This is a genomic window from Acinetobacter sp. RW6 (assembly GCF_041956835.1).
Taxonomy (GTDB): Bacteria; Pseudomonadota; Gammaproteobacteria; order Pseudomonadales; family Moraxellaceae; genus Acinetobacter; species Acinetobacter calcoaceticus.
Genome location: NZ_CP167121.1, coordinates 634,386 through 692,056 on the forward strand (window position 1 = coordinate 634,386; position 57,671 = coordinate 692,056).

The window sequence follows — 57,671 nt, forward strand, 5'->3', positions numbered from 1 at the left end:
GATAAATATTTAAGATGTAATAGAATTATGTATGAAAATAAATTAATTAAATCTAAGATTAATGCTCGTGACTTAAAGTTAAGTAATTTTATATCTATTGATCTTGATAAAGTAGAAGTAAAATGTACAACATTAGAATTTCTTGGTAAAACTACTGAAGATTTTGATGAAAGCTCCTTAGAGGAAGCTGGAGAATTTTATAAAAATAAGTCCCATGAATTACTAGCTTTATTGATTCGTGGAAAATTTATGTTTTATTTTATTACTTATTATTTACATAAGCTTAAACATGATAATCATATTAATAATCCAAAACTTTTTTCAGATTCTTATGCAAATTCTCAAAAAAAAGGAAGTGAAAAAATTAAGAGAAAGAAGACTAAACTATCTTTTAATTTAGAAAATCCTGATTTATTTTCTCCTCTTTCTGCTTATGCAGATTATCCAGATTGTTTGAGAATTTTTCTGAATAATAAATTAGAAATACTTGAAAAAGTTGCTTAATAATTAATTTTTGTAAAGAACTAATTAGTTTATTAATTGAAAATAAATTAATTAGTTCTTTATGCTAATTACATATTATGTTTTAACTTACAAGATTTTAGGAATTAGCACTACTTAAATTTGACTAAAGTTATTTTAATTAAAAGATTTTAATTTAATATTTCTAGATGTTAGATACATTTACTAAGACATTACACTTAATTAGTTTTATCGGCTTAGTTATAAATAGGGGCTGATGAAAACTACACAATCGCATTCCCATCTCCAAAAACTCTATAGAATCTAACCCCACCTTTATAAACCCCCTCTTAAACAAACACTTATTGATTATTTATCCTTACTTTTTAATGATCTAATTTAAAACGAATGTCATTTACTTGACTGCAAAAGGGTAGAGTACAGTCCTTTGCCTATCTGCAATGAGCAAAACCCCCTTATAAACACCTAGAATCCAGAACATCACCTTATTTTATAAATAAAATAAATATATATATTAGAAAACTTGATTAATTTTATTTTTCGTATACAATGAACATAACTAGAAAAAGTCATGTTTGGTAAATCTTCTCTAAGTACCGCAGTATTAGTCATAATCCTTCGTTTTTTTCAGATTTTCAGCTCCATTCTTTATTATTTCGATGTTACTCATAACCAATAAAATGGTTTAAATTTTTAAAAAAACTAGGATGTATTATGTCTAATTCAAATATCATGAAAGGTACTGTTAAGTGGTTTAACGAAGCTAAAGGTTTCGGTTTTATCCAACCAGAATCAGGACCAGACGTTTTTGCTCATTTTAGCGAAATCGCTAACTCAGGTTTCAGAACTCTTGCTGAAGGTCAACGTGTTGAATTCAGTGTGGCACAAGGCCAAAAAGGCCCAAATGCTGTAAATATTGTTGCTCTATAAATAATTATAAGCAGTCATAAATGAAAAGCACTAATGAGTGCTTTTCACTTTAAATTAATTTTAAAATTATTTTAAGATTATAAGTAAATTTTAATTTAGGATATAAATTGTTAAAAATAAATGATTTAATTGCAAAATCTAAAAATGGTACAGAAATTTTAGTGTCTTTAATTCCTCTAAATAGAATACAAAATACACGTGAAGGTTTTAAAACTGTTGAAGTTGGTAAAAGAGTTCTTCTTTCCTCTGGAATTGAAGTTGATTTAAATTTAGATGGTCGCACCTTTTATGCGTCTATAAATCAACTATTTAAATTAGATTATAGAGTTAGTTAAAACTCAGTTTGCTATTGGATATTTAGGCGGGTCCATTATTTCTGCCATAATTTTATTAGGATATCGTCATGCTTAAACAAAATATCAGTGTCAAAGACCAGTTTGGAATTAAATACGTCATTCAGGCAACAGTAGATAATTATTTCGCTAATACTCAATGTTTTTCTAATTTAAAATACATTACAGTTGAAGGTGAAGATATACGACCGGGTTTTGAAATGTTTTTTCAAAGTACTTTAAGTGGTAAAATTTTTAAAATTGATAAAATAAATTAATCTATCCACGCAGTATATTTAACGCAGCAGGCTAGCGTTCTTTTAAAAATAGAAAACCCTCATAGCCTTAGGGCACATTGCAAATACTCAATTAAACAATAACTTTAATAATAAAGCGCAGGTGGTGAAAACCATACTAGCGCATTTCTAGTTTCTTAAACCCCTATATCTCAAAATTACGCAACTTTATAAACCCTAATTTAACAATAACTTATTTATTATTTAACCTTACTTTTTAATGATCTAATTTAAAGCAAATGTCATTTTGTGTGCTTGACTGTAAAAGGGCTGGGTACTATCCTTTGCCTGCTGGCCACATTGCCAGTCGGCTTTGACAGGCTGAATAATAACTCCCGCATCAGAGCTTTTCCTTCTGAGGAATAGTTTTGTGTGTGGTGGACCACTCGTTCCCTCCCGTAGCGGTAGGACGGGAGAGGGACACCTTCGGGTGTGCTAGTTTGAGTTATTACTAGTCTGTCAACCTTCTTCCGTTCTGCCACCATAATTCTATTAATGTCTGGCAGAACTCCCAATAAAAAGGAGTTGGCTTTGCACATTCTTAATTTCTTGGCAGCCTTTGCCAAAAGCTATAACGACACCACTTAAATCATATCTATCAGCTTGATGACCTTTAGGGTTTTCAGGCTTTAAGTCATTACGGCTCAAAAAACTTGCATTAACAATAAAACTTGAGATGTGCCAAGCACAGTCTTTATGGCTTTGCTATGCCTTTTTTCTCCCAAAAAGGGCAGCGGCGTTTGTATCTCATTTATATACAACAAAAATTTATTTTAAAACGGTAAAACTATGCCACATTCAGATCTTCCATTTCGTGCATTAAGCGTACTACATACCTCTCGATATCTTTTTAATAAATATGGCTTTCATAACGTCGGGGTGGACCGCATTATTGAATCGTCGAAAACTCCGAAAGCAACTTTTTATAATTACTTTCATTCAAAAGAAAGGCTAATTCAAATGAGTTTAACCTTTCAAAAAGATGGTTTAAAAGAAAAAGTACTTTCAATCATTTATGTTCAAAAAGACTTAAGCTTGGTTGAAAAGCTTCGCAAAATTTATTTTTTACATGCAGATTTAGACGGACTCTATCATTTACCATTTAAAGCCATTTTTGAAATTGCGAAAACACATCCTAGGGCTTATCAGGTGGTAATTGAATATCGAAACTGGCTTATTAATGAAATCTATAATTTGCTTTTAAAAACCAATGCAAATGCTGCAAAACAAGATGCACACATGTTCCTGTTTGTGATTGATGGGGCGATGGTTCAGCTTTTAGATCCTACCAAACCAGATGAAAGAGAACGGTTGTTGGATTGTTTCTTAATCCAGTTTATTTAGTGCAAATGAAAAGAAATACCTTTTAATTTAACTGCATCAGTATAAATGATGCAGTTAAATGATAAATATTAAGAAATTTCTAAAATTTTTTGGGCGATATATAAATCTTGTATAGATAACCCTGAACTGTCATAAATTGTGATTTGTTCCTGAGATTGCCTTCCTTGAGTGTTTGCTAAAAGCACATTACCTATATTCATTAAAGTTGCAGATTCAGGCGCATGTTGGAATTCACCAATAAGTTTAGACTGTGTATTAAGATCACAAAATAAACCACTATGTGAAAATAATTCTGGGGGGAGTTCTTGTTTGCCTTTTTTATCAGAACCCATAGATGAAATATGAGTACCGGCTTTTACCCATTCTGCTTTAAAAAGAGGGGATTGAGACGAAGTTGCTGTCACAATAATATCTGCTTCTTCACAGGCTTCTTTTGCACCCTTAATTTTAAGCTTAATCCCTAATTGTTTTAGGTCTTCTGCCATTTCTTCGGCTTTACTTTGGTTACGTCCTACAATCAAAATTTGGTCCAAATTTCTAATTCTAGCTAATGCCTCACATTCATATTTAGCCTGATTTCCTGTACCAAATATGGCTAATACTTTTGAATCTTTTCTTGCCAGTAGATTGGTCGCAACAGCATTAGAGGCTGCTGTACGGAAGGCATTCACTTTGCCTGCTTCGATGGCTGCTGCCATTTTTCCATTGGCTTGATTAAATAATAAAATGAGTGCGTTATGGCGTGGTAAACCATTTTTAGGGTTATCTTCCCAAAAAGAACCGACTTTAAGACCAGCTAAGTGCTGATTAGCAGATGATTTAATACTAAAGGTATTTTTTGTATCAGACGCTTGACCATGAACCACAGGAAAACTTTTAGTGTCGGGTTGAGTTGCAGCAATTAAAGCTTCGTAAATTGCATCATAAGCGAGTTCATGATTGATGAGAGCAGAAGATTCAGACTCAGAAATAAATCTCATAGCCATCTCCAAAAGTTGATGTTTAAATTAAGACGTGAACAGTTCGAGAGACGAGTAGCTTGTAATGTCTATCCATGACGCTTTAACTGACATCATAGATAGACATCGACTTTTATTAAGCTGATAAAAACTCTACATATTTAGCAATATCGACATTCCCACCACTAATAATGATGCCTATACGTTTGCCTTTTAACTCATGTTTCAAATTACGGGCAGCAGCAAATCCAAGGCATCCTGTCGGTTCAACCACTATCTTCATTCTTTCAGCAAAGAACTTCATAGAAGTCACGAGTTCTTCGTCTGTTACAGTCAAAATGTCATCTACATTCTTTTGAATAATAGGAAAAGTGAGTTTGCCTAAATATTGAGTTTGAGCACCGTCGGCAATCGTTTGGGGGGTATCAATATGAACAATTTCTCCTTTTCTAAAGGACATTTGCCCATCATTTCCTAAGGCTGGTTCAACACCATATATTTTACAGTTAGGCGAGAGTTGACGAGCAGATAGGGCAGAACCAGCTAATAAACCCCCGCCACCTAAACATACAAAGAGGTAATCTAAGTCACCAACCTCTTCAAATAGCTCTTTTGCAGCCGTTCCTTGACCTGCAATCACATGCGGATGGTCATAGGATGGAATGAGTGTCAGACCATTTTTTTCGGCAATCTCTTTTCCAATTTGTTCCCGATCTTCCGTATAACGGTCAAATTCAACAATATTGCCGCCGTATTCTCGCGTCGCTGCCATTTTTGCAGCAGGAGCATCTTTGGGCATGATTATTGTTGCTGGAATACCAAGGATTTTTGCTGACAGTGCAATCGCTTGAGCATGATTTCCCGAAGAGAAAGCAACCACACCAGCTTGTTTTTGAGCCTCATCGAACTGTGCAAGCGCATTCATTGCACCACGAAATTTGAAAGCGCCAACACGCTGAAAATTCTCACATTTAAAGAATACTTCTGCTTCAAATTCATTGTTAACAGTACGTGAAGTTAAAACAGGGGTTTTATTTGCAAAACCTTTTATGCGTTCAGCAGCGGCTGCGACATCTTCATAAGTTGGAAGGGTTAAATTTTTCATAATTAAACCTAATTCTATTCAATGTTTTCGGATGCAAGATTTCGTATTGCTCAAGCAACGCACAATATATTGACCTTGTTTAGATAAAATATATATATTTAGATAAAATGTCTAATTTTATTTTCTGATGTGATAACAATGAGATATAAGATTTTGATTTACATTAAGTTTAAAATTAGATAAAAAGTCTAAATTACTATTGCATACTTCACGCTAGGGTTTGAAATAGTAATTAAGTCATTTGGAGGTAATACATTGGGAAATCGTGATAAACATTTACTCACTCAACTAGATACAATCGCGAAAGGGTTAAGTGAAACTCTATTCCCATTTTGCGAAGTTGTTGTCCATGACTTAACAAATCCTGAACATGCCATACTCTCAATACACAATAATTTATCTGGGCGAAAAGTTGGAGATCCAGCAACAGAGTTAGGGCTAGCAAGAATTATGTCTCCAGAATTTCCCAATCTTATTTCAAACTATGCAAACCAGTTTGCAGATGGCCGCCCCGCAAAAAGCACTTCGATTGGTATTAAAGATGAAGAGGGCGAATATGTGGCCGCTTTATGTATGAATATTGATTTAACCCTATTTAGGGGCATGCAAAGCGCTTTAGACCAGTTTACTAAAATTGAAACTGACAACATTATTGAAAATTTAGAACCGAATGGGTCTGAAGCAATTCGAAGATATATCGATCAATTTGCCTCAAAACATGCGACTACGCCGCGTATGTTAAAACTCAATGAGCGAAAACAATTAATACACGAGTTAAAGAATAATGGTTTATTAGACATTAAAAAGGCTGTAGAGACGGTTGCACAACATTTAGGTATATCAAGAGCGAGTGCCTATTTATATGTAAAGGAAACTTAAAATAGTTTATTTTAATGTGTGTTTAGATTGATCAAAGAGGTCGTTATTTGAAGTTATTTATTATTGTATTTATTGCAATTTTTTCCAGTATTGGTCTGATCTGTTTAAGTGCACTGCTTAGAAATTTAAAAAATTCTTCGTCATCTGGCGATCATGATTATTCATCTTCTTCAACACATCATTTTCACGATAATAGCCCTAGTCATCATAGCTCTAGTTATTCAAATGATTGTTCATCATCATCTTCAGATTCGGGAGGATGTGATGGGGGCGGTGGTGGTGGAGATTAAAAAAGCCCTTTTGTTCAAAGGGCTTTTGATTAATTTAAGGTAAGTCGAACCAAATAAATTGACTATCTTCAATAGCTTGAATGGTCGCTTTATCTTCAAACACGAAAGCATCGCCTGCTTTAACTTCTTGATCACCGATACGGATTACCTCTTAAATCAATGGTAAGGGAAGCGCAAGAATATTTGTAATGAACCTGCATCAGCTTTTATTTATAACCATATTGTTTTCTGTTAATTTACATTTTTTTACATTACGGAAAACATTGTAGTGGATACCAATAAAATTGAAGGAACTAAAGAAAAGTCAAAATTCCCATCTATGCTTATATTTACGATAATTTATTTGGGAATGATTATTCTTTATTGCCTTTTAGATGTGAAGGGGATGAGAACTTTAAGACCAAATGAGTGGGGAGATTTTTTAGCTGGTTTCTTTGCACCATTAGTATTTATGTGGTTAATCTATGGTTATCACCAACAAGGAAAAGAATTAAGCCTTCAACTTGAAGAAGTTAAAAATAGCGTTATACAACAAACTAAAATGGTAACTCTTCAACAACAAGAAGTAGAAGCTAAATATTTTGCTGCAAAACCCTTTCTAGACATTTCTAACCCTTTATATAAATTTGCTATGGAGGGTGGCAATACTTATATAATTGATGGGAAAGAAGAATTTCAAGAACCAGAAGAAGTGCTTAGATTAATGTTTCAGCTTAAAAATATGGGGGAAGTTGCAAAGCATATAACTGTTACCGACAGTAATAAAGCAGTTCAGTTAGATTCTAACTATGAAATTAAAAAAGATAGTAATACCTTCATAGTTTGTTATGTGGATGATGATTATATTTCAGAATTATTTGAAAAGCGTGAAGTTGAGTTTTATCTGGATATAAATTACTCCGATGTATATGGGAAAAAATATAAAGATATTGTGATTGTCAAATTTTTTGAATTTGATGGGCATGAGGATTCCCAATTAAATGTAAGAATAGCAAAAAGAGGATAATATTTCTGTGCAGAAATTAAAGTCAAATTTTGAACGTTTTTATTTGTGGCTAAAAGCTTATAAATCTTGGAGCTTTTATAAAACATGGATTTTTTGGGCTTCTATTTATGGAGTTATAATCCTTTTATACAACTTGGCTTTTTTCTTTTTTGATCCCGAAAAGAAAGTTCTTCTTACATCAAATGAGTTAGGCGACTTTTTAGCTGGTGTTTTCGCGCCATTAGCTTTCTTATTTTTATATTTAGGATATAGGCAGCAAGGCGAAGAGATGAAGCAAAATACAGCTGCTCTCAAATTGCAAGCCCAAGAGTTAAAGCATAGTGTTGATGAACAAAGACGCTTAATTCAATTGCATGAGAAAGAGCAGGAAGAAAAACATTTTCAAGTTTTACCTGACTTTAGAAAAACTAAAGATAATGTTAAAGAATATCAGATACCGTCACCTATACTTGATGAAGAAGAAAACATTATTGGAACAGAAGTTGAAAAATACTTGAAAGTATCCTTTACCTTTATAAATTATGGTGAAGTGGCAAAAAATGTTTTAGTTAAAAGTTTTGAAGATGAATTTTATGTAAGACAGTCCATTTACAAAATAAACTATGAAGAACCATTAGATATTAGTTTTGAATTAAATGAAAAAGTAATGGAAAATCTAGGACATGGCGCAGAATATTATAATACTCTGATTCTAACTTTTACCAATCTTTATGGTAAGCCTTATACCAAGTATATTCATTACACTCTTAGTGCCAATTATGAATCAGAGTTTAATGAAGTTTATTACAGTTTAAGTACCTACATAAAAGATTAAGAATCAGGGGGGATGATTCTATGCAGAATCCAATACCAAATAAAACTTGGGTATTTTACAAAAAATGGACTTTTTGGGTAGCTGTTATTTATCTAAGTTTGGTTGCTATACATACCGTATGTTTAATATTCAGTAAAGGAGAAAACCGTCTTCTTAATTCAAATGAGTTTGGTGATTTCTTAGCTGGAACATTTGCTCCATTGGCATTTTTTTTCCTTTTATTAGGTTATAAACAGCAAAGTATTGAAATTCAAAATAATACTCAAGAAAGACTAGAGCAAAAAAGACAATCTTTATTACTTTCTCAACCATTTTTTCATTTCAAAGATTTAAGCGGATTTATAATTCGTTCATCAGTTGGTCCATATTATTTCAATTTCAGTTTCACATTAAGTAATAGTCGAGCAATTTGTAGGCAGCTTTTCATTTTGGTAGGTTTTGAAGATAGTTTAATAGGGCAACTTCCTTCTGGAGATACTTCCTTTGGGTTTATCAGTAATAATTTTGATGATCAGCGAAATTTTTATTTATTAGCTGAAAGTGAGCTAATAATTGTTGAAGATGAATATGCCGTTGTATATTTATTGATTAATTACACTGATTTAAATGATTCAATTCAAATGCAATCATTAAAATTATATTTCAAAAATGATAAAGATGGTGGGTATATATATACTCATTACATTGTTCACGAGAATACTTATCAGAACAAAATTTTAGTTTGATCCCCATTTTTACTTTTAATCAACATTCTAATTTATTAAAACTATCTCATTGAGCCAGACAGAACTTTATAATCATCTAAACTTTGATTTATCTCAAATTTTGAGATGAGTTTAATAAATTCAATGGGTTATGAAGGGGTGCTAATAGACTGCAAATAAATGAGGGAAAGCATACTCTTCCTACCTTTATTATTTGAGTTTGTTTTTAAGAGTGCATGATTCCTGCTTTTATATGAAATATGTAAATGATGCATGTAAGACCTGTTAAATCTATATTAAGACCTTTTTTAAATTCTGTAACAGTCTCGAAATATGTGTCAAAAATCTTAGACCTTATGTCATTTAACAATATGGGGTAAAGCTAAAAATAGAGTAGATGCAACATGTTGTTGCATTTTTAAGATGATTAAGATTTTTATAAATATTCGTTTTAAATTTTAGATATAAAAAAGCCTGTATAAAGCAGGCTTTTTAAAAAGATATTAAATATAAATGCCTACCTATAAGGTTTTTAAAGAAATGATAGATTAGACATTGAATTTGATTAGGCAGATAAAAACTCTTTCAGGAGGATGTGATGGGGGCGGTGGTGGTGGAGATTAAAAAAGCCCTTTTGTTCAAAGGGCTTTTGATTAATTTAAGGTAAGTCGAACCAAATAAATTGACTATCTTCGGTTGCCTGAATTGTCGCTTTATCTTCAAACACGAAAGCATCGCCTGCTTTAACTTCTTGATCGCCGATACGGATTACACCTGTAATAACATGAACATAGTTCACTTTTTTAACTGGATCAACAGTTAACTCACGTCCTTTTTCCAATACAGCAGACTTGATCTCTGCATTTTGACGAATATGCATCGGTGCATTTGCATCAGGCCCAGCAATTAAATGCCATTTATTTGGATCATTACGTGGGTCAAGATTAATTTGCTGGTAATTCGGCTCAGCATCTCTTACATCTGGAATAATCCAGATTTGAAGCAAATGTACAGGCGTATCAGTGTTGTTGATTTCACTGTGGGCAACACCTGTGCCAGCACTCATTAATTGCCATTCACCTGCTTTAATTTGGCCTTCATTTCCCATCGTGTCACGGTGTGAAATTGCACCATCTAGCACACAGGTTAAGATTTCCATGTTGTCATGGGAGTGTGTACCGAAACCATTATGCGCATCAATCTTGTCGTCATTAATGACTCGTAGAGCACTTACACCCATATATTTAGGGTTATACCAGCTACCAAATGAAAAGCTATGATAAGACTCTAACCAGCCTGCTTTTACATGTCCTCGATCTTCACCACGATGTACGTAAGCATTCATGATCTAATCTCCCAAATTTTTATTGATCTATTAAGAAATATATTAATGCTATATCGGGAGTGAAAAAATAGAAGAACTGCAACATGTCGTTTCATAATTGATATGATATTGAATTTTTCGTCTATTTGTTGCACTTTTAATTATAAAAAAAACCTGCCATGAAGGCAGGTCTTTAATGAAACTATTTGATTATTCAAGGAACTTAACAGTTACGCCAGAACGTACTTTGCTTCCTAAATCGTTTGCATCCCAGTTAGTCAAACGGATACAACCGTGTGATGCTGTTTTAGAAATTAAAGATGGATTTGGCGTTCCATGAATACCAAAAGATTTTTTACTCAAACCAATCCAGATATTACCAACAGGGGCATTTGGGCCAGGTGGTAAAGAAAGAGGTTTTAAGTTTTTACCTTGTACGAAGTTCGACGGTGAATAGCTGTACCAAGGGTTACGAGCCACACCAACTACCTTGTAAGTACCGGCCGGAGAAGGCGTATCAGTACTGCCAATTGTTGCAGGAAATGAGGCAATCATTTGGTTCCGGCTATTGAAGAGATACAATTGTTTTGCGCCTTTATGGGCAATAATCAAATGAATATCTTCTGGTAAATCATTGCGCACGTTTGGAACAATGATTTTTTCACCCGCTTTTTTGAATGTCGCAGTTGGGTTTAATTTCTTTAAGAAGCCTTCATCAATATGAAACTTCTCACCCAACATTTCGGTCACACGAGTGTAGTACAAACCTTTCATTTTGGCTTGTAATGCGTAGTCAGAAGGGATCGACTCAGCATATGGACCTTTTAAGTCAGCATCAGAAATCGTGTATTCAATAAATGCTGGCTTGTTTTGTTTAGCAACTAATGCATCCCAAGTTTCTTTAGTAAGCTCACCAGTAGGTGATAAACCATTCATTTGTTGGAATGAAGAAATTGCTTTTAAGGTGTTTTTACCGCTCATGCCGTCAATTGCACCTGGTGATGCATGTGCATTATTAAGCATCACGTGTGCACGTGCATAAACTGGAAGTTGACCTTTACCAATATTTTCAGACCATTCTGCCGAATTTAAGCCATCTAATGTCCATGAAGCAGCTGACACTGGTGCAGCCTTAGACGCCGTTGTGCTTTTAGCTACTGCTGGTGTAGATGCAGCAATACCAGACTCAGCATTTGGGTCTTCTGTTTTCTGTAAGTTTTGTAATGTTGTTGACGCTCGATTTAAATCATTTTGTTCTTGAGCAGTAATTTGTGTTGGAGCTTGAGCTTGTACAGTTGAAGCTGCCTCTACTGCTAGAGGATCAATCGGATCTTCTACAGGAGCTGATACCTTTTTAGGGTTCAGGGGTTGCTCAGTTGTTGAAGCAGCAAAAGCAACATTAGCAATAATACAACTTAAACTCATAGCGAGTAATGAGCGAACAAACATGTAATTCAACCTTAAGAATTTTCATATAAGCAATAGGAGGATTGATGTGATCTTAAAGTGCATAAAATTACCAATAACTCATCTCTATGAGCCCAAGATTGGCAATTTAGTGATTAAAAGAATATCAATAAACCCAATGTAACATGTTGCAAGTATTGCAGAAAACCCCGCAGCTTGCAGTAGACTTTTGTGTAAATATGCATTTTTTAGTAGATTGACGAGTTTTTTGTGTGAAATTGAAATTATAAAAATGTCTTTGTTTTTGATATGATGCTGCCACATAAAGAAGATAGAGATTGGTAATGACGACTTTGAAAAATGATCGTTTCCTCCGTGCTTTGTTACGCGAACCTGTAGATACCACTCCGGTATGGATGATGCGTCAAGCAGGGCGTTATTTGCCTGAATATCGTGAAACACGTTCAAAAGCAGGTGACTTTCTATCCTTATGTAAAAATACAGATTTTGCCTGTGAAGTCACTTTACAACCTTTGCGTCGCTATGATTTAGATGCAGCAATTTTATTTTCAGATATTTTAACCATTCCAGATGCACTGGGCTTAGGGCTTTATTTTGAAACTGGAGAAGGTCCTAAGTTTCAAAAGACTGTTCGTACTGAACAAGATGTGGCGAATTTACCTAAGTTAAATGCAAAATCAGACCTTGATTATGTCATGAATGCGGTAAGCACGATTCGCTCTGCTTTAGGTGGTCAAGTTCCACTAATTGGTTTTTCTGGTAGCCCTTGGACGCTTGCAACTTATATGGTTGAAGGTGGTTCAAGTAAAGAATTCCGTTTTACCAAGCAGATGATGTATGCCCAACCAGAAGTTTTGCATGCTTTGCTTGATCATTTAGCAGACTCTGTAATTGACTATTTAAATGCTCAAATCGATGCAGGTGCTCAGGCGATCCAGATCTTTGATAGCTGGGGCGGGGCATTGGCACATCGTGAATATGTCGAATTCTCTTTAAACTACATGAATAAAATCATTGCTGGTTTGCAACGTGAAAAAGATGGCCGACGTATTCCTATCATTGTGTTCACTAAAGGTGGTGGTCAATGGTTAGAGCCAATGATTAGCACAGGCGCAGATGCATTAGGTTTAGATTGGACTACGCGATTAGATACAGCTCGTACTACGGTGGCTGGGCGTGTCGCGCTACAAGGAAATCTTGATCCGGCTGTTTTATATGGTTCGGCTGCTTCAATTGAAAAAGCCGTGAAAGCCATGTTAGATGATGCCTACGCAAATGGTGAAAAGACGGGTTACATCGCTAACTTAGGTCATGGGATTACTCAGTGGGTAGACCCTGCACAACCAAAAATCTTTGTAGATACAGTGCATGAGTATAGTGCTAAATATCTAGGATAGTTTTTGTGCAATATCTAACTTTACCGTTTCAATTTATCGGCAAGGCTGTTTCGGCAGCCTTGTTTGGTATTTTGCTTTTAATTGCTTTTGCTTTAACTGCACCGATGGGAAGCCATGAATATATGGGTTTTTATCGTTATGATTATTTACTCATCTATGCACTGATGATTCAGATCTGTTTACTCTATTTAAAACTGGAGTCATGGGCAGAAGCCAAAGTGATTGCTTTATTTCACGTCATGGCTATGGTGATGGAAATATTTTTAACTCATCCTGCAATTGCTTCATGGCAATATCCGCAGCCCGCCGTATTTAAAATTTTAACAGTGCCGTTATTTGCAGGTTTTATGTATTCGGCTGTAGGTAGCTTCTTCGCACGTTCAATACGACTGTTTCAAGTGTCTTTTGAAAAGCTTCCAAGTTTTGGAACTATGCTTTTACTCGCATTTTTCTCATATATAAATTTTATGAGTAAATTTTTTGTTCCAGATATTCGCTATATTTTATTTGCGATTAGTATTTTTATTTTCTGGAAAACAAAACTTTATTTTCAAATAAATGAACATAAATTTAAAATCCCGATGTTACCGATATTATTGACGCTCGCATTTATCATCTGGATTGCTGAAAATATAAGTACATTTTATAAAATCTGGCTCTATCCAAGTCAGGTCGATGCTTGGCATATGGTGGGGTGGGGTAAGCTAGGATCGTGGTATTTATTATTACTTTTAAGCTTAGTATTGGTTCTTAAAATATTAGGTAATCGAGATAATCAAGGTAATTGGAATTTAAGGTAAATTTTTCTTTAGCACTTTTCATCATATTGTTTATTTTTTAATTGCTAAATCGCAGCCTTCTCGCTATCTTTAATATCGTGTAATAAAAATTACACATAACAATACAAGACATAAGAAACAATCAATAATGATTTTTGGAGATATACATCTATGTTAAAAAAAATAGCTTTAGCTGCACTGTTAGCAGCTGGTTCAAGTGTTGCAATGGCTGACAACGATGTGGGTTGTGGTGCGGGTACACAAGTATGGGCCGGCAAAAAAGGAGTAGCGCCTAAAATTCTTGCTGCAACAACAAACGGTATTTTTACTAACCAATTATTAGGGATCACTTTCGGTACTTTAGGCTGCCGTCAAGGCGGAACAGTAACAGCGCAAGTTGTAACATTCACAAATGAAAATGCAGAAGCTTTAGCACGTGATATGGCAGTAGGCCAAGGTGAAAGCCTGAACGTACTTGCTGAGTTAATGCAAATTAAACCTCAAGATAAAGACCGTTTCTTTAAAGTTTCAAAAGCAAACTTTGGTGAAATCTATTCAGCAAATAATCAAAATACCCTTCAAGTTTTAGCATCATTACAAACTGTAATGGCTAAAGACGACGTTTTAAAAGCTTACGTATAAGTTTGAAATTGAAAACCCTGTCGTATGGCAGGGTTTTTCTTATATTTAATGATAAAAATTGATGAGCTTAATGAAGTCAGTTGTTTTAGTTTTTGCCTCTTTGGCAGTTAATATTGCGTATTCAGCAGAAATAAATCCATCTATTCAAAAATATTGGTCCATTGCAGAACAACAAAATCTAGATCAAGACATTACATGGCAAAGGCTCATGTATGCTAATAAAAACCATAAAAGTGACGTCACTTATTCTGGTTATTTCATGTCAGAAAATGGGAAAAATAATTTAAAAGAAGAACTGAAAGCTGACATCTCGGCATTATTTATACCTGCTCAAGATAATCAGTCGATTCGTTGTAAGTTTCCAGCTCGAAGCCAATGGCTCATACAAAAAGTAGGTATTCAAGAAAATGAATTGCCTCAAATAAAATGTTCAGAATTTGAAAACTGGATTGGCCAAATTAAGCCTTATAAAGCGACATTAATTTATGCGACAGATTTTATGGGCAACCCTAGCTCGATGTTTGGCCATACTTTATTACGTTTAGATCCAAAAGATCAGCAGCAGTTAAATTTAGTTTCCTATGCTGTAAATTATGCAGCAACTGTGGCAGGGAACGACAACTGGTCATATGCATGGAAAGGTTTAACAGGGCAATATCCGGGTGAATATTCGCTGATGCCTTATTACCGTAAGGTAAAAGAGTACGGTGATTTCGAAAGTCGAGATTTATGGGAATATGAACTTAATTTATCGCCTGAAGAAACGCGGTTTGTAGTCGCTCATATTTGGGAAATGCAGCATGTAAGCTTTCCTTATTATTTTGTGAGTGATAACTGTGCTTATCGATTATTAGGATTAGTTGATTTAGTAAAGCCTGAATCTAACTTACAAGAAAAATTTACTTATGCTTCCATTCCCATGGAAACCATTAAATCGATGCAGCAACAAGGGCTGACCAAAGCTCCTGTATATCGGCCTGCTTTAGAAACCCAGCTATTAGCCCAAGCTCATCAGCATGGTGCCTCACTAGCGAAGGTTGCAAATCAAATTACGATGATGCCAATTAAGCAGTCTTCTCAAGTTTTAAAATCCTTTAGTGAGCAAGATCAAGCTAAAATTCTGGAGATGGCCTATGATGATTTATATCTTCAATTTACCAGCCGTAAAATAGAAGAAAGCGTTGCTCAGCCACAGTTACGTCAGCTTTTAGCTTTAAGAAGCCAGATTGATTTAGACAAACAGCGTCAAGAACCTAAACGACCAGAAAAAGAGCCAACTCAAGGCCATAATGCACGTAATATTTCAGTGAAAGCTGGTGAAGTCCAAGGTGATAAGTTTATCGAAATTGGTCATCGACAAGCCTATCACGACTTAATAGATCCTCAAGGGGGATACCGTGCTGGGACTCAATTACTATTTTTAAATGGTAATGCGCAGTGGCGAGACGATCATTTAACACTAGAACGTCTTGATCTGTTAGAAGTAAATTCTTATAACCCAATACAGCCTTTTAAAACACCGCTGAGTTGGGGATTTAACTTAGGCTGGCGTCAGGAAGCAATTCATGATGGAAACTTTAGTGAAGAAAAACAGCATGGCGTAGCGAATTTTAATGCTCAAGTGGGTTACAGTCTTGCAGACTATGAGCGCAAGCATATCTGCTATGGTCAACTACAAACCTACGTACAAACTGGCTCAGATCTAGATAAAGGTTGGCGTGTAGGAATGGGGCCAACTTTAGGTTGTATGAACCAATGGTTCGACCGTTTTAACTCTGTCGTACAAATTGAATTGCCATATTGGGAAGACCAAAATCAGTGGAATTTAAGAGTAAATACCCAATGGCAATATGTGATTAACAGTAATAATGCCGTTCGATTAAACTGGGATTATGAACAACAAAATCATCAAGACTGGATGAAATCTAGTTTAGGCTACGTTTGGTTCTTTTAACTTTTATGATGAGTAAAGCAAAGAGAGAAATAAGTTATTTCTCTCTTTTTTGTTGTGAAAAAGAATTATTTCTTAATCGCGTTTAGTACAGCATAAGCCGCTTTAATACGTTCTTCATTCGGAATGCGTTTATTGGTTAACATGACTAACCCAATATTTTCTTTAGGAATAAAGACTACATAAGTTCCAAATCCGTTAGTTGAACCAGTTTTATGGTAGATCTTGATTGAAGGTTCTTTTGAAATGGTAGTCACTTTATTAGGTTTCATCACGATTTGTTCAGAATTACTGTCTAATAAAGTTTGTAAAGGAGCCGGATAAGAAAACTCTTCCCAACCTAATGCTTGATACATCGTACCGACTTGATAAAAACCTTTATGAGTTTCATTAATTGCGCTTTTGATATCTGCTGGATATTTTTGTGGATTTAGATTGGCATCAATAAAGCTCAGCATGTCAGGTAAGGTTGATTTAACCCCGTAGGCAGGCGCATCTAGTGGGCCTGGAGTCACACGAATCGGCTGATTTTCTTGGTTATAACCAAATGCATAGTTTTGCATCTGAGTTTTAGGAACATTCACATAGCTATGTTTTAAGTGAAGAGACGGAAAAATTGTCTTTTCTAAGACTTGGTCAAAAGGTTTATTCATAGACAAAGCCACAACTTTTCCAAATAATCCAATACTTGGGTTTGAATATTGTCTATATTCACCAATTTGGTTTTTAGGTTTCCAGTCTTTGAAAAAAGTTAAAACTTGTTGGTCTGTTTGTACTTCATCTGGAAACTGTAAGCCAAGGTTGCCACTCGTATAGGTCGCAAGTTGAAGTAGGTTGACCCGATCAATAGGTGTGTTTTTTAGCTCTTTCCAGTATTTTCCTGGGGTGTCTTCAAAAGCGATTTTTCCTTTAGTTTTGGCATATCCACCTGCTGTCGCAGTAAATAATTTACTGACTGAACCTAGCTCGAAAATCGTATTGCTATTTACGGTTTTTTTATCTTGAACCGATTGTAGGCCATAATACATTTCGTACTTTTTATTATTTTGGATAACACCAACTGCCATTCCGGGAACATTATATTTTTCTAATAACGGTTTAAAGTTTTGATCAACAAGTTTTTTGATCTCTTGTTCTTTTGGTGTATTTGTATTGTCCGCATAAGTTGAGGTATTAAAAATAAAAAGAGAAGGAAGAAGTAAATAGGAAATTTTTTGGAATCGCATGATTAACTCATCAAACATTTTAAAGTGAAGGGACGTACTTTTATAACAAAAATCACATGATTTAATTGTTATGTTTTATAGAATCCACGAAGAGTTGAGATATAAAAAAAGCCCAACAGTTGGGCTTTTTATTTGTCATTAAAGATGACTTAGTAACTCTCAGGTACAGCACTCAAGAACTCACGACGTGCTTCTTTGTCGGTTTTAAAATCTCCGATAAATGAAACGGTACGTGTGGTTGACTCTTGTTTACCTACACCGCGCATCATCATACACATATGTGCTGAATCGATAACTACAGCTACACCGCGCGCTCCAGTCACTTCAGACACAGCTTCTGCAATTTGCTGAGTCAAATTTTCCTGAATTTGCAAACGACGTGCAAACATTTCGGTAATACGTGCAAATTTTGATAAGCCGAGAACTTTGCCTTCCGGTAGATAGGCAACATGAACACGGCCATAGAATGGAAGAAGATGATGTTCGCAAAGCGAATAAAATTCAATATTCTTCACCAATACCATTTCATGGTTATCTGATGGAAAAACAGCATTATTGGTGACTTCTTCTAAAGTTTTACTATAGCCAGAAGTTAAATATGAAAAAGCTTTAGCCGCACGCACAGGCGTATCTTTAAGGCCGGGACGATCAAGATCTTCACCGACGGCAGTCAGAATATTTGCGTACGATTGCTGCATTGACATAAGACGTATAAATTTACTCTACTAAACAAGCTCGGCATTGTATCAGAACATGATCTGATTTTCATAAATCCTCGCACTATATTTATTTGGGTTTTGCGCACGTTGAATAAAAGATGAATAACTTTCATGTTTTTTATCGTTAATAGTCAAGTGTTTGAACATGAAATGTGCATTTAATATTGTTAAGTTCTAAATGGTCGCCTAATGGCATCATATTTGCACAGATGCAGTGTTATAGAGCATAAGGATAAAACATGTCAGAACGTCCAATCACCTTTTTTTTCCGTGGTGGTCAGCAGCAAGTAGAAAATGTAGTACCCACAACGACGGTTTTACAATTTCTGCGAGAATATACCCAAACTGGTAAGACTAGGCAGACCGGTACAAAAGAGGGCTGTGCTGAGGGCGATTGTGGTGCATGTACAGTTGTGATTGGTGAGTTGGTCAATGACAGCTTGCAATTGCGAAGTGTGAATGCCTGTATTCAGTTTTTACCGACTTTAGATGGTAAGGCCTTATTTACAGTAGAAGATCTGCATACGTTATTGCCTACACAGGATGGAACGCTTCATCCGGTACAACAGGCGATGGTCGATTTGCATGGTTCACAATGCGGTTTTTGTACGCCCGGTTTTATCATGTCGTTATGGTCAATGTATGAAAATGAAGAATATTCTCCGAGCAAAGATAAAGTCAGTGATTATCTCTCCGGAAACTTGTGTCGTTGTACAGGTTATCGCCCTATTTTAGATGCAGCACAAAAAGCTTATGACTATCCGCGTGTTGTATTAGAACGTCAAAAAGTACTTGATGTATTAAAAGCGATCAAAGCATTACCTGCATTGCATTTGAATGATCATGGTCAGCAATTTTTTGCACCAAAGACTTTACAGGATTTTGCCGCTTTACGTTTGCAATTGCCGCAAGCACGTATTGTCGCTGGTAGCACAGATGTCGGTTTGTGGGTAACCAAGCAGGGCCGTGATTTAGGCGATATGCTTTATATTGGTCAGGTTGAAGAACTGAAAAAGATTGTAGTTACCGACCATGCTTTAACGATTGGGGCAAATGTAAGTTTGAGTGATGCACTCATAAAAATTTCAGATTTTTATCCTGACTTTCAAGAATTACAGCGCCGTTTTGCTTCTATGCCTATTAAAAACGCGGGAACCCTAGGTGGAAATATTGCCAATGGTTCGCCTATTGGTGACTCAATGCCGGCATTAATTACGCTAGGTACACGATTGATTTTGCGTGTAGGTGAACAGACCCGTGAAATCGCATTGGAAGATTTTTATCTAGATTATCAAAAAACAGCCTTACAGCTTGGTGAGTTTGTTGAGGCGATTGTTATTCCGCTTCGTGAGGGGCAGCCACGTTTTAAATTTGCCAGCTATAAAATTGCTAAACGTTTTGAGCAAGATATTTCTGCGGTATGTGCGGCCATTTCATGTGAGTTAGATACTCATCATGTCGCTCACAATGTGAGAATTGCTTTTGGTGGCATGGCTGCTATTCCCAAACGTGCAAAATATGCAGAAGCTATATTGGAAGGTCAGCAATTTACAGCAGAATTGATAGCTAAGGCTCAAGAAGCATTGTCGCAAGACTATCAGCCTTTAGATGATGGACGTGCTAGCTCGGCATATCGTTTACACGTCGCGAAAAACTGTTTACAGCGTTTTTATGTAGAAAAAATCCTGTCTCAAACGATCACTCGAGTGAATGACTTGATTGCTGTGGTGGAGATCTAACATGAATCAAACCATTAACTTAAATGTTTCTAAAAAATCGGCTAAAGCAGGCGACTCTATTTCACACGAAAGTGCACATTTACATGTGACTGGGCAAGCAACCTATATCGATGACTTACCTGAACTTGAAAATACAATGCATCTAGCAGTCGGATTTTCGAGTTGTGCCAAAGGTAAAATCAGTAAGTTTGATTTGGATGCGGTGCGTCAGGCCGATGGGGTTTATGCAGTTTTTTCAGCACAAGATATTGATGTTGAAAATAATTGGGGACCCATTGTTAAAGATGATCCAATTTTTGCTGAAGAGCAGGTTGAATTTTATGGACAAGCCTTATTTGTAGTTGTTGCTGAGAGTTATCAGCAAGCACGTCAGGCGGTTCGCTTGGCAAATATTGAATATGTGCCCGAAACTCCAATTTTAACGATTCAAGATGCGATTGAAAAAGAATCGTGGGTGTTGCCACCTGTTGAATTTAGCCATGGTGAAGTTGAACAGGTATTTCAAAATGCTGCACATCAACTTTCAGGTGCTATTGAGCTAGGTGGGCAAGAGCATTTCTATCTTGAAGGGCAGATTTCCTATGCGATTCCACAAGAAAATCAGGGCTTAAAAGTTTATTGCTCGACACAACATCCAACCGAAATGCAGCTGCTGATTTGTCATGCATTAGGTATGAATATGCATCAGGTGAGTGTAGAAAGCCGCCGTATGGGTGGGGGTTTTGGTGGTAAAGAGTCGCAGTCGGCACAATGGGCATGCATTGCATCTTTGGCAGCACGAAAAACAGGCCGTCCGTGTAAGTTACGCTTAGACCGTGATGATGACATGAGCGCCACAGGCAAACGTCACGGTTTTGCATATGAATGGTCTGTGGCTTTTGATGACATTGGTATTTTGCAAGGTTTAAAGGTGCAATTGGCTTCAAATTGCGGTTTTTCGGCTGATCTTTCTGGGCCAGTGAATGAACGTGCGATTTGCCATATTGGCAATGCCTATTATTTAAATGCGGTTCAGTTGCGTAACTTACGTTGTAAAACCAATACTGTTTCCAATACCGCATATCGTGGTTTTGGCGGACCACAAGGCATGTTTGTCATTGAAAATATTATTGATGACATTGCTCGTTATTTACGTTGTGACCCAGTTGAAATTCGTCAGCGTAATTTCTTTGCCGAACAGCCCGGTGCTGGACGTGATCGTATGCATTATGGGGCAGAAGTCCGTGATAATGTTGCTCCTCGATTGGTGGCTGAATTATTGCAAAGTAGTGATTATGCGAAACGTAAACAAACCATTCATACCTTTAATCAGAATAATGACATCATTAAGCGTGGTATTGCGTTAACACCATTAATGTTCGGTATTTCGTTTAACGCCGTGCATTACAATCAGGCAGGTGCATTGGTTTATGTGTATATGGATGGTACTGTCTCTATTACGCATGGCGGTACAGAAATGGGACAGGGGCTATATACCAAAGTACGGCAGGTTGCTGCGCATGAGTTGGGTTTACCAATCGATAGTGTTCGCTTAATTGCAACCGATACTTCTCGTGTGCCAAATACTTCGGCAACCGCAGCATCGAGTGGAGCGGATTTAAATGGTAAAGCTGTTCAAAATGCCTGTATTAAAATTCGTGAGCGTTTGGCAAAACTTGCAGCAGAAATAAGTCAAAGTGATGCTGAGCAAATCCAGTTTGAAGATAGTATGGTTTCAACAGCGAATGGACATTCATGGACATTTCCTGACTTAGTTCAACGGGCATATATGGCACGTGTGCAACTATGGGACAGTGGTTTTTATAAAACACCAGAAATTCACTACGATCAGGTCAACCATTTAGGCCGTCCATTTTTCTATTATGCCTATGGTGCAGCAGCCAGTGAGGTCGCAATAGATACTTTAACTGGGGAAATGAAAGTATTACGTACTGACATTTTGCATGACGTTGGTCGGTCGATTAACCCTGCAATTGATATTGGGCAAATTGAAGGTGGTTTTGTTCAAGGGATGGGGTGGCTCACGACAGAAGAGTTGTATTGGCAGCCACAAGGACCACATGCAGGACGCTTGTTTACGCATGCACCTTCAACTTATAAAATCCCGACTAGTTTTGATATTCCTCATATTTTTAACGTCAAACTGTTTAATAACCAAAATCAGGCAGACACTATTTATCGCTCCAAAGCGGTAGGTGAACCCCCATTTATGTTGGCATTGTCAGTTTTTTCTGCAATTCGTCAGGCGGTACAGGCGGCTATTCCAGAAAATGCACCGGTTGTACTTAATGCTCCGGCAACTGCCGAAGAAATTTTACGTGCAATTGCTATTGGACGAGGACAAGCTTTAGCTGACCGCCCACAAGCTAAAATGTAGAAGATTATGCAACATTTACAATGGTGGACTGATTTTGTGGCATGGCAAGCCGATGCTATGCCCGTGGTGTTGGTAACAGTGGTACGCGCTGATGGTTCAACACCACGAGAGGTTGGCGCAACAATGTTATTGCGGTTTAATTTGCAACAACAATGGCAGCAGTCAGATACGATCGGTGGAGGGCATTTAGAGTTTCAGGCTATTGATATTGCTAAAGCAATGTTAAGCGAAACTGAAGCTTGTGTGAGACGCATTGAGCGTTTTAACCTCAGTGCTCGGTTGGGGCAGTGTTGTGGCGGAGTGATGTGGTTATTGCTTGAAAAAATATCACCCGCTTTAATTGCCTCAGATTTATCCCATTGTTTGCAAGCATGGCGAGCCGGACAGCGTATATGGCGTACAGTCTCACATCAACATGCATCCACTTGGCAAACTGTGGGTATGGATATGGAACAGAAACCATGTTTCGAGGTTCAGCCCGCCACCAGTGACCAATGGCAATTTGACCAGCAGATTCAACCTTATGCCATGCAAGTGCTAATTTGTGGCGCGGGGCATGTGGGTGAAGCAATTGTCCGTTGTTTATTGCCTATTGGTGTTAGTGTGAAATGGATTGATCCGCGTGATGATATTTTCCCATCGGATTTACTGCAACAGGTTCAATATTTAACAACAGATACGCCAGAAGCCGAGATTGAACATTTTAATCGTTCGGGTGCAATTTTAATTTTGACTCATGATCATCAACTAGATCTGCAACTGTGTTTTGCAGCTTTAAAACCTGCGCCAAAGCCATTTGCTTATGTTGGGATGATTGGTTCAAAAAGTAAAAGGGCTATTTTTGAGAAACGTATGCTGACACGTGGTTATACACCCGAAGCATTACAACGTTTGGTTTGCCCTATAGGGATAGAAGGGATTTCATCGAAACAACCTGCAACGATCGCCGTTGCAGTGGTTGCTCAATTATTGCAGGTGTTTGATGTGAAGAAATGATCTTTTGGATCATTTCTTTTGTTCGAACTTTGGATTTTTTTCTGCACGTTTAAGCAGTACGAGAACGGCACCTGTGCCACCTTGATTTTCAGGTGCACTTACAAAAGCTAAAACATCGCGGTGCTGACGTAGCCATCCGTTGACATAGGTTTTTAAAACAGCTTCAGGGCCTTTACCATGTACAATCTTGACAACATTTTGATTTTCATCTTTTGCCATCTGGATAACTTGTAAAACTGCGTCACGTGCTTGCTCAATTGTACAGCCGTGTAAATCTACAGCTTCAAACCAGCGCATTCTTCCAGCTTTTAAGTCTTCGAAAACTTTATGCTGAAGTGTAGCAATGCGATAGCTTAGCGTTGCTTGACTCGCTACAGGATTTAGAGCGGCTTGGGTGTCTGATAACTCGGCATGTTCAGTTTCACGACCACCTTCGGCAGCTGCACGTTTAGCGAGTGTTTGAGCATCAATTTTTTTTGTGCGAGGCGTTCTTACATCAGCAATATTACTATTATTGATGGGCTTAACACCTGCTAGAGCACTTTGAAACAGGTTTGCATCTTCCAATTCTTCAGGCTCAGCCTGAGGTTTTGGGGCCTCAGACTGACTTGCGATTTTGCTTGAATGAGGATTGGAGATTTGCTTTTTAAATTGCTTCAGTAACTTTTGTTGCTCTTTAGAAAGCGATGAATCTTTATTACTCATATATCTTCTATTAAACCGTTTGGGGTTGTCCAAAAAGGGCGGTAAAGGCTTGATCTGGTCTTGGTTGTTTCATAAAACTTTCGCCAACCAAGAAGGTATGAATATCATTTTCTTGCATCATACGAACATCATCTGGAGTGGCAATACCACTTTCAGTCACAAGTAAACGTGATGATGGAAGCAAGTTTTTCAAACGAATTGAGGTATTTAAATCTACATCAAAAGTTTTTAAATTACGGTTATTCACACCTAATACACATTGCTCAGACAACTTTAAAGCACGTTCCAGTTCTTCTTCGTCGTGAACTTCAACCAATACATCAAGCTGATGTTCAAAAGCAGTTTTAGACATTTCTTCAAGTTGTTGATCTGACAAAGAGGCAACAATCAATAAAATACAGTCAGCATGTAATGCACGTGCTTCAACTACATTATATGGATCAATCAGAAAGTCTTTACGTAAAGCAGGTAAAGCACAGTGGCTTCGTGCAATGGCGATATTTTCATCCGCACCCTGAAAAAAATCAACATCAGTTAAAACAGATAAACATGCTGCTCCAGCTTGTTCGTACTGCTCGGCAATTTCAGCAGGATTAAAATCTGCACGAATAATGCCTTTTGATGGAGAAGCTTTTTTAATTTCAGCAATCACGGCAGGGCGTTTGTGTTGTAAAGCTTTTGCAAAGCCTCGTACCGGAGTTGCAGCTTTCGCTAGTTCTTCAACATCTTGCAAATTACGTTGTTTTAAACGTGCAGCAAGTTCCTCATGTTTACGGTCAACAATTTTACCTAAAATGGTATTTTGAATATTAATCATGAGAAATCCTTAATCTGCCTGAGATTGTTTTAATGCTTTGGTAAATTCAGCCAAAACACTCATTTTTTCTAAAGCTTGCCCGCCATAGATAATATCTTGAGCGAATGAAACAGCTTGAGCATAGGTTTTGGTAATGCCTGAGACATAAATTCCTGCACCAGCATTAAGAGCAATCATATTTGCTGCTTTTTCGCCAATGTCAGATTTATTTTTACCTAATGCATCTTTAATCAGCTTTAAGCTTGCTGCGGCATCAGCTACCACTAAACCATTTAAGGTTTGTGATTCAATCCCGACATCTTCTGGATTAAGCGTCCATTCGGTAATTTCGCCGTCTTTAAGCTCTGCAACAGCAGTAGGGGCAGCAAGGCTAATTTCATCAAGTCCATCTCTTGAATGAACCACCATGACATGCTCAGCACCCAGTTGCTTCATAACCTCGGCAATTGGACGGCAAAGTTCATCTGAAAATACCCCAATTACAAAGCGTTTTACGCCGGCCGGATTCGTAAGCGGGCCGAGTAAATTGAAAATGCTGCGAACACCAAGCTCACGACGTGGGCCAACAGCATATTTCATAGCTTTGTGATGGTTTGGGGCAAATAAAAAGCCTACACCCATCTCACGAATACAGCGCTCAGTTTGTTCCATATCTAAATCAAGGTTAATACCTGCTTGTTCAAGTAGGTCAGATGAACCTGATTTACTTGAAACGCCTCGATTACCATGCTTTGCAATGGTTGCACCAGCTGCTGCAATCACAAAGCTAGACGCTGTAGAGACGTTAAATAAGTTTTGTCCATCACCACCAGTACCAACAATATCAACTAAATATTTGATATCACTGACATCAATTTTAATAGCGAATTCACGCATAACACGTGCGGCAGCAGTAATTTCGTCAATACTTTCACCTTTCATGCGAAGGCCCATCATCAAAGCACCAATTTGTGCTTCGGTTGCCTCACCTTGCATGATGCTGCGCATAATGTCTTCCATTTGCGGCTGAGTCAGGTGAATATTTTTTGTAATATGGTTAAGTGCTTGTTGAATGTTCATAAATATCACTTATGCATAAATATCTAAAAAGTTTTTAAAGATTTGATGACCATGTTGGCTCAAGATTGATTCTGGATGGAACTGCACACCTTCAACAGGCAATGTCTTATGTTTAACACCCATAATTTCTTCCATTGAGCCATCTGCTTCATTGGTCCAGCACGTTACTTCAAGGCAATCAGGCAGTGTTTGCTGATCGATCACCAATGAGTGATAACGAGTTGCCGAGAATGGGCTAGGGAGATTACTGAAAATACCTTTATTGCTATGGTACATATCAGATAAACGTCCGTGCATAACCGTTTTGGCTCTTACAATGTTTCCGCCAAAAGCTTGCCCAATACTTTGATGCCCTAAACACACACCAAGCAAAGGAATTTTTCCGGCAAAGTGATTAATTGCAGGAATAGAAATACCTGCTTCGCTTGGAGAGCATGGGCCAGGACCAATAACCAGATATTTAGGTTGCCATCGTTCAATATCCTCTAATGTGACTTGATCATTGCGAACAACTTTTACTTCCTGATCCAACTCGCCAAAGTACTGGACGATGTTGTAGGTAAAAGAGTCGTAATTGTCGATCATTAGAAGCATTTTGAGTCTAACCTCTTGATATATGATATTTATTTAAATAGCTATTTAAATTTTTACCTGTTTAATTACCCGTTTTGATTATCACACCAAAATCGTAGGCAAAAATAAAGCCGCTATCTAAGCGGCTAATATAACAAAAAATGAAGTGACCAGTTTAACTATTTCATTCCTTAGAAATTTGCTAAAAAAGTCAGCTTTAAATTGATATTAGATCTGTTAAGAAACAGAGATATGTGCAACTAGGGCAGAATCGGCTTTTTCATTAGAACTAAAAAGTATTCTGCCTTAGTTAGAAAAGCAGATTAAATCGCACGAGTGTTGTAAATCAGCCAGTCTAAAACCTCTCCAGACAAATGTTCAGCTAGTTTTTCTTGAACCATTTGGTGATAGGCATTTAGCCAGTCTTTTTCTTCGTTGTTAAGCATATCAACAACGATACAATCTAAATGAATTGGACAAAGTGTTAGCGTTTCAAACTCCAAAAACTCACCATAGGTTTTTTCAAACCCAGAGTGAATACGGTTTGCGACCAGATTCTCAATACGAATACCATATTTACCTTCATGATAAAGTCCTGGTTCATTGGAAAGAATCATTCCCTCACGCAATTTGTTATAGGCATGAACTGGCGCGTAATAAGAAAGTACTTGCGGTCCTTCATGAACGTTAAGAGCAAAGCCTACACCGTGACCTGTTCCGTGGCGATAATCTAAACCATGTTGCCATAAGGTATGGCGACAAATTGAATCGAGTAGCGGTGCAGCTAAACCTTCTGGATAAATCGTTTTGGCCAAAGCAATATGACACTTTAAAACCAAGGTATAGTCACGTTTTTGTGTTTGCGTTGGCGTGCCTACAGGAACTACACGAGTAATATCTGTTGTTCCATTTACATATTGCCCACCTGAGTCAATCAGCAATAATCCATCGCCTTCAATAAATGAATAGTGCTCCTCAGTTGCGCGGTAGTGAGGTAGAGCACCATTGGCATTAAAGCCAGCAATAGTAGAAAAACTTGGCCCTATAAAACCATCTTGCTGAGCACGGAAAGCTGTAATTTTTTCATCAATCGTTAGTTCTGAAATGTTTTTACGATGATGAAGTGCTTTTTCTAGCCAGTGGAAAAAGTGGCAAAGGGCAACACCATCTTTAACCATTGCATGACGGATATGAGCTATTTCACTTTCATGCTTACGTGATTTAAAAAGCGTACTCGGGTTGATGTCGTATACAACCTGAATATCTTTTGCGATGGCTTGTTCATGATAAATCGATACTTTGGCTGGATCTAAAAGTATAGAGACATCAGAAATATTCGCTAAAAATGTTGCTGTATCTTCATAGTTACGAATCTCAATACCATCAGCTTTAAAAGCTTGTTGAATGGCTATATCAACTTTGTCCGCATCAATGAAAAGAACAGCTTGATTTTCACTAATATATAAATGAGACAGAAAAACAGGGTTGTATTCTACATCTTGCCCACGTGCATTTAAGATCCATGTAATATCATCTAAAGATGAAATGAAGTGACCCGCAATATTCTTGCTGTGTAAAGTTTCACGAATATTCTGAATTTTTTCTTTACGAGATAGGGCGTTTAACCCTTCAGGCATCAAGTTGATTTTTTTGGAAGGAAGCTCAGGACGATCAGACCAGATGGCTCCAATTAAATCTTGTTGAGTTTCGAGTTTATAGTTGTTAAGTCTTGCGGTATGTTCGAGTGCCTTAAATTGTTGAATCGAAAGTGTTTGGCCGTTTACTGCAATTACTGAGGCTTTATTTAGATTTTTTTCCATCCAAGCTAGATGTGTTGATGATTCATCATTGGTCAATTTTTGAAGTTCAAATCCAGTTCCGACAAGCTGTTGCTCGGCTTGTACCCAATAGCGTCCATCTGCCCAAAGTCCCGCAAAGTTTTGAGTGACTACAAGTGTTCCAACAGAGCCACTAAAACTGCTAAGCCATTGCCTTGCTTTCCAGTAATCCGGTAAATATTCTGACATATGTGGATCGGCACTCATGACGACTAACGCATCAACATGCTGGTTAAGCATGAGTTCACGAAGTTTCTCTAGCTTTTCTTGAACAGTTAAATTGGTCATATGGTTTCCAAGTCAGGTTGAACTTTACTGGTACTTTTGTTCATTAATCTATAAATAGGTTTCTTTAATAAAAATAACACGATTGCGCCAATCACTAACGCCAAAACACATCTCATAAAGAGGGTAGGTAAGTGATTAATGCCATCTGCCGATACATGTCCTCCAATCAACCCTGCTATCAGATTACCTAAAGCTGAACCAGTAAACCACAGACCCATAATTTGACTCCGGATGACATCAGGTGCAAGTTTAGTCATGGTTGATAAGCCAATCGGGCTTAGGCAAAGTTCACCTATGGTAAGAAAAAATAAAGTACCGACTAACCAAAATGGTGAAACTGCCCCACCATTAATAGCAAAATGACTGGCAAGAGACATGAGCAAAAAGCCACCTGCTGCGAATAACAATGCGATAATAAATTTGCTGATATAGCTTGGGTCTTTATTTGTCTTACCTAGCTTCGCCCATAGCCAAGCTGCAACTGGAGCAAAAACAATAATAAATAGGGCATTGATTGATTCAAACCATACAGTTGGGATCTCAAATCCGAAAACAATACGGTCCGTATAATCTTGTGCAAATAAAGTAAAAGTTGTGGGCTTTTGCTCAAAGGCAGACCAAAATAGCGCAGATGCTGCTAATAAAACAAAGCAAATAATAATTTTAAATTTGTCATGCTGCTCTAAATTCAGGAAAAGTAGTAAATATGCAAAGTAAGCAATAATACCAACGCCGATTCCTACGGTTAAGTAGGTTGCTACTGCGACTGGATTGATATGAATAACACCAAAAAAGGTAAGAGCAATAAGGACTGCGACACTTAATAAAAATGAGAAAGCAATTTTTGGCGCATTTTTATTTTCAACAATTGGTTTATTCCAATTGTCATTTTCTTGACGCAACTGATTAAAAGCTTGTAGCTGTGGAATAGCGAATACACGAAAAATAAGTAATGCAACTAACATCCCAAGGCCACCTATACCAAAACCTAAGTGCCAGTTATGATCACGTGCTAATAAGCCTGTAAGAAGAGGAGCAATAAAAGAACCTATATTAATTCCCATATAAAAAATGGAGAAGCCAGCATCGCGTCTATTATCTTGGGCTTTATATAATGTTCCGACAATCACTGAAATACAGGTTTTAAACAATCCAGAACCAATAACAATAAGAACTAAACCGAAATAAAAAAAGAATTGATCAAATATAGGAGTAAGCGCAATTGATAAATGACCTAATGCAATAATGATGGAGCCATACCAGACAGATCTTGCTTGGCCTAACCAGTTATCGGCAATCCAACCGCCTAAAACGGTCATTAAATACATAGAGCCGGCAAATAACCCTACAATTGCAGCTGCGGTAGGACGATCAAGCCCTAAACCACCATCATTGACCATCGCAACCATGTAAAGAACCAATAAGGGACGAATTCCATAGTAAGAAAACCGTTCCCACAGTTCAGTAAAAAATAAAGTTTTTAAGGGTTTTGGATGGCCGAAAAAAGCTGTGTCGCATTGTTCGAGTTCATGCTTCATTTCAAATCCTTTGAACATATTTGTAGTTAAGTAAACCAAACTTTTAGTTTGTTTAATTATAAAAAAAAGTTATGTTTTATTTTTTAGTTTTTTTTAAATTGAAAAGCAAGTTGGTCATGTATAAAAAAGGTATATAACAAATGGTAAAAAATGGAAAAGTGAAAAACTATATCGTGAAAAGCTAAGCTATCAGATTATTACGCACCAAAGCTGATCAAAACTTGCCTCACAGCAGAGAACTCCATAAGGAAAATAAGAATTAAGCTGTTTTAACAAGTCTTAAAATAGAAGTGCTGTAAAAAAGAAAAATAATTTCAGAAAACCTCAGTATTTTAATGAGTGAGGTATAACGCAAAAGAGGACTATTTAAATTTTTTTGAAAATTACTTTTCAAGGCAATATTTACATTAAAGCCTTTTTGGCAAAGGCATGAGTAGATGTAGAGTTCTCATCTAAAGGTTAGAATTTCATAAGTCATCATTTATTATTTTTTATTCATTGTAATAAGAATGCCAGCTTTCTATATAAGAAAGTATTATGATCATGAATTACTGTTAGATATTGATGCGATAATTCATATTAGCGCAACAATTTTGCACTAAATTAGGGCGATTGCGAGCTATTCTTGTATGCCATAATTTGAAAATGTCTGAATATGGTGCATTTAACTATGCAAACAGTATAATGGGTTCAAGACAAGGGACCTAAATCATCGATAGTTATAAGCAATTCAATGTTTTAGGTAAGTCTGATAAAGTTGGTATGAGATTTGCTTAATATATACCAGCAATTAACACGCACTTAACAAGTGCAACAAAATTTCATTGGAGCAAAATGAGCATGGCGAACAAGGTCCTTCAACTCATACAAGAAAGTGGCGCAAAATGGGTCGATTTTCGCTTTACTGATACTAAGGGTAAAGAACAGCACGTAACTTACCCAGCTGATTCTATTGATGAAGATACTTTTGAAGACGGTAAAATGTTTGATGGTTCTTCAATCGCTGGTTGGAAAGGCATTGAAGCATCTGACATGATTTTACGTCCAGATGCAGAAACTGGTTTTGTTGACCCGTTCTTTGCTGAACCAACTGTAGTTGTGACTTGTGACGTTATTGAACCTTCAACTGGTCAAGGTTATGAGCGTGACCCACGTTCGATTGCTCGCCGTGCAGAAGAATACTTAAAATCTACAGGTATCGGTGATACTGCATTCTTTGGTCCAGAACCAGAATTCTTTGTATTTGATGAAGTGAAGTGGGACATCGATATGTCTGGCGCTCGTCATACATTGATCGCTGAAGAAGCCGCTTGGTCTACTGGTAAAGATTACGAGTCTGGTAACTCTGGTCACCGTCCACGTGTTAAAGGCGGTTACTTCCCAGTTCCTCCAGTTGATTCTTCACAAGATATGCGTGCAGAAATGTGTGCGAAAATTGAAGATATCATGGGCCCTGGTCGTGTAGAAGTACATCACCATGAAGTTGCTTCTTGCCAATTAGAAATTGGTGTGAGCTTCAATACACTTGTACGTAAAGCTGACGAAGTTCAACAATTCAAATATGCTGTTTGGAACGTTGCGCACCAATATGCAAAAACTGCAACCTTTATGCCTAAACCAATGGTAGGTGATAACGGTTCTGGTATGCACGTTCATATGTCTATCTCTAAAGATGGCAAGAACTTATTTGCTGGTGATGAATATGCAGGCCTTTCTGAAATGGCATTGTACTTCATCGGTGGTGTCATCAAGCACGCTCGTGCATTGAATGCGATCACAAACCCATCTACAAACTCATATAAGCGTTTGGTTCCTCACTTCGAAGCACCAATCATGCTTGCTTACTCAGCGCGTAACCGCTCTGCGTCTATCCGTATTCCATACGTTTCTAGCCCTAAAGGTAAGCGTATCGAAGCTCGTTTCCCAGACCCAATGATGAACCCGTACTTAGGTTTCGCTGCATTGTTAATGGCTGGTATCGACGGTATCCAAAACAAGATCCATCCGGGCGAAGCTGCTGATAAGAACTTGTATGATCTTCCTCCAGAAGAAGAAGCAAAAATCCCAACAGTTGCTCATAGCTTAGATATGGCTCTTGAAGCACTTCAAGCAGATCACGAATTCTTGTTAAAAGGCGGCGTGTTCACTAAAGAAATGCTTGATGCATACATCGAACTTAAAACTGAAGATGTACGTCGTCTTAACACGACTACTCACCCAGTTGAGTTTGATATGTACTACAGCTTGTAATACGTATTTTCATAAAAAAGCCTGCTTATGCAGGCTTTTTTATTGTTTAAAATGTTGATTGAATTCTCTACGTTTTTTATCAAAAAATTGGGTTAAACTAAGTGCGAGTTTTCATGTGAGCAGATTATGCGTAAACGGCAACCAGTACTTAAACAGGAAAAGACTTTAAATCCTGAGTTGAAAACATGGTTGTATGCGTCTGGTTCTCTGACTCAACAATTGACTGAACTTGGAGGTGGTCAATTCAGTGTAAAACCTTTTAAAGAACATTTTCAGCGTTTAACTTTTGCAGATAGCCAATGGATGAATATGCCTCATGCCCATACCTCATGGGTGCGCGAGACTTATTTATATGGCAGTGAGGCAGAACCTTGGGTTAAAGCAAAAAGTATTTTTCCTATTTTAAGCCTACAAAAAAAAGCCCGCATATTTCAGCACATTGGTTCTACACCGATTGGATTTTTTCTATTTCAAAGAACGACACCGCTTTGTGACCGCCGTGTCATTCATTTGCCAGAAGGGTGGACGCGACAAAGTTGCTATACTTGGCATGGGTGTAAATTTATAGTCCAAGAAACATTCTTACCAGCTTTTGAAGCTTTTCTACATCAGCAGCACGACAAGGAACTACTATGACGACTGCAACAGATACCACATGGCGTCAGCGTTTAGAAGCATACTATTATCTATGTCGATTTGATAAGCCAGTTGGAACAGAACTGGTTTTTTGGCCAACCATGTGGGCACTTTGGGTTGCTGCAGAAGGAACGCCACCATTGCATATTCTTTTGGCAATGGTATTGGGTACAATTTTTATGCGCGCTGCTGGTTGTGCCATTAATGACTTTGCTGATCGAAAAGTAGATGCACATGTTGAACGCACTAAAACACGTCCATTAGCAACTGGGGTAATTCGTCCGAGAGAAGCAATATATGTATTTTTAGCTTTAGTATTTGCTAGCGCTTGTACTTTGTTCTTTTTACCTATAGCGACATTCTATTGTGCACTAGCTGGATTAGTTTTAGCATTTATATATCCCTTCATGAAAAGATATACCCATTTACCACAAGTGGTTTTAGGTATGGCATTTTCTTGGGGAATTCCAATGTCATTTACTGCGATGGGTAAGCCGTTAGATATAACTTGCTGGCTTCTTTATTTTGGTAATCTAGCTTGGACAGTCGCTTATGACACTCAATACGCCATTACTGATCGTGAATATGATTTAAAGATTGGTGTGAAATCTACAGCAATTCTTTTTGGCCGATATGACATCCAGATTATTGCGCTTTTACAAGCAACCAGTCTTGTTTTGATTGGCTCGGCACTGTATTTAGAAAATATTCTATTTCCATGGGCGATCATTGCTTTGGTTGTTGTTGCATTCGATTTTATATATCAAACAATTAAAACCAAAGACCGCAACCCTCAAGTCTGTTTTTGGGCATTCCGTCACAATCGCTGGGTTGGATTAATCATTTTTCTGGGAATATTTTTAAATTTCATATAGTAAAAATGACCGTAAGGTTGAAAAGTGTTCTATGCAGAGCACTTTTTTTATGTCTTAATATTTGTGCATAAAAATATGCGGAATAAATAACACATAACATAAAAAGGATATTTTATGAAACGGTCAAAAATTGCTTTAGCTATAACGTTATCGGTTTCAACATTATTTCTTGCAGCATGTAATGACGATGATGATGACTATACTGGTGTGAACCCTGATAAAACATACATTTCTGAAAAAGCTTATTCTAAAGATAGTTTAGAGGGTGCTTCATCTATAAAAGTCATGACCTATAACATGGTCAATGTACAAGGTAAAACCGCAGAAGCAACCGCACTAGTAATGTTCCCTAAAATTGCTCAACCTAAAGATGGTTATCGTGTAGTTGTATGGGAACATGGCACTGTAGGCGTAGGGGATAGTTGTGCACCAAGTAATAATACGATTAATCCACGTTTCAAAATTTTAGCAGATACATTATTAGCAGCAGGATATGTAATTGTGGCTCCTGATTATGAAGGGCTCGGCACAAAAGGAATTCATCCTTACCTCAATTTGGCTAGTGAAGCTAAATCAGCATTAGCCGCTGTTAAGGCAGTGAAAGATCATTATGGTAGTCAGTTGAGTGGCGACTGGATGTCTGTAGGGCAATCGCAAGGAGGTCAGGCATCTATAGGTACTGCTGAATATGCAAATACAGATATAACATATAAAGGTGCGGTCGCAGGCGCACCTGCATCGAGCTTGGGTACAATTATTCTTGATGTGGCACCAAATGCATTAGCATTAATTGAGCAGCAAGAAATTGCGGGTAATATACCACTAGATAAACGAGTATCGGTTGATTCTTATGCGACCCTGCTAGCTTATGCCGCTTTAACGGGTGTGGGTATTAAAGCGTATGAACCACGTTTTGAGTATAGAGATCTTTTCCAAACTAGAACAAAGTCTTTAGCTGAATTTGCGGAAGGAAGTACTGGAGAAAATGGTTTATGTTTAGATAGTGCGGATCCGAGTCTTAGCCTGATTAATAAATTTAAAGATGATATTATTAAATTTATGATTGATAATCCTGATAAAAAAGTTATGGATTATCCAGGCCTCGATACTAATAATTTTAAAACAAATGAAACAGTTCAGAAGTTTTTGCTTGCAAGTCAGCCTGGAACAAAACGTTTAGATAAACCTGTATATATTGCTCAAGGTAAGCTTGATACGAATGTTCCTTATCCAATTACTCAAATGATGGTGGCTGGACTGGTAACTTTGGGTTCACCTAACATTAAACTAGATCTAGTAGAGAATGCGACACATACCCAAGCCATTGTTTGTAAAAATGCTGATATCTATCAATTTATACAAACGAATATGCCAGCTAAGACAAATGCGGTTGTAGACCCATCGATAATTGATGCAAGTGGAAAACAAGAATGTACTGGAGTAGCACAATAATTTTTTGTATTTAAAATATTCAAGTTAAAAGGGTCCTAAAGAGGGCCCTTTTTTTGTTATATTGTTACACACCTTAAAATCGATACCGTTTGAGTTTGAATCACTTATGAGCCAGTCACCTGTTGAAAAAAAATCTGTTCCTTGGTTATTAATGGGATTAGGTTTACTCATTCCTCTTTTTATTATTGGAATACTTTTCTTGGCTGCAAAGAGTGATGCTAAGACTAAAAAACAATATGAGCAGCAACGTTTAGAAATGGAAAAAAGAATAGCTGAAAAAGAAGCAGCAAGTTCTGAAAAGAAATAACAGCGGTTTTTTAATGAATATCCTTTTGTAGCTGACGTACCGTTGGAATATTTGTGTAACGTCTTACAATGTAACCTGCTTCTGTGAGCATTTGATCACGAATACGATCTTCTTCCGCTTTTTCAAGGTGAGAAGGGTCATCTAACTCAATAATGGCAATCACTTCCATCTTATCGTTAAGCACAACAAAGTCAGTAACTTTTCGGTTGAACTGACTACGAATTTTATAGTCCTTACTGGTAATTAAGGCGCTAAAAGCCACTTGTGCTAAAACATGATAACTTGGAAAACTTTGTTTTAAACGTATAAACATTTGAGTTTCAAAGTTGGTAATAACAGGACGAGCAAAGAATTTTTGTTTTGGAAATAAATAAGGACGTAAACAAATAGCAAGAAAGATGCAGGTGCTGATGCAACCTAAAACAATAAAAAATAAGTGACTCGATTCGAACATGTGAAGGCATCATACAAATAAAAACCCACTCATGATGAGTGGGTTTTTAAGAATCTTGGCTCTCCAACCTGGGCTCGAACCAGGGACCTGCGGATTAACAGTCCGTCGCTCTACCGACTGAGCTATTGGAGAATCTGGAAAAGGATTTTAGGCAGGAAAGGGGGCTGGGTCAAGTCTTAATAACGGAATTAGTGAGAATATCTAATCGTTTGGTTTAAAAATATTCGAAACATTGATTTTATTAAAAATAATAGAAAATTAGTAAATGATTGGATAAGAAAAAGCCCGCAATAGATGCGGGCTTTTATAATCTTGGCTCTCCCACCTGGGCTCGAACCAGGGACCTGCGGATTAACAGTCCGTCGCTCTACCGACTGAGCTATGGGAGATTAGTAGATGGCTCTCCAACCTGGGCTCGAACCAGGGACCTGCGGATTAACAGTCCGTCGCTCTACCGACTGAGCTATTGGAGAATCTGATGCGCATTTTATGGATGAAATCTAAAAGCGTCAATAAGAATATTAAAGAAAATGAATCGTTTGCTTGATTAATATTCTTTTAAGGTACTAAAAATAAAAAAACCACCCAAAATAGGGTGGTTTTTTATAAAGAAATAAAATTATTTCTCTACACCAGCTGGTTGACCTGCAAGTTTTGCATTCGCATAGTCCCAGTTCACAAGGCTTTCTAAGAAAGTTGCGATGTATTTAGGACGTAAGTTACGGAAATCGATGTAGTAAGCATGTTCCCATACGTCAATTGTTAATACAGCAATTTGACCATGTGCAAGTGGAGTGTCTGCATTAGAAGTTTTAGTAATAGATAATTTACCGTTTACTTCATCAGCAACTAACCAAGCCCAGCCTGAACCGAATTGAGTTGTTGCAGCAGCAGCAAATTCTTCTGCAAATTTTTCGTAGCTACCAAAAGCTTCTTCAATTTTAGCAGCGATTGCGCCAGTAGGCTTACCACCACCATTTGGCTTCATTGAATTCCAATAGAATGTATGGTTCCAAACTTGAGCAGCGTTATTGAAAATACCAGCTTTAGATGCATCACCAGCAGTTGCTTTGATGATTTCTTCTAAAGTTTTACCTTCAAGGTCAGTCCCTTTGATTAAGTTGTTTAAGTTAACAACATAGGTATTGTGGTGTTTATCGTGATGGTATTCTAAAGTTTCTTTACTAATATGTGGCGCTAAATCATCATAGCCATATGGAAGTGCAGGTAAAGTAATGGTTGTCATGTTCCTATTCCTTGCATTTGCTGGGTTATACAATTAAGTGGCTCTATTGTAAATGATTCTGTTCACAATAGGGCATCGTTTTAAAGAACTATACACAATAAAGATCTAATTAATACGCATAACACAGATTGAAAAAAAGACTTAATTAAATCGGATTATTCAATTCAAAATATTCGGCTCCAATTGCAAACTGCTTTGAAATTGCTTGTGCTAAACGTTGAACTCCATAACGTTCGGTTGCATGATGACCACACGCAAAATAGTGAACTCCTAATTCTTTTGCTTCATAGAAAGTTCGTTCACTGACTTCGCCTGAAATATAAGCATCGCAATTTTGCAAAGCCGCTTTAGCAATAAAATCTTGAGCACCGCCAGTACAGAAACCTACTTTTTGAATAGTTTTTTTCTCGGCGGGTAGATGAATCACTTTAAAATCAAAGCTATCTTGTAATTTTGCTTTAAACTCTTCAACAGAAACAGCTTGCTCTAAATATCCAATATTTCCAATTGGATGTTTTTCGGCTAAATCGAGTGGTTCTAAATGGTGTAAGCCCAATTTTTCTGCAATGGCTACATTGTTACCCAAACTTGGATGTGCATCTAAAGGTAGGTGGTAAGCCACGAGTGAAATATTATTTTGAATTAGTTTTTTAATGCGGTTGCCGCGCATCCCTGTAATTGGGTACGGTTCGCCTTTCCAAAAATAACCATGATGAACGAGTAATAGATCAGCATTCTGAGCAATAGCTGCATCAATCGCATCTTCGGAAGCAGTAACGGCACAAACGATACGTTTTACTTCAGTTGAACCTTCAATTTGCAGGCCATTTGGTGCGTAATCTTTAAATTCTGCTGCTTTTAAGGTTTGATCGCACCACTGAATAATTTCATGCAAATTCGCCATGATATTTCCTGAATTGAATAGTAAATAATTGCTAAAGCTATAGAAACATATTTTGTTGTGTAACTAAAGCTAGACAAATCTTTTTTGAGTTTTTTATGTATATCGCCATATTTAATTTAAAATGCTTAACTGAAAACTCTTTTTGTTCAATATATTAATTTAATTAAAAGCTTCTTTGCGTAGAGGATATGAACGTGCGCCGCACCTTTACATGGTTACCTTGGGTGTTACTTATTATTGTAATTGCCAGTTTTATTGCATGGCAAAAATACCATCAGCCGAAACCAACTGTTGCAGTTGATGGGGTGCAAATGCCTGCCGAAAAAGTTGAACCACTGGTTGATACTTCACGAGCGGGCGGGGTGGTGTCTTATAGTGCTGCGGTGAAAGTTGCAGCGCCGGCAGTTGTTAATATTTTTACGACCCAGAAAGTTAAACAAAATCATCCATTGTTAAGTGATCCAGTATTCCGCGAATTTTTTGGAAATCAGGTTCCTGAACAACAACAGCAAAATGAAAATAGTTTAGGCTCTGGGGTTATTGTTCGTGCTGATGGTTATATTCTTACCAATAATCATGTGATTGCTCAGGCCGACCAAATTGTAGTTGCATTACGTGACGGACGTCGTGCAGAAGCAACTATTGTTGGAACAGATCCTGATACGGATTTAGCCGTAATTAAAATCGATTTAGATAAATTACCCGTGTTGCCATTTAAGCTCAGCGGTAATGAAGTGGGTGATGTTGTCTTAGCGATTGGTAATCCATTTGGCGTAGGGCAAACGGTAACTCAAGGTATTATTTCTGCCACTGAGCGTTCTGATTTAGGCATCAATACCTATGAAGATTTCATTCAAACAGATGCTGCAATTAACCCAGGTAACTCAGGCGGAGCTTTAATTGATGTCGCTGGTAACCTAATTGGGGTAAATACCGCTATTTTCTCGCAGTCAGGCGGCTCTTTAGGTATTGGTTTCGCAATTCCAGCTAAAATTTGCCAACAAGTATTAAACTCGATTTTGAAAGATGGTCGTGTTGTACGTGGATGGTTGGGCATTAGTCTAGTACCGCCTACACAAGAAGATGTATTAGCACCAAAACAACAAATTGGTGTGGTCGTTGCTGATGTTTTGAAAAACGGTCCAGCAGCATCTGCGGGCATTAAAGTTGGTGATAAAATTATTCAGGTGAATAATGAATCAATTACCTCAGCTTCTCATTTGATTAATTACGTTGCATTACAAGCGCCTAATAGCGAAATTAATGTGGTGGTTGAGCGAGCTGGGAAGCAAGAAAACTTTGTGGTAGCAGTTGGAGAAAGAAAAAACCAAAATACTCAATCTCAATATATACCACTGCCTAAACAGTAAAAACAAAAAAGCCTCGTAATGAGGCTTTTTTATTGGCTTAAATTAAGAATGTGTGGGTGTTTGATGTTGATGTTTGAACTCAGTTAAAGCATCAATGCGACATTGAATTAACATTTCACCAATTTCAGCACCCTTAATGTTCTCGGGTAAGTCCTGAACTTTAATAGAGCGAACCACTTGCATCGCATCTAACATATACTGAGCTTGAGGATAAGGACGATCTTCTAAACCTAGTCTTCCTCTAGCATCACACTCACATGCCTGTACAAAAGCTTCCACTCTCTCAGGGCGACGTAATACATCTAAACGCTGTAATAAACGCCATACAGTTCCAGGTTTTAACGACATAATCTGATGGCATTTTAGATGTTCTTTACACACCGATAATGCCAACTGTCGAGTTTGTGTGGGAACTTTTAAACGTTCACATAATTCGGTAACTGGTTTCACTCCGCGTTCTTCATGCATGATATGGCGAGGAAGTTCATCTATAGGCGTTAATGCTTTACCCAAATCATGTACTAAAACTGCAAACCGAACATCAAGCGAATAGTTTGACTTACACGCTTGCTGTAAAGACATTAGGGTATGTATGCCGCAGTCTACTTCAGGATGATATTCTGGGCGTTGTGGTACACCAAACAATGCGTCAATTTCAGGAAAAAGATGTTTTAAGGCACCGCAATCCCGTAGTGTCTGAAAATAAATATCTGCATGATCTTCTAAAAGCGCACGCGAAGTTTCTTTCCACACACGTTCTGGTGTTAATGCATCGAGTTCACCTGATTCAGCCATCGTTTGCATTAGTTGTAAGGTTTCAGATGCAATATGAAAACCATATGAAGAATATCGAGCTGCAAAGCGTGCCACACGTAAAACACGTAAAGGATCTTCAGCAAAAGCTTCTGAAACATGTCGTAAGGTTTTATTTTCTAAATCAGTCTGACCACCATAGGGGTCATATATTTTGCCATCTTGATCCATTGCTATGGCATTGATGGTTAAATCACGGCGAATTAAATCTTCTTCTAAACTTACTGTGGTATCGGTAAAAAACTGGAAACCGTGATAGCCCTTACCGGACTTTCGCTCAGTACGTGCAAGTGCATATTCTTCTTTAGTTTTAGGATGAAGAAACACAGGAAAATCTTTGCCTACAGGTTGAAAACCTTGGGCGAGCATATGTTCAGGCGTTGCTCCGACCACAACATAATCTTTTTCTTGATAGGGATGCCCAAGTAGAGAATCTCGGACGGCACCGCCTACTAAATACACTTGCATGAAAAAACCTCTATTCTTCAAGCAATCATGCTACAGAATAGAGGTTTTCTCAAGTCATTAGACAGGCTTTTCGTAAAAAGCTCTTTCTAAATTACTTTTCTTGTTGTTGGATTTCCGCAACAGTTAAAGCAGTCATATTGATAAGACGACGAGTCGTTGCTGTCGGTGTCAAAATATGAACAGGTTTTGCTGCGCCAAGCAAAATTGGACCAATAGTAACGTTGTTACCAGAAGTCGCTTTCAACAAGTTAAATGAAATATTTGCTGCATCTAGGTTTGGCATAATGAGCAAGTTTGCAGAACCTTTAAAACGTGAACCAGGGAATGCAAATTGACGAATATTTTCGTCTAATGCTGCATCACCATGCATTTCACCTTCAACTTCAAGCTCAGGAGCTTGCTCAGATAAAATACGATAAACTTCACGCATTTTTTGAGCGCTTGAATCAGTTTGGTCACTACCAAAACTTGAGTGAGAAAGCAGTGCTACACGTGGAGTAATACCAAAACGACGTACTTCTTCAGCTGCCAAAATAGTCATTTCAGCAAGTTGTTCAGCAGTTGGGTTAGTGTTTACATAGGTATCTGCAATAAATAAATTACGATCTTCAAGCATTAATGCATTTAATGTGAAGAAGTTATTCATGCCTTCTTTAAGACCGATAACATTGCGTACAAAGTCAAGGTGAATGTTATAGCTACTGTAAGTACCACATAACATACCGTCTGCTTTACCGAATTTAACCAGTAGAGATGCAATTAAAGTTGAACGACGGCGAGCTTCACGTTGAGCATATTCAACAGTGATGCCTTTGCGTTGCATTGTTTGATAGTAGTCTTTCCAAAACTCTTCATACATCGGGTTTTGTTCTTGATCTACAATCTCAATATTTACGCCATGTTGTAAACGTAGGCCTAATTTTTTGATATTTGCTTCAATTACAGCCGTACGACCTACTAAAATTGGTTTAGCTAAATCTTCATCAACAGCAATTTGTACTGCACGTAATACGCGCTCGTCTTCACCTTCCGCATATGCAATACGCTTTGGATCAGCTTTTGCTTGAGCAAAAATTGGTTTCATCAAGAATGCAGAGTTATATACAAACTCAGACAATTTTTGACGATACACAGCGAAATCTTCGATAGGGCGAGTTGCTACACCTGAGTCCATTGCAGCTTTAGCAACAGCTGGTGCAATTTCTAAAATTAAACGTTGGTCAAGTGGGCGTGGAATTAAATAGTCACGACCAAATGAAGCAGATTTTTCACCATAAGTTGCTGCATCAGCTTCTACATGAGCCATACGCGCAATTGCATGTACACATGCAATTTTCATGTCTTCATTAATCGTAGTTGCACCAACATCAAGTGCACCACGGAAAATGTATGGGAAACATAATGCGTTGTTTACTTGGTTTGGATAGTCAGAACGACCAGTTGCCATAATGACGTCAGAGCGTACTTCATGTGCATGTTCAGGTAAAATTTCTGGATCTGGGTTTGCCAAAGCAAAAATAATAGGGTTCTCAGCCATCTGTTTCACCATTTCTTTGGTGAGAATACCAGCAGCAGAAAGACCCAAGAACATATCAGCGCCAGTCATTACTTCATGAAGCTGAGATGCTGTAATATCTTGAACATAACGTTTTTTAGATTCGTCTAAGCCTTCGCGAGAAGTCGTTAATAGACCACGAGAATCGGCAACAATAATATTTTCTTTTTTAGCACCAAGCGCACAAAGCAAGTCTAAACATGAAAGTGCTGCTGCACCTGCACCTGAAGCTACGATTTTGATTTCATCAATTTTCTTATTTACAAGTTGCAATGCATTGAGCAAAGCTGAACCTACAATAATACTTGTACCATGTTGATCGTCATGGAATACAGGAATTTTCATGCGTTCACGAAGTTTCTTTTCGATATAGAAACATTCTGGCGCTTTAATATCTTCGAGGTTGATACCACCGAAAGTTGGTTCAAGAGAGGCAACAATATCCACGATTTTATCTGGATCGTTTTCTGCAATTTCGATGTCAAATACGTCAACACCAGCAAACTTCTTGAAGAGAACGCCTTTACCTTCCATTACAGGTTTAGAAGCCAATGGACCAATATTACCTAAACCAAGAACAGCAGTACCGTTAGTGACTACAGCAACCAAGTTTCCGCGTGCTGTATATTTAGCAGCAGTTGAAGGATCACGTTCAATCTCTAAACATGGCGCAGCAACTCCGGGTGAGTAGGCTAAAGCCAAATCTCGTTGGTTGACAAGTTGCTTACTTGGGGTGACGCTGATTTTCCCTGGGTTTGGATATTCATGGTAATTTAAAGCGGCCTGTTTTAAAGATTGATCGTCCATCTGAGTCTCTATTTGATACAAAAAAGCAAACTAGTCAAATCACTCATTCAGGGGAAGGCAACTCGGTTCTTTTACTATGCTTTAATTTTTACCAATTAAGAGAATAGTAGACGAATTGCCAATAGCCCTGTAGTGAGCTAAATGCTAAAGAATATAACACTACTTCTTTATTTCTCACAGTCAAAAACGCTCATTTTTGGAAAAAGCAGCGTATGTAAAAATAGACTGTGAGAACTATTAAGAAATAGGCGAATTTGTTTGTAGATAAGGGATAATCTGCTCAGCCGGGATAGGACGACTAAAGAAATAGCCTTGTAAAAAATCACATTGCTGTTTTTGTAGATAGGCAACTTGTTCCTCTGTTTCTACACCTTCGGCAACCAGTTTAAGCCCCATACTTTTACCCATCGCAATCATGGCATTTACAATGGCTTCTTGTTTGTGATCACCAATTTTAGAAATAAATGCACGGTCAATTTTTAATACATCAATTGGGTATTCTGTCAGATACGCTAAAGATGAATAGCCTGTACCAAAGTCATCTAGAGCAATTGAAATATCTCGTTGTTTTATTGCATGCAACAGAGTTTTTACGTTATCAGTATTGTCCAAGAGGGCTGACTCAGTAATCTCAAGTTCGAGATCTGAACCTTGAATATGATATTTCTGCAAAATTTCATCAATATCATTGAGTAATAAGCCTCGATGTATTTGCTGGGCAACAATATTCACTGAAACTTGAATGTTTGTGTAGCCTTGGCTTTTCCATTCTTGTAATTGTTTTCCAACTTTATCTAAAACGACTTTACCAATATCCGAAATCAGGCTACTGCGCTCAGCAAATGGTATAAACATATTTGGCATGACTAATCCTTTTTCGGGATGTTGCCAGCGAATTAATGCTTCAAAACCAATAACTGAATGATCGAGTAGACTAATTTTTGGTTGGTAATAAACTACAAATTCATCATTTTGAATGGCTTTACGTAACTCTTGTTCTAAATCGGCAGATTTATATGAATGAGTTGTTTGATTGCAATAGTAAGAAATGGTATTGCCTCCTAAGCGTTTTGCTTCTGAAAGTGCTTGTTCTGCATGATTGTTTAGATGATCAATTTGTCGTCCATGCTCAGGAAAGCATGCTACGCCAATAGATGCCGTAATAAAATATTCTTGATTATCAATATAAAAAGGGGCATTGAGTGCCTGCAAAATATTTTGGCAATATTGCTCAATATTTGGATGAATTGGAGAAATTTCATAAATGATTGCAAAATCGTCACTATTTAAATAGGCAACCAAAATTGCATTAATATTGATTAAGCGTAACCGTTGTGCAAACTGTTTAAGAAGTTCATCACCACTATCATTATTTAAAAATTCATTAAAAGCGCGAAAACGGTCAATATTTACTCTTATTAAGGCTAGATTTTTAATGTTATATGATGGATTTACAAGGTATTGATGAAGTTGGTTGTAATAGTAAAGACGATTAGGCAAGTGAGTAAGACTATCGTAATTTTTTAAGTAAGATAGATGTTGTTCCTGACGTTTTTGCTCAGAGAGGTCTCGTGCAAATCCAATATAATTTGTAATTTGATTGAACTCATCTTTGACCACATTGATGTGTAACCACAAATATACGCTTTTGCCAGAACTAAACTTTTCGTCAAATTGGCCCATATATTCTCCGGTTTCGAGGAGCTGTTGGGTAATTGAGCTATGAAATTGTTGTTGGAGTTCTTTTTGATTAATTGTAATGCTAAATAACTCTTTATTTAGGAGTTCTGTTTTAGAAAATCCAGTTAGTTTCTCATAGTAAGGGTTAATATCAATATAGTTCAGGTGTTCATCTAAAATAAATATGCCTTCTGCAGCTTGCCCAAGCACAATTGCCGAGAGTCTTAAGTGTTCTTGATCTTTTTTCTCTTGATGTATATCTCGGGTCATACCAACCATACGAAGCGCTTTTTGTGTTTTGGGATCTCTTGTAATGACACGACCTACATCTTGAATCCATCGCCATGAACCATCTTGACGTAAGATTCTGAAATTGATATTAAAATGATCTGTAATTCCTTCCAAATGTTGTTTCAAGCGCTCGTCAAAAAGTTTTTTATCGCTCGGATGTATGCGGTCTAAAATGCTATTGAGATAAATAATGGTCGTTTGAGTTTGTTTTTGTTGATCGAAAAAAGTAATTTCTAGTTTTTGATTTTCAATATCCCAGTCCCATGGCCGAATGCCAGCCGTTTCATGTGCAAAAGCTAAATTGTAGTGATGGCTTTCGAGTTGCTCATTCATTTTTGTGAGATCGTAAGTGCGTTCACGTACCTTTTGCTCAAGTAAATGATTATTAAATTGGAGCTGGGCTTCAATATCTTTCGATTTATTCACTTCTTGTTGAAGCTGGACACATAACTCTTCAGCCCATTGGGTATGTTGATCAGAAACTTGAACGAGCTGTTTATTTTTTAATAATAGTTTAGAAATCTTTTGATAGTTACGTTGAGTTGCGTATGCGCAGAGTACTGTAGCCACGAAAGTTAAATTATAGGCAAAATAAAAAGGTAGCTGAGTAATGGGCGTATGCGTAAATTGAGCGATCAATAGGGGTGATGTACTTGGAATAAATAAAAGATAAAAGTATCGAGGTTGTTGCGTTAAAAAAGTAAGGCCAATGATATGAGCAGAAGTGATAAACAAGGCAATTAAAATATGAGCATCTGGTAGTGAAACCAACTCTGGTGGAAGATAAAAATGAATAATTGTAACGTTTATCCCAATTAAGATTCCTGAAATAAAACAAATACTTTGTAAGATAAGATCAGCTTTTTTAATAAAATTAATAGTGCGGTAGTAAGTTAAAATATTTGGAACAAATAATAGGCAAGTAAAAGATGCAATAGTAAGGCCAAGAGACCAGCTAAATGTTGTTATTGAAGATGAAAAATAATAAGAAAAAATAGCATATGAGATCAGACATAGCAGTATTAAGCTAATCAAATACCAACGTATATATTGAATTGAAAGTTTTAGCTGCTCAATTTTTGTTTGATGCTGTAAATATTCTTCCTGAAGCCCGGACATAAGATTTTTCTATCCTATTTTTTTTACATATATACAGAAAGAATCTGATTTATCAGTGATAAAGAATTTGAAATTTTATTCATACAATAAAAGTAAATTAACTTTAAATAACGATTTAATCAATGTTCAATGAACTTAGCTGGATAAAAATCGATAATTTAAAATAGATAAGGCAACGACAGGCGCAGTTTCTGTACGTAATACACGGTCACCAATACACCAATTCATAAAACCAGCTTGATTGGCTTGAGTAATTTCATTTTCACTTAAACCGCCTTCTGGGCCAATCAATAAGGCAAGTTCAGGTTGGATGCCAGCTAATACATCTTTTTGTTCTTTTTCTGGTGCTAAAACAAATTTTGAAGCGGGAAGCTGCGTAGAGCTTAACCATTCGTTAATAGAAATAGGCGCTAATACTTCTGGAACTAGGTTTAATCCACATTGTTCACATGCTGCAATTGCAACTGCTTGCCAGTGATCTAATTTTTTTTGATCTCGGTCGTATTTTAAGCGCATTTCACAGCGGTCACTTGTAAGCAACTGAATTTGACTTACTCCAAGTTCAGTGGCTTTCTGAATGGCATAATCCATTCGGTCACCTTTACTCATGACCTGACCCAGAACAGCTTTAAATGGGGCGCTACGGTTAGTAGGGTTAAAATTTTCAATCGTGACAAATGCATTTTTTTTATTAATTTCGGTCAGTGTCGCGAGATATTCGCCACCTTGACCATTAAAGAGAGTAGCTTGTTCTTGTAATTGTGCACGTAAAACACGCACCCAATGATGAAATACTGTTTCTGTCAGTTGAATTGTTGAGCCAACTGTAAGTTCAGTTTCGATAAAAAAACGATTCATTGGGTACGCCTTACAAAATTAATTTAAACCAAGATCAACGACGAGTTGACGAGTTGGTTCGACTTGATTCATTGAATAGAAATGTAAGCTTGGTGCACCACCTGCGATCAAGCGTTCACATAGCTTCACAACAACTTCATGACCAAAAGCTTTAATACTCTCACTGTCATCGCCATAGGCTTGTAATTGCTTACGAATCCAGCGAGGAATTTCTGCACCAGTACCATCAGCAAAGCGAATTAAGTTGCTGGCATTGGTAATAGGCATGATGCCAGGAGCTACTGGAATATTAACGCCAGCTTTTTCTAAGCGCTCAATAAAATAAAAGTATGAGTCTGGATTAAAGAAGAATTGAGTAATTCCTGCATTAGCGCCTGCTTGTACTTTTTCAATAAAACGTTGGATATCTGAATCAAGGTTCTCAGCTTGAGGGTGCATTTCTGGATAAGCTGCAACTTCAATATGAAAATGATCACCTGAATGCTGACGAATGAAACGTACTAAATCTTGAGCATAAGGAAGTTCGCCAAGTCCGACTTGACCAGACGGTAAATCACCCCGTAAAGCGACAATACGGTTAATTCCTTGCGCTTTATAGAGGTCGAGTAGCTCAGCAATACGAGCTTTATCATCACCAATGCACGAAAGGTGAGGAGCAACTGGTGTACCTTTGCCGTTGAAATCGTCAATAGCAGCAAGAGTGCGTTCGCGAGTAGAACCACCAGCACCATAAGTAATCGAGAAGAAATCTGGATTTAATAGTTGTAATTCTTGATGAACAATACGAAGTTTTTCAGCACCGGCATCAGTTTTCGGTGGGAAAAATTCAAAAGAAATGGGTATACGTTTAGTCATGTCAAATCCTTGTAAACAGCGAAACAATATTTTTAGAAAAAAGGGCAGACGGTTCACCATCTGCCCTTAAGTTCTTAGTATTTGTAAGCGTCAGACTTGAATGGTCCCTCAACAGCAACACCTAAATAGCCAGCTTGCTCTTGAGTTAATTGAGTAAGTACACCACCGAAACCTGCAACCATTGCCGCAGCAACTTCTTCGTCAAGTTTCTTAGGAAGAACTTCTACACGAATTTTTGCAGCTTTTTCGTTTGCAGGAAGGTCAGCAAATTTCTCTTGGAATAAGTGAATTTGACCTAACACTTGGTTAGCAAAAGAACCGTCCATCACGCGTGATGGGTGACCAGTTGCATTACCTAGGTTTACAAGGCGACCTTCAGAAAGAAGGATAAGGTAGTTATTTTCGTCTTCAGAACGATAAACTTGGTGAACTTGTGGCTTAACTTCAACCCACTTGTAACCACGTAAATAAGCAGTATCAATTTCTGTGTCGAAGTGACCGATGTTACATACAACTGCACCAGCTTTTAAGCTATCTAACATTGCAGCATCACATACGTGGTAGTTACCAGTAGTAGTTACAACAAGGTCAGTGTTGCCAAGTAAGTCTTGGTTAATATCTTCTTTTTTACCTGTTTGTACGCCGTTTTTGTATGGAGATACAACTTCATAGCCGTCCATACATGCTTGCATTGCACAAATTGGGTCAACTTCAGTTACACGAACAATCATGCCTTCTTGACGTAAAGATTGAGCTGAACCTTTACCAACGTCACCATAACCGATCACAAGCGCACGACGACCAGACAAAAGCATGTCAGTTGCACGTTTGATTGCATCATTTAATGAGTGACGGCAACCATATTTGTTGTCGTTTTTAGACTTAGTAACAGAGTCATTTACGTTGATTGCAGGTACTTTCAAAGAACCGTCTTTCCACATTTCGATAAGACGTTGAACACCTGTTGTGGTTTCTTCGGTAATACCGTGAATGCGTTCTAAAAGAGCAGGGTATTTGTCATGAACAAGAGCAGTTAAGTCACCGCCATCATCCAAGATCATGTTGGCATCCCAAGGCTGACCATTAACATTAACTTGTTGTTCTAAACACCATACATATTCTTCTTCAGTTTCACCTTTCCAAGCGAAAACTGGAATACCACGAGCAGCAATTGCAGCAGCAGCATGGTCTTGAGTTGAGAAAATGTTACATGAAGTCCAACGAACTTCAGCACCTAATTCAATAAGCGTTTCAATAAGAACCGCTGTTTGAATGGTCATGTGGATACAACCAAGAATTTTTGCGCCAGCAAGTGGTTTAGATGCTGCATAACGTTTACGTAAACCAATTAGAGCTGGCATTTCTGCTTCAGCAAGTTTGATTTCTTTACGACCGTAATCAGCAAGTGAGATGTCAGCAACTTTATAATCTGTAAATGAAGCATTAACCGCGTTCATTACGATCTCCTTAATTAAAAATAAAAATTGATCATTATGTTCGCGGATGCCGTTGTTGATTAGAGGCTTATTCTTGAAGGCCAGTCTAACCGAATCGTCGAGCCTAGCGATTTCACATTTATGTACCTGTGAAAAAGTCGCAGCATCCCTCGACTGCGGAGTATTGTACTCACATTTTAGTTTTGTTCCAATGTAGATTGTATAAAAACGTATCAACCGTATTCAGCGGAACGGTGATGTCTTAAACTTGATTGGTGATAAAAATAAAGATGTGAAATAAGTGGATGAATGAAAAGTTGGATTCTTTAAAAGAAAATATAGTCGTTGTACTGGGTGTTTTTGCAGCAGTTTTCGGGCTTTTTTTGATGTTTTTCTATGGAGAAAATCTACGCATCGTGATCTATGCCATCGGATTTCATTTCACTATTTATTTGTTCATTCTTAGAAAATATATTTCAAGCCATCGGATTTTATTTCATATTATTTCAATCTTTACTTGTTATGTGCTTTTGCAAATCGTTTGGGGAGCTTCTCCTAAATTACAATTAAAAGAATTTGAATGGACGCATCCGCATTGGCAGCCTACTTATCAGGTTCAGCTCGTTGATTCAAAATCAAATGTTTATAGGCGTTCGAGAAGTGTCAGTTATGCTTATATGCGTGTGATTTATCAATATGAATATCAGGGGCAACATTATTCAGCGGAGCACAGTGATTTAGTACGCCAATATTCAATGTTATTGTCAGATGAACCCCCAGAACTACGCCAGCTCTCTGAATCTAAATTGAAACATCAATTTTTAAATGGTCAGGCTGTGGTATTGGTCAATCCAGCTAAACCGCAAGAATCCATGTTCTTTTATTCGCAACAATGGCTTGATATACGGGGTTCATGGCTTGCAAAGATTTTATGGGGTATACAGTTAGTATCTATCTTTATCTTATTGGCGATTTTGGGCTTAATTATAAAAAAAGTCATCAATCCAAAAAATAAAATTCAAACATGGTCAAAGCCGAAAAGGTATTTGTTTATAGCCATCTTCTTTATAGGAGGGTGGACGGTATTGTTTGTAAGCTGGATTTTATTTATGTATATCAAAAATGCACCATGACGATTCAAGAAATTAAATGCAAAAGAGTTTGTTGCATAAAGCTTTATAAATTGAAGCTTTGCTAATAAATCTTAATTTTAGAGATAGATTTATATATCATCCGCCTCATATCATCTTGAGAGTGAACCTATGGCTTTAGAGATTCCTGATTCATTGCAGAATCTAGAAGCAAACTGTGGCGTTTTTGCGGTTTGGATGGTACTTCAACATCATGGAGTACAAATTGATATTTCCGAGCTGATTCAAATTTGCCGATATGATGAAGACGGCACCTATACAATTGCCTTGGCTGTTGCTTTAAAGAAATTTGGGTTTGATGTGTCATTTTATTCGGATAAAGATCCAAATATTAGCCCAAGCGAACGTATGAGTTATAAAGAAGCAAATGTATTGAAAATACCAACGAGCCCAGCGTTGAGCTATCAGGATATTCAAGCTGCAATTCAAAACGGGAAAATGATCATAGTCTATTACGATACTTTAGAAGGTATCGGAAATCAGTCACTCATCTATTCTATTGACCAAAAAGAAATCTGCTTTTTTGATAGTTTTGAACCAATGTCAGCGGCAGTCTTTGAAAAGCAACGTCAAGTGGAAGGGATTTGTCGTCAGGCTATCGTGATTGATGATCGTAATTTTCAGATGCATTCAACCAAATTGAATTAGATAAAAAGAGCCAGTAGAGTGCTGGCTCATTTTAAAATTATTTTTGTTGATATTCTTGAATCACTTCTAAAGCCGCTCGAAAGGCTTCTTGAGTAGCAGGGGCACCGCAATATGGCAGACTATGCAATAACGTTTCTTGAATTTCTTCAACTGTACAACCATTGTTGAGAGCACCACGAACATGGCCTTTGAGTTCAGTTGGTGACTTAAGTGCAGTTAACATTGCCAAAGTAATTAATGAACGATATTTACGCGGTAGCACACCTTCACGCTGCCAAGTTGAACCCCATGCATGTTCATTAATCCAGTCTTGCAATGGCTGAGTAAATGGTACGGTATTCTCTTGGGCACGTTTTACAAAAGATTCTCCCATCACCTCTGTGCGAACTTTTAATCCATTTTCGTAATCTTGCTTAGACATTAATTTCTCCTAAAAATAAAAGCGTCGATTGACGCTTTTATGGCTGTTTATTAATTAATGCGAATCAAAAGTGATTGCAATAGTGAATTAGTGGAGGCATCAGTCACTAAATTTGATGAGGGTTCGATAAAGGAAGATCTTTATTTAAGTTTTCATCAAAAATATCTGTAAGCATGCTGTCGAATCGAATTGCGTTGTATTGCAATAATTGCTGAGCTTCGCTTTCAGAAATAAAACCTTCTTTTGTAGCGTTTTCGATATTCTCCTCGAAAGTAAGTCCTTTAAATTTGCCTTTAGATTCAGCTTTTTTAAACTTATCCCAAAGTGGTTCAAGGGTTCGTAAAATCTGGAATGCATGTTCTAAACGACCAGTCACATCATCGGCTTTGGTTGAATAAAATATGTGATGTTTGAGCTGCTCCCTGAAAGGATGTTCTTGCATCATGAGTTCAGCGACTTGCTGTTTTAACTCATCATCGGGTTTTGAAATTACACGACCAAAAGGGAAACAGATCCATTTCACAAATGCTGCGGGGAGCTTAGCTGGGAAGTTTTCAAATAAACCCCAAAATGCTTCCTGAATATTCAAGAAAGCTTTTTGCAGAGCTAATTTAGCGTGAAGTTGTTCAGCTTCAGTTTTTTGACCAGCTTCATAAAATTTTAAAATTGCAGTAGAAATAAAAAGATGGGCATGAATATCTGCCAAGCGTCCTGATAACATCTCTTTGCGTTTTAAGTCTCCTGCGAGTAAGCCAAGCGCCATATCTGCAACTAAAGCAAAGTTGGCACTAAAACGGTTAATCGTCTTATAGTAACTGGCAGTAAATTGATCTACTGACTGCGGAGCATCGCTTGAGCCACCTGTCCAACCATAAGCAAATGATTTTGCTCCGCGGTTAAAGGTATAGGCTAAATGTTTAAATAACAGGTCATCGAATTTTTTGACTGAAGTGCTTTTATCTTCAGATTGAAGTAGTTGCAACTCTTCAAAAAGATAAGGGTGACAACGCATTGATCCTTGACCAAAAATCATCAAAGAACGGGTTAAAATATTTGCGCCTTCGACTGTAATTGCAATTGGAATTGCTTGATAGGTGAGTGCAAGGAAGTTACGTGGCCCAAGTTGAATTGCGCGTCCTCCGGCAATGTCCATTCCGTGATTGACCACTTTGCGCATCGTTTCAGTTGCATAATATTTTGCCATCGCAGTCATCACGGCAGGTGTACCACCTTGATTTAGACCACATGTAACTAAATAACGGAATGCCTCAAGCATGTAGGCATCACTTGCAATTTCACTCGTCGCTTCTTGTACACCTTCAAATTTGCCAACAGAGATATTAAATTGCTGGCGAATTTTTGCAAAAGCACCAACGGTTAAATAGCTCATTTCACCGGCAGCGGTTGCTAGGGCTGGAAGTGAAATACCACGGCCAACTCCTAAGCATTCCATCAGCATTCGCCAGCCTTTACCGGCATTTTCTTGTCCACCAATAATCCAGTCAATTGGAATAAAAACATCTTCTCCTTCTACTGTTCCATTCATAAATGGAGAACCTGGAAAATGACGTGCTCCTATTTTTACCCCAGCATGACTTGCAGGAATTAATGCACAGGTAATACCGTATTCTGTTTTATTTTTATCGCCGAGTAGACCTTCTGGATCATAAAGTTTAAATGCGAGGCCGACAACTGTGGCAATCGGAGCAAGCGTAATCCAGCGTTTAGAAAAATTCATGCGTAGGCCAAGTACTTGAGCACCTTCATATTCGCCGTAACAAACTACGCCTGAATCTGGAATGGCGCCAGCGTCTGAACCCGCTTCTGGACTGGTTAAACCAAAGCACGGAATTTCTTCACCTTTGGCAAGACCGGGTAAATATTGTTGTTTTTGAGCATCGGTACCGTAATGCATGAGCAGCTCACCGGGTCCCAACGAATTTGGAACCATACAACTCACCGCGGTGGTGAGTGAGCGTGAAGCAATTTTGCTCATAATACGACTTTGTGCGAATGAGCTAAATTCTTTACCACCAAACGATTTCGGAATAATGAGGCCTAAAAAACCTTTATCTTTAATAAATTGCCAAACTTCAGGAGGAAGGTCTTTTAAGTGATGATGAATTTCCCATTCATTGAGCATGCTACAAAGTAGTTCAACTTCATTATCAATAAAACTTTGTTCTTCTTCTGACAAGGTTGGGTAGGGATACTTTTCAAATTGAGACCAATCAGGTGCTCCCATAAATAATTCTTTTTCCCACCAACTGGTACCAGCCTCTAAAGCCTCTTGTTCTGTGGTACTAATGCTCGGCATTGAATTCGCTAACGTCTTATAGGCTGGCTTGGTAATCAGGTTAAATCGTAATGGCTCAACTAAAATAATGATGCTGAGCGCAATAATTGGAATACCTAAAAGCAGAGACCATGGTGTTAGCAAGAACGCCGAAAGTATGGCAATAATAATGGCCACACCGCTACCAAGAACTTTATTTAAGTTAAAAAAGAAAATTGCCCATACTGCAATAAGCTGAATAATAATACTTAATATAAAGAGTAGGAAAATCATACTTGCTCCTTACTAGCTAAGCCCTCAAGTGGATGAAGTTACAAAAGCGAGGAGATATTTAAGGCTTAACTAGCTATTTTGTTGCTGTTTAAATTTGAGTTTTTATGTCGCAAATATTGATGTATATGCTAGAGCAGGGATATATCGTACTTTTAGGTATAAGATATTTTTGAGTGAAAGTGTAAGGGGTTATTTTATTGATTTGTCAAGAAATGTTATTGATTTTCTTATACAAATAAAAAAGCCCTCTAATACAGAGGGCCTTTTATAGATATTTAATTTATTAAGCTTCGACGACCTGAACAGCAATTTTCTTAGCAGGATCTACTTTACGACGAACTTCTGGTACTGGTTCGCCATGGTATTGACGATCAGCAAAGTAACTTGAACGAACCATTGGTGCAGACCAAATATTTCTAAAACCAAGTTTGCGGCCATGCTCTGCATAACGTTCAAACTCTTCTGGTGTTACAAAGCGGTCAATTGGTGCGTGTTGTTTAGAAGGCTGTAAATATTGACCAATAGTGACATAGTCAACATCGTGAGCGCGTAAGTCATCAAGTAATGCAATGACTTCTTCTTCAGTTTCACCAATACCCACCATCAAACCACATTTTGTTGGGATATCTGGGCAATATTCTTTAAACATTTTGAGTAAGGTTAAAGAATGTTGATAGTCTGAACCTGGACGCATTGCTTTATATAAGCGAGGTACAGTCTCAATGTTATGGTTAAATACGTCTGGCGGACATTCGGTCATAATGCGTAAAGCAATATCCATACGTCCACGGAAGTCAGGTACTAAAATCTCAAGCAATGTAGTTGGACTAAGCGCACGAGCTTCTTTAATACAGTCCACAAAGTGTTGTGCACCGCCGTCAAGCAAGTCATCACGGTCAACAGAAGTAATTACTGCGTACTTGAGTTTCAGATTGGAAATGGTTTCTGCCATGTGACGAGGTTCGTCAGCATCTAACGCATTTGGACGACCATGTGCAACATCACAGAAAGGGCAACGGCGTGTACAAATATCACCCATGATCATGAATGTTGCCGTACCGCCACCAAAACATTCTGGGAGGTTAGGACAAGCTGCTTCTTCACAAACGGTATGGAGTTTTTGAGCACGTAAAGTCGTTTTAATACGCTGAACTTCTTCTGGTGCCGTCATCTTGACACGAATCCAGTCAGGTTTACGCGGCACTTCAACCGTAGGTACAACTTTTACAGGAATTCTTGCGACTTTTTCTGCGCCACGAAGTTTTACACCCTGTTCAGGTTTACGGTGTTCTGACATATTTAACTTTTCCACTCGTTTATAGAGACATTGACATTGTATTATAGCGAAGTTCTTCAGTTAATAGCGGAAAATAACTATTCATATAATAAATGTGGTTATTCAGAAATATAGGGTTGAGAAATACATAAATTCACCGCATATTAGTCATAATCTATTATAAAATATGGTCATTCAAGAGAGGAAGGAGCTTTCAATGCCACGTAAAAAAGAGGTCGTTAGTGGGAATTTCGTTAAATACGATGCGGTAGTTCTCGGTTCTGGACCTGCAGGTGAAGGCGCGGCAATGAAGCTTGCAAAAGCGGGTAAGCGTGTTGCAATTGTAGATGTGCGTGATCAACTCGGTGGTAACTGTGCACATGTAGGAACCATTCCAAGTAAAGCATTACGTCAAACAGTTTCTAGTATCATTCGCTATCAACGTGATCCAATGTTTCAAAAAGTAGGTGAATGGAAACAGTTCACCATGAAACAGGTTTTGCGTAATGCACATAAAGTGATTCAACAACAGGTTGATACACATACACGCTTTTATGATCGTAACAAGATCGGTGTATTCCACGGACGTGCATATATTCAAGATAAAAATACAGTTTTAGTTTTCAGCCATGAAGGCATTAAAGAAACAATTATTTGTAAACAAGTTGTGATTGCGACAGGTAGTCGTCCATACCATCCGCAAGGTCTAGACTTTGACCATCCTCGTGTATTTGATTCAGATAAAATTCTTGATCTTGATTACTCAATTCAAAAAATCATTATTTACGGCGCAGGTGTTATTGGCTGTGAATATGCCTCAATCTTTATTGGTTTAGACCATAAAGTTGACTTGATTAATACTCAGCAAAAACTATTAAGCTATTTAGATGATGAAATTGCTGATGCTTTGTCTTATCACTTGCGTGAACAAGGTGTATTGATTCGTCACAATGAACAAATGGATCATCTTGAAACGTTTGATGACCATGTGGTTCTACATTTACAAAGTGGTAAAAAGATTAAAGCCGATGCCATTCTTTGGTGTAATGGCCGTTCAGGAAACACAGAAGGTTTAGGCCTTGAGAATGTTGGGTTAGTACCAAATAGCCGTGGTCAACTTTCAGTAAATGATCAGTACCAAACTGAAGTTGAAAATATCTATGCTGCTGGTGACGTGATTGGTTGGCCTTCATTAGCTTCGGCTGCTTATGACCAAGGGCGCTGTGCTGGCGCAAACATGAGTGGTGAAGATGCTAAACCAGTACGAGACATTCCAACGGGTATTTATACCATTCCGGAAATCTCATCAATTGGTAAAAATGAACAGGAATTAACGGAAGAAAAAATTCCGTATGAAGTGGGTCAAGCTTCTTTCCGTCATTTAGCTCGTGCACAAATTACGGGTGATACAGTGGGTGAGTTAAAGATTCTTTTCCACCGTGACACGATGGAAATTTTAGGTATTCACTGTTTTGGTAATAACGCTGCTGAAATTATCCACATTGGGCAAGCAGTTATGCACAGCCCAAACAATACCTTGAAATATTTTGTTGAAACGACATTTAACTATCCAACAATGGCTGAAGCATATCGCGTAGCTGCGCTCAATGGTATGAATCGCTTGTTTTAATTTTAAATAAGTTTTTAATAAAAAAGCCCGCAAATCTGTGGGCTTTTTTATTTGCATTAAAT

At 37.6% G+C, this 57,671-nt stretch carries 50 protein-coding genes, 3 tRNA genes and 1 pseudogene (1 of these 54 only partly in view); 26 read left to right on the forward strand and 28 right to left on the reverse strand.

The genetic code is table 11. The features are described 5' to 3' along the window. The 5 genes from ACB088_RS02875 to ACB088_RS02895 all read left to right on the forward strand — a co-directional run. Positions 1-504, forward strand: partial view of a DUF4435 domain-containing protein gene (locus ACB088_RS02875; protein ID WP_375037946.1) — the end only. Its footprint begins 528 nt before the window's first position; 504 of the gene's 1,032 nt are visible here — the last part of the coding sequence; its start codon lies beyond the left edge, outside the window; its stop codon occupies positions 502-504. A gap of 693 nt (positions 505-1,197) precedes the next feature. Then, positions 1,198-1,413 carry a cold-shock protein gene (locus ACB088_RS02880; RefSeq protein ID WP_003650532.1) on the forward strand — a complete coding sequence of 72 codons (216 nt, stop codon included), beginning with the start codon at positions 1,198-1,200 and terminating at the stop codon, positions 1,411-1,413. A 107-nt stretch (positions 1,414-1,520) separates the two neighbouring features. Further along, on the forward strand, positions 1,521-1,748 hold the full coding sequence (locus ACB088_RS02885; protein ID WP_003650533.1) for a hypothetical protein: 228 nt from the start codon (positions 1,521-1,523) through the stop codon (positions 1,746-1,748). Between the two features lie 68 nt (positions 1,749-1,816). Then, positions 1,817-2,023, forward strand: a complete 207-nt coding sequence (locus ACB088_RS02890) for a hypothetical protein (RefSeq protein WP_004643550.1) — start codon at positions 1,817-1,819, stop codon at positions 2,021-2,023. An 807-nt stretch (positions 2,024-2,830) separates the two neighbouring features. Then, complete coding sequence (locus tag ACB088_RS02895; protein WP_375037947.1) at positions 2,831-3,385, forward strand: TetR/AcrR family transcriptional regulator; 555 nt, start codon at positions 2,831-2,833, stop codon at positions 3,383-3,385. 68 nt (positions 3,386-3,453) lie between these two features. Here ACB088_RS02895 and ACB088_RS02900 read toward each other — a convergent pair whose 3' ends face one another. Further along, positions 3,454-4,365, reverse strand: a complete 912-nt coding sequence (locus tag ACB088_RS02900; protein ID WP_375037948.1) for an ornithine cyclodeaminase family protein — start codon at positions 4,363-4,365, stop codon at positions 3,454-3,456. Between the two features lie 115 nt (positions 4,366-4,480). Continuing rightward, the gene (locus ACB088_RS02905; RefSeq protein ID WP_375037949.1) at positions 4,481-5,449 is read right to left on the reverse strand and encodes a threo-3-hydroxy-L-aspartate ammonia-lyase; all 969 of its coding nucleotides are present in this window, start codon (positions 5,447-5,449) and stop codon (positions 4,481-4,483) included. Positions 5,450-5,704: 255 nt separating this feature from the next. On the opposite strand from ACB088_RS02905, the gene ACB088_RS02910 reads away from it, so the two are divergent. Both ACB088_RS02910 and ACB088_RS02915 read left to right on the forward strand, forming a co-directional pair. Then, complete coding sequence (locus ACB088_RS02910) at positions 5,705-6,328, forward strand: transcriptional regulator (RefSeq protein WP_375037950.1); 624 nt, start codon at positions 5,705-5,707, stop codon at positions 6,326-6,328. Positions 6,329-6,375: 47 nt separating this feature from the next. Then, positions 6,376-6,618: a hypothetical protein gene (locus tag ACB088_RS02915; RefSeq protein ID WP_375037951.1), complete on the forward strand. Its 243-nt coding sequence runs from the start codon at positions 6,376-6,378 to the stop codon at positions 6,616-6,618. Between the two features lie 34 nt (positions 6,619-6,652). On the opposite strand, the pseudogene ACB088_RS02920 reads toward ACB088_RS02915, so the two are convergent. Then, positions 6,653-6,766 (reverse strand): annotated as a pseudogene (locus ACB088_RS02920) (pirin family protein); the annotation flags it as partial. A 120-nt stretch (positions 6,767-6,886) separates the two neighbouring features. Here ACB088_RS02920 and ACB088_RS02925 point away from each other — a divergent pair. The 3 genes from ACB088_RS02925 to ACB088_RS02935 are packed head-to-tail and all read left to right on the forward strand — an operon-like array spanning position 6,887 to position 9,163. After that, a complete protein-coding gene (locus tag ACB088_RS02925; protein WP_375037952.1) occupies positions 6,887-7,624 on the forward strand; it encodes a hypothetical protein in 738 nt (245 codons plus the stop codon). A gap of 43 nt (positions 7,625-7,667) precedes the next feature. Continuing rightward, positions 7,668-8,438: a hypothetical protein gene (locus ACB088_RS02930; protein WP_375038764.1), complete on the forward strand. Its 771-nt coding sequence runs from the start codon at positions 7,668-7,670 to the stop codon at positions 8,436-8,438. Positions 8,439-8,458: 20 nt separating this feature from the next. Continuing rightward, positions 8,459-9,163 carry a hypothetical protein gene (locus ACB088_RS02935; protein WP_375037953.1) on the forward strand — a complete coding sequence of 235 codons (705 nt, stop codon included), beginning with the start codon at positions 8,459-8,461 and terminating at the stop codon, positions 9,161-9,163. 637 nt (positions 9,164-9,800) lie between these two features. Here ACB088_RS02935 and ACB088_RS02940 read toward each other — a convergent pair. Both ACB088_RS02940 and ACB088_RS02945 read right to left on the reverse strand, forming a co-directional pair. After that, positions 9,801-10,487, reverse strand: coding sequence for a pirin family protein (locus ACB088_RS02940; protein WP_375037954.1), 687 nt, complete (start codon positions 10,485-10,487; stop codon positions 9,801-9,803). Between the two features lie 189 nt (positions 10,488-10,676). After that, a complete protein-coding gene (locus ACB088_RS02945) occupies positions 10,677-11,915 on the reverse strand; it encodes a L,D-transpeptidase family protein (protein ID WP_375037955.1) in 1,239 nt (412 codons plus the stop codon). A 302-nt stretch (positions 11,916-12,217) separates the two neighbouring features. Here ACB088_RS02945 and hemE point away from each other — a divergent pair, with 302 nt between their 5' ends. The 4 genes from hemE to ACB088_RS02965 all read left to right on the forward strand — a co-directional run bounded on the left by hemE (position 12,218) and on the right by ACB088_RS02965 (position 16,666). Beyond that, positions 12,218-13,291: a uroporphyrinogen decarboxylase gene (gene hemE / locus ACB088_RS02950; protein WP_205468736.1), complete on the forward strand. Its 1,074-nt coding sequence runs from the start codon at positions 12,218-12,220 to the stop codon at positions 13,289-13,291. A 5-nt stretch (positions 13,292-13,296) separates the two neighbouring features. Next, the gene (locus ACB088_RS02955) at positions 13,297-14,091 is read left to right on the forward strand and encodes a DUF817 family protein (protein ID WP_375037956.1); all 795 of its coding nucleotides are present in this window, start codon (positions 13,297-13,299) and stop codon (positions 14,089-14,091) included. 150 nt (positions 14,092-14,241) lie between these two features. Further along, the gene (locus tag ACB088_RS02960; RefSeq protein ID WP_092706332.1) at positions 14,242-14,712 is read left to right on the forward strand and encodes a DUF3015 family protein; all 471 of its coding nucleotides are present in this window, start codon (positions 14,242-14,244) and stop codon (positions 14,710-14,712) included. 61 nt (positions 14,713-14,773) lie between these two features. After that, positions 14,774-16,666 carry a DUF4105 domain-containing protein gene (locus ACB088_RS02965; protein WP_375037957.1) on the forward strand — a complete coding sequence of 631 codons (1,893 nt, stop codon included), beginning with the start codon at positions 14,774-14,776 and terminating at the stop codon, positions 16,664-16,666. 65 nt (positions 16,667-16,731) lie between these two features. On the opposite strand, the gene blaADC is transcribed toward ACB088_RS02965, so the two are convergent. Together blaADC and folE are read right to left on the reverse strand one after the other, a co-directional pair. Then, entirely contained in the window at positions 16,732-17,889 is a 1,158-nt protein-coding gene (gene blaADC / locus ACB088_RS02970; RefSeq protein ID WP_375037958.1) for an ADC family extended-spectrum class C beta-lactamase, read from the reverse strand. Between the two features lie 149 nt (positions 17,890-18,038). Then, entirely contained in the window at positions 18,039-18,587 is a 549-nt protein-coding gene (gene folE, locus ACB088_RS02975; RefSeq protein ID WP_170834036.1) for a GTP cyclohydrolase I FolE, read from the reverse strand. A gap of 260 nt (positions 18,588-18,847) precedes the next feature. Between folE and xdhA the strand changes: the two genes are divergently transcribed. Genes xdhA through xdhC form a run of 3 tightly spaced genes read left to right on the forward strand, consistent with a single transcriptional unit; the run spans position 18,848 to position 23,720 of the window. Then, complete coding sequence (gene xdhA / locus ACB088_RS02980; RefSeq protein WP_375037959.1) at positions 18,848-20,347, forward strand: xanthine dehydrogenase small subunit; 1,500 nt, start codon at positions 18,848-18,850, stop codon at positions 20,345-20,347. Between the two features lies 1 nt (position 20,348). Further along, positions 20,349-22,724: a xanthine dehydrogenase molybdopterin binding subunit gene (gene xdhB, locus ACB088_RS02985; RefSeq protein WP_375037960.1), complete on the forward strand. Its 2,376-nt coding sequence runs from the start codon at positions 20,349-20,351 to the stop codon at positions 22,722-22,724. A 6-nt stretch (positions 22,725-22,730) separates the two neighbouring features. Then, the gene (gene xdhC, locus ACB088_RS02990; RefSeq protein ID WP_375037961.1) at positions 22,731-23,720 is read left to right on the forward strand and encodes a xanthine dehydrogenase accessory protein XdhC; all 990 of its coding nucleotides are present in this window, start codon (positions 22,731-22,733) and stop codon (positions 23,718-23,720) included. A gap of 9 nt (positions 23,721-23,729) precedes the next feature. Here xdhC and ACB088_RS02995 read toward each other — a convergent pair whose 3' ends face one another. The 6 genes from ACB088_RS02995 to ACB088_RS03020 all read right to left on the reverse strand — a co-directional run bounded on the left by ACB088_RS02995 (position 23,730) and on the right by ACB088_RS03020 (position 30,556). Continuing rightward, the gene (locus ACB088_RS02995; RefSeq protein WP_375037962.1) at positions 23,730-24,425 is read right to left on the reverse strand and encodes a Smr/MutS family protein; all 696 of its coding nucleotides are present in this window, start codon (positions 24,423-24,425) and stop codon (positions 23,730-23,732) included. A 10-nt stretch (positions 24,426-24,435) separates the two neighbouring features. After that, positions 24,436-25,242: an indole-3-glycerol phosphate synthase TrpC gene (gene trpC / locus ACB088_RS03000; RefSeq protein ID WP_017387943.1), complete on the reverse strand. Its 807-nt coding sequence runs from the start codon at positions 25,240-25,242 to the stop codon at positions 24,436-24,438. A gap of 9 nt (positions 25,243-25,251) precedes the next feature. Next, positions 25,252-26,301, reverse strand: coding sequence for an anthranilate phosphoribosyltransferase (gene trpD, locus ACB088_RS03005; RefSeq protein WP_133747054.1), 1,050 nt, complete (start codon positions 26,299-26,301; stop codon positions 25,252-25,254). Between the two features lie 9 nt (positions 26,302-26,310). Further along, complete coding sequence (locus tag ACB088_RS03010) at positions 26,311-26,895, reverse strand: aminodeoxychorismate/anthranilate synthase component II (protein WP_003650566.1); 585 nt, start codon at positions 26,893-26,895, stop codon at positions 26,311-26,313. 302 nt (positions 26,896-27,197) lie between these two features. Further along, the gene (locus tag ACB088_RS03015) at positions 27,198-29,000 is read right to left on the reverse strand and encodes a M24 family metallopeptidase (protein WP_375037963.1); all 1,803 of its coding nucleotides are present in this window, start codon (positions 28,998-29,000) and stop codon (positions 27,198-27,200) included. Then, on the reverse strand, positions 28,997-30,556 hold the full coding sequence (locus tag ACB088_RS03020; protein ID WP_375037964.1) for a peptide MFS transporter: 1,560 nt from the start codon (positions 30,554-30,556) through the stop codon (positions 28,997-28,999). The genes ACB088_RS03015 and ACB088_RS03020 overlap by 4 nt, the downstream gene beginning before the upstream one ends. Positions 30,557-31,372: 816 nt before the next feature. On the opposite strand from ACB088_RS03020, the gene glnA reads away from it, so the two are divergent. The 5 genes from glnA to ACB088_RS03045 all read left to right on the forward strand — a co-directional run bounded on the left by glnA (position 31,373) and on the right by ACB088_RS03045 (position 36,058). Continuing rightward, positions 31,373-32,788, forward strand: coding sequence for a type I glutamate--ammonia ligase (gene glnA / locus ACB088_RS03025; RefSeq protein WP_003650573.1), 1,416 nt, complete (start codon positions 31,373-31,375; stop codon positions 32,786-32,788). Positions 32,789-32,914: 126 nt separating this feature from the next. Further along, positions 32,915-33,424, forward strand: coding sequence for a chorismate--pyruvate lyase family protein (locus ACB088_RS03030; RefSeq protein WP_375037965.1), 510 nt, complete (start codon positions 32,915-32,917; stop codon positions 33,422-33,424). Continuing rightward, the gene (gene ubiA, locus ACB088_RS03035) at positions 33,421-34,299 is read left to right on the forward strand and encodes a 4-hydroxybenzoate octaprenyltransferase (protein WP_307011579.1); all 879 of its coding nucleotides are present in this window, start codon (positions 33,421-33,423) and stop codon (positions 34,297-34,299) included. Before ACB088_RS03030 ends, ubiA begins: the two co-directional genes overlap by 4 nt. A gap of 114 nt (positions 34,300-34,413) precedes the next feature. Further along, a complete protein-coding gene (locus ACB088_RS03040; protein WP_375037966.1) occupies positions 34,414-35,751 on the forward strand; it encodes a lipase family protein in 1,338 nt (445 codons plus the stop codon). Positions 35,752-35,857: 106 nt separating this feature from the next. After that, positions 35,858-36,058 (forward strand): hypothetical protein, encoded by a 201-nt coding sequence (locus tag ACB088_RS03045; protein ID WP_375037967.1) that lies wholly within the window; start codon positions 35,858-35,860, stop codon positions 36,056-36,058. A gap of 10 nt (positions 36,059-36,068) precedes the next feature. Here ACB088_RS03045 and ACB088_RS03050 read toward each other — a convergent pair whose 3' ends face one another. From ACB088_RS03050 to ACB088_RS03075, 6 genes are all read right to left on the reverse strand, one after another. Continuing rightward, positions 36,069-36,512 carry a DUF2726 domain-containing protein gene (locus ACB088_RS03050; protein ID WP_375037968.1) on the reverse strand — a complete coding sequence of 148 codons (444 nt, stop codon included), beginning with the start codon at positions 36,510-36,512 and terminating at the stop codon, positions 36,069-36,071. A gap of 56 nt (positions 36,513-36,568) precedes the next feature. Beyond that, a tRNA-Asn gene (locus ACB088_RS03055) sits at positions 36,569-36,644 on the reverse strand. Positions 36,645-36,825: 181 nt separating this feature from the next. Beyond that, a tRNA-Asn gene (locus tag ACB088_RS03060) sits at positions 36,826-36,901 on the reverse strand. An 8-nt stretch (positions 36,902-36,909) separates the two neighbouring features. Further along, positions 36,910-36,985 (reverse strand) — tRNA-Asn (locus ACB088_RS03065). 146 nt (positions 36,986-37,131) lie between these two features. Further along, positions 37,132-37,758: a superoxide dismutase gene (locus ACB088_RS03070; RefSeq protein ID WP_003650584.1), complete on the reverse strand. Its 627-nt coding sequence runs from the start codon at positions 37,756-37,758 to the stop codon at positions 37,132-37,134. A 145-nt stretch (positions 37,759-37,903) separates the two neighbouring features. After that, positions 37,904-38,662, reverse strand: coding sequence for a Nif3-like dinuclear metal center hexameric protein (locus ACB088_RS03075; protein WP_375037970.1), 759 nt, complete (start codon positions 38,660-38,662; stop codon positions 37,904-37,906). Between the two features lie 194 nt (positions 38,663-38,856). Between ACB088_RS03075 and ACB088_RS03080 the strand changes: the two genes are divergently transcribed. Then, a complete protein-coding gene (locus ACB088_RS03080) occupies positions 38,857-40,032 on the forward strand; it encodes a S1C family serine protease (protein ID WP_004643516.1) in 1,176 nt (391 codons plus the stop codon). 42 nt (positions 40,033-40,074) lie between these two features. On the opposite strand, the gene ACB088_RS03085 is transcribed toward ACB088_RS03080, so the two are convergent. From ACB088_RS03085 to ahcY, 6 genes are all read right to left on the reverse strand, one after another. Further along, positions 40,075-41,313 (reverse strand): multifunctional CCA addition/repair protein, encoded by a 1,239-nt coding sequence (locus ACB088_RS03085; RefSeq protein WP_375037971.1) that lies wholly within the window; start codon positions 41,311-41,313, stop codon positions 40,075-40,077. A 91-nt stretch (positions 41,314-41,404) separates the two neighbouring features. Next, positions 41,405-43,675 carry an NADP-dependent malic enzyme gene (locus ACB088_RS03090; protein ID WP_003650593.1) on the reverse strand — a complete coding sequence of 757 codons (2,271 nt, stop codon included), beginning with the start codon at positions 43,673-43,675 and terminating at the stop codon, positions 41,405-41,407. A 237-nt stretch (positions 43,676-43,912) separates the two neighbouring features. After that, a complete protein-coding gene (locus ACB088_RS03095) occupies positions 43,913-46,765 on the reverse strand; it encodes a putative bifunctional diguanylate cyclase/phosphodiesterase (RefSeq protein WP_375037972.1) in 2,853 nt (950 codons plus the stop codon). Between the two features lie 135 nt (positions 46,766-46,900). Continuing rightward, complete coding sequence (locus tag ACB088_RS03100; protein ID WP_375037973.1) at positions 46,901-47,623, reverse strand: 16S rRNA (uracil(1498)-N(3))-methyltransferase; 723 nt, start codon at positions 47,621-47,623, stop codon at positions 46,901-46,903. Positions 47,624-47,641: 18 nt separating this feature from the next. Continuing rightward, positions 47,642-48,478: a methylenetetrahydrofolate reductase [NAD(P)H] gene (metF, locus tag ACB088_RS03105; RefSeq protein WP_045430027.1), complete on the reverse strand. Its 837-nt coding sequence runs from the start codon at positions 48,476-48,478 to the stop codon at positions 47,642-47,644. A gap of 74 nt (positions 48,479-48,552) precedes the next feature. Further along, a complete protein-coding gene (gene ahcY, locus ACB088_RS03110) occupies positions 48,553-49,935 on the reverse strand; it encodes an adenosylhomocysteinase (RefSeq protein ID WP_045125749.1) in 1,383 nt (460 codons plus the stop codon). 284 nt (positions 49,936-50,219) lie between these two features. Between ahcY and ACB088_RS03115 the strand changes: the two genes are divergently transcribed. Continuing rightward, a complete protein-coding gene (locus ACB088_RS03115; RefSeq protein ID WP_375037974.1) occupies positions 50,220-51,047 on the forward strand; it encodes a hypothetical protein in 828 nt (275 codons plus the stop codon). A gap of 129 nt (positions 51,048-51,176) precedes the next feature. Further along, complete coding sequence (locus tag ACB088_RS03120) at positions 51,177-51,713, forward strand: cysteine peptidase family C39 domain-containing protein (RefSeq protein ID WP_375037975.1); 537 nt, start codon at positions 51,177-51,179, stop codon at positions 51,711-51,713. A 37-nt stretch (positions 51,714-51,750) separates the two neighbouring features. Here the strand turns inward: ACB088_RS03120 and ACB088_RS03125 are convergent, their stop codons facing one another. The 3 genes from ACB088_RS03125 to lipA form a co-directional block, all read right to left on the reverse strand. Then, positions 51,751-52,134 carry a carboxymuconolactone decarboxylase family protein gene (locus ACB088_RS03125; protein ID WP_003650604.1) on the reverse strand — a complete coding sequence of 128 codons (384 nt, stop codon included), beginning with the start codon at positions 52,132-52,134 and terminating at the stop codon, positions 51,751-51,753. 106 nt (positions 52,135-52,240) lie between these two features. Then, entirely contained in the window at positions 52,241-54,703 is a 2,463-nt protein-coding gene (locus ACB088_RS03130) for an acyl-CoA dehydrogenase (RefSeq protein ID WP_375037976.1), read from the reverse strand. A gap of 283 nt (positions 54,704-54,986) precedes the next feature. Further along, positions 54,987-56,000 carry a lipoyl synthase gene (gene lipA / locus ACB088_RS03135; RefSeq protein ID WP_003650609.1) on the reverse strand — a complete coding sequence of 338 codons (1,014 nt, stop codon included), beginning with the start codon at positions 55,998-56,000 and terminating at the stop codon, positions 54,987-54,989. 196 nt (positions 56,001-56,196) lie between these two features. On the opposite strand from lipA, the gene sthA reads away from it, so the two are divergent. Beyond that, positions 56,197-57,609: a Si-specific NAD(P)(+) transhydrogenase gene (sthA, locus tag ACB088_RS03140; RefSeq protein WP_003650611.1), complete on the forward strand. Its 1,413-nt coding sequence runs from the start codon at positions 56,197-56,199 to the stop codon at positions 57,607-57,609. Positions 57,610-57,671: the final 62 nt, after the last annotated feature.

Excerpts from the sequence above, each read along its gene's own strand:
- ACB088_RS03020 (WP_375037964.1), bottom strand. The coding sequence starts at position 30,556 with ATGTTCAAAGGATTTGAAATGAAGCATGAACTCGAACAATGCGACACA.
- ACB088_RS02895 (WP_375037947.1), top strand. The coding sequence starts at position 2,831 with ATGCCACATTCAGATCTTCCATTTCGTGCATTAAGCGTACTACATACC.
- metF (WP_045430027.1), bottom strand. The coding sequence starts at position 48,478 with ATGACTAAACGTATACCCATTTCTTTTGAATTTTTCCCACCGAAAACT.
- ACB088_RS02890 (WP_004643550.1), top strand. The coding sequence starts at position 1,817 with ATGCTTAAACAAAATATCAGTGTCAAAGACCAGTTTGGAATTAAATAC.
- ACB088_RS02935 (WP_375037953.1), top strand. The coding sequence starts at position 8,459 with ATGCAGAATCCAATACCAAATAAAACTTGGGTATTTTACAAAAAATGG.
- ACB088_RS03090 (WP_003650593.1), bottom strand. The coding sequence starts at position 43,675 with ATGGACGATCAATCTTTAAAACAGGCCGCTTTAAATTACCATGAATAT.
- ahcY (WP_045125749.1), bottom strand. The coding sequence starts at position 49,935 with ATGAACGCGGTTAATGCTTCATTTACAGATTATAAAGTTGCTGACATC.
- ACB088_RS02940 (WP_375037954.1), bottom strand. The coding sequence starts at position 10,487 with ATGAATGCTTACGTACATCGTGGTGAAGATCGAGGACATGTAAAAGCA.
- ACB088_RS02900 (WP_375037948.1), bottom strand. The coding sequence starts at position 4,365 with ATGAGATTTATTTCTGAGTCTGAATCTTCTGCTCTCATCAATCATGAA.
- folE (WP_170834036.1), bottom strand. The coding sequence starts at position 18,587 with ATGCAGCAATCGTACGCAAATATTCTGACTGCCGTCGGTGAAGATCTT.
- ACB088_RS02880 (WP_003650532.1), top strand. The coding sequence starts at position 1,198 with ATGTCTAATTCAAATATCATGAAAGGTACTGTTAAGTGGTTTAACGAA.
- xdhA (WP_375037959.1), top strand. The coding sequence starts at position 18,848 with ATGTCAGAACGTCCAATCACCTTTTTTTTCCGTGGTGGTCAGCAGCAA.
- ACB088_RS02945 (WP_375037955.1), bottom strand. The coding sequence starts at position 11,915 with ATGTTTGTTCGCTCATTACTCGCTATGAGTTTAAGTTGTATTATTGCT.
- lipA (WP_003650609.1), bottom strand. The coding sequence starts at position 56,000 with ATGTCAGAACACCGTAAACCTGAACAGGGTGTAAAACTTCGTGGCGCA.
- ACB088_RS02965 (WP_375037957.1), top strand. The coding sequence starts at position 14,774 with ATGAGCTTAATGAAGTCAGTTGTTTTAGTTTTTGCCTCTTTGGCAGTT.
- ACB088_RS03120 (WP_375037975.1), top strand. The coding sequence starts at position 51,177 with ATGGCTTTAGAGATTCCTGATTCATTGCAGAATCTAGAAGCAAACTGT.
- ACB088_RS03070 (WP_003650584.1), bottom strand. The coding sequence starts at position 37,758 with ATGACAACCATTACTTTACCTGCACTTCCATATGGCTATGATGATTTA.
- ACB088_RS03115 (WP_375037974.1), top strand. The coding sequence starts at position 50,220 with ATGAATGAAAAGTTGGATTCTTTAAAAGAAAATATAGTCGTTGTACTG.
- ACB088_RS03125 (WP_003650604.1), bottom strand. The coding sequence starts at position 52,134 with ATGTCTAAGCAAGATTACGAAAATGGATTAAAAGTTCGCACAGAGGTG.
- ACB088_RS02960 (WP_092706332.1), top strand. The coding sequence starts at position 14,242 with ATGTTAAAAAAAATAGCTTTAGCTGCACTGTTAGCAGCTGGTTCAAGT.
- ACB088_RS03050 (WP_375037968.1), bottom strand. The coding sequence starts at position 36,512 with ATGTTCGAATCGAGTCACTTATTTTTTATTGTTTTAGGTTGCATCAGC.
- sthA (WP_003650611.1), top strand. The coding sequence starts at position 56,197 with ATGCCACGTAAAAAAGAGGTCGTTAGTGGGAATTTCGTTAAATACGAT.
- ACB088_RS03095 (WP_375037972.1), bottom strand. The coding sequence starts at position 46,765 with ATGTCCGGGCTTCAGGAAGAATATTTACAGCATCAAACAAAAATTGAG.
- trpC (WP_017387943.1), bottom strand. The coding sequence starts at position 25,242 with ATGATTAATATTCAAAATACCATTTTAGGTAAAATTGTTGACCGTAAA.
- ACB088_RS03075 (WP_375037970.1), bottom strand. The coding sequence starts at position 38,662 with ATGGCGAATTTGCATGAAATTATTCAGTGGTGCGATCAAACCTTAAAA.
- ACB088_RS03100 (WP_375037973.1), bottom strand. The coding sequence starts at position 47,623 with ATGAATCGTTTTTTTATCGAAACTGAACTTACAGTTGGCTCAACAATT.
- ACB088_RS02905 (WP_375037949.1), bottom strand. The coding sequence starts at position 5,449 with ATGAAAAATTTAACCCTTCCAACTTATGAAGATGTCGCAGCCGCTGCT.
- xdhB (WP_375037960.1), top strand. The coding sequence starts at position 20,349 with ATGAATCAAACCATTAACTTAAATGTTTCTAAAAAATCGGCTAAAGCA.
- ACB088_RS03045 (WP_375037967.1), top strand. The coding sequence starts at position 35,858 with ATGAGCCAGTCACCTGTTGAAAAAAAATCTGTTCCTTGGTTATTAATG.
- ACB088_RS02995 (WP_375037962.1), bottom strand. The coding sequence starts at position 24,425 with ATGAGTAATAAAGATTCATCGCTTTCTAAAGAGCAACAAAAGTTACTG.
- xdhC (WP_375037961.1), top strand. The coding sequence starts at position 22,731 with ATGCAACATTTACAATGGTGGACTGATTTTGTGGCATGGCAAGCCGAT.
- ACB088_RS03030 (WP_375037965.1), top strand. The coding sequence starts at position 32,915 with ATGCGTAAACGGCAACCAGTACTTAAACAGGAAAAGACTTTAAATCCT.
- ACB088_RS03010 (WP_003650566.1), bottom strand. The coding sequence starts at position 26,895 with ATGCTTCTAATGATCGACAATTACGACTCTTTTACCTACAACATCGTC.
- blaADC (WP_375037958.1), bottom strand. The coding sequence starts at position 17,889 with ATGCGATTCCAAAAAATTTCCTATTTACTTCTTCCTTCTCTTTTTATT.
- glnA (WP_003650573.1), top strand. The coding sequence starts at position 31,373 with ATGAGCATGGCGAACAAGGTCCTTCAACTCATACAAGAAAGTGGCGCA.
- hemE (WP_205468736.1), top strand. The coding sequence starts at position 12,218 with ATGACGACTTTGAAAAATGATCGTTTCCTCCGTGCTTTGTTACGCGAA.
- trpD (WP_133747054.1), bottom strand. The coding sequence starts at position 26,301 with ATGAACATTCAACAAGCACTTAACCATATTACAAAAAATATTCACCTG.
- ACB088_RS03040 (WP_375037966.1), top strand. The coding sequence starts at position 34,414 with ATGAAACGGTCAAAAATTGCTTTAGCTATAACGTTATCGGTTTCAACA.
- ACB088_RS03015 (WP_375037963.1), bottom strand. The coding sequence starts at position 29,000 with ATGACCAATTTAACTGTTCAAGAAAAGCTAGAGAAACTTCGTGAACTC.
- ACB088_RS03085 (WP_375037971.1), bottom strand. The coding sequence starts at position 41,313 with ATGCAAGTGTATTTAGTAGGCGGTGCCGTCCGAGATTCTCTACTTGGG.
- ubiA (WP_307011579.1), top strand. The coding sequence starts at position 33,421 with ATGACGACTGCAACAGATACCACATGGCGTCAGCGTTTAGAAGCATAC.
- ACB088_RS03130 (WP_375037976.1), bottom strand. The coding sequence starts at position 54,703 with ATGATTTTCCTACTCTTTATATTAAGTATTATTATTCAGCTTATTGCA.